A 55,271-nucleotide genomic window follows, 5' to 3' on the forward strand; every position below is an offset into this window, starting at 1 on the left:
CGCGGTCTATCTTCATGCCGAGGATTATGACTTGTGGCTGCGCCTGGCCGGCCGCACGCGCATGGCCAATCTGCCCGAATGCCTGCTGGCCTATCGCATCACGCCCGGCCAGGTCAGCACGCGCCATGTGGTGACCCAGGCGCGCAACGCCGCGATTGCCTGGCTAGCCCACCGCGCGCGCCAGCAAACCGGGCAGGATCCCACCGCAAGCCTGGCCACCCTGCCCGAAATCGACGCGCTCGATGCGGTGTTCGGCGCGGGCAGCGCGGCCTATGTGCGCCAGCGCATGATCGACCGGCTGATCTATGCGCCCGATCGCCTGGCGGGCGAAGCATGGCCCGTGCTGGCCGGCCATATTGCCGACGTGGGTGCGCAGCCGCGCCTGTGGCGGGCCGCGCTGCGCATGCTGCGGGCCGGGCGACCGTTGCGCGCGGCGCAGGCGGCGGCCACGCTGCTGCGGCACGCGGCATGAGCACGACAAACTCCCGCCGCCCGCATCCGGCCACCGGCAGCCCGCCACCGGAAATGTCCGTGCGCACGGCCGCCGCCTGGGCGCTGGTATCGCAATATGCGTCTTTCGCGATCCAGTTTGCGACCAGCGTCGTCTTGGCACGCTGGTTCATCACCCCGGCGCAATTGGGGCTGTTTTCGATCGCCTTCGCCGCGGTCACGATCGTCGCGTTCCTCCAGGATTTCGGCGTGGCGCGCTATGTCAACGGCGAGCGCGACCTGACGCCCGAAAAGCTCCAGACCGCGTTCACCATTTCCGTGATCTTTGCCTGGGGCATTGCCCTGCTGGCACTGGCCTGCGCGGTACCGGTCGCACGGTTCTATGGCGATCCGGCGCTGCTGCCGGTCCTGCTGGTGGTGGCATCGTCGTATCTGCTGGTACCGCTGTCGATCGTGCCGCAGGCCACGTGCCAGCGGCGCATGGACTACAAGTCCAACACCATGATCGAGGTGGGCTCTTCCATCGCCAACGCAGCGGCGGCCGTCACGCTGGCAGTGCTGGGCCATGGCGCGCTGGCGCTGGCCTGGGGCGCCTTTGCCCAGCAGGGTGCGCGCCTGGTGGTGAGCCAGTGGCGCGCGGGATTGATGGTGCCCTGGCCGCTGCGGCTGAAAGGCGCACGGCCGGTGCTGGAACTGGGCGGCACCAATTCGGTGCTCTCCACCTGCTATTCGATCACCGCCCGCGCGCCCGAACTGGTCATCGGCCGCTTGATCGACAACACCGCCGTGGGCCTGTTTGCCCGGGCGTCTGGCCTGGCCCTGCAATTGCGCATGCTGGTGGCCGGCGCCGTAACCGGGGTGTTCTATCCCGCGTTCCGCCGCGTGCGCGACCAGGGCGATCCGCTGGGGCCGCCCTACTTGCGCGTGGTGGCAGCCTATACCGGCGTGACCTGGCCGGCGATGGCGGGCATTGCCACGCTGGCGCAGCCGCTGATCCTCGCGCTCTATGGCCCGCGCTGGGTGGCGGCCGCCCCGCTGCTACTGTGGGTGGCGTTGGCGCAGTTGTGCTATATCTCCTTGCCGCTCAATGCCGATCTGCCGTTGCTGCTGGGCCGCAAGCGCGGCCTGATCCATCGCAATGTGGCCGAAACGGTGCTGTCGGTGGGCATGATCATGGCCGCCGCGCCCTTTGGCCTGGTGCCCGTCGCGATCTCGCGCTTTGTCCATGGGCTGTTGTGGATGGCGATCTATGCGCCGTTCATGCGCGCCATGCTCGATTTTGCCTGGCGCGACCTGCTGCGCATCTATGCTCAAAGCCTGGCTGCCACGCTGGCCGCCGTGGCGCCGCTGCTGGCCAGCTATGCGCTGTGGGCGGGGCCGGCGGCGTGCAGCCTGGGCCAGGCGGCCAGCATGGTGGCCGCCGGCATCCTGTGCTGGCTTTTGGTGATGCGCATCACCCGCCATCCGCTGCTGGGCGAAGTCCTGGGCCTGCTGGGCGAGATCATGGCCGCCCTGCCCTGGCGCAAACAGACCGTTTCGGGCTGAAAACGGGCGAAAAATTCGCAATGCAGCATTGAAATAAGCCATGGCGCTGCCGTTCAAGCAGGCGTAACCTGCGTGGCGGAGAGGAACAAGAACCATGACGATGCTGGCCCCCAAGGTTGCCGGCACGCTTGGCCTGCTGGCCCTTGCGGCGGCGGCCCTGCCGGTGTCGGCGCAAACCGCGCCATCTGCCCCCGCGCCCGCGGCACTGATGCCCGATATCCAGCCCCCGATGGAAGAAATCCGGTTAAGCCACGATGCCCGTGCCCGGCTTACCGTGCCGGTGACGATCGGCAGCGCGGGGCCGTTTGCCTTCCTGGTCGATACCGGGGCGGAGCGCACCGTGCTGACACGGCAGACCGCGCAAGTGCTAGGCCTTGAGCCCAGCGGCCGCGCCCGGTTGGTGAGCGTGGCGGGACTGGAAGACGTCGACCTGGTGAAGGTTGCGGAAATTTCGCTCGGCACGCGCCGCTTTGCCGGACTGGAAGCGCCGCTGGTCGACGGCGCGGATCTGGAGGCTGAGGGGATCGTGGGTCTCGATGGCTTGCAAGACCAGCGCATCACGATCGATTTTGCCGCCAACCGCCTGATGATCGGCAATGCCGCGCCCGATGTACCCCAGGCAGACAGCTATGACATCGTGGTCACCGCCCGCCGCCGCTCGGGCCAGCTGATCATGACCGAAGCGACGGTCGATGGCGTGCGCACCGATGTGATGATCGACACCGGATCGGACGTCTCGATCGGCAACCGCGCGCTACAACGCGCGCTATCGCGGCAGGGGGTGGTGCAGCAGGCCCGCCTTGTCGCGGTGACCGGGCAAAGCATCGCCGCCGACGTGGGCCATGCCCGCACCATGCGCATCGGCGGTATGGATATCAACAACCTGACGTTCGCCTTTGCCGATGCCCCGGCCTTTGCCCACCTGCGGCTCAACCGCCGCCCTGCGCTGCTGCTGGGCATGCGTGATTTGAGCGCGTTCCAGAAAGTCGCCATCGATTTTGCCCGCCGCAAGGTGATGTTCGATTTCACCCCGGCACCGGCGCCGGCACTCGCCGCGCGTTAGGCCGCTTTTCCGGGCGGCACGCAAACCGCCGATGCCGTCTGGCATCTGCAGACAAAATGCCTATGTGGGGGCGATGCCGCCCGAAAAACCCACCGAACCCGGTGCCCGCCCGGTGCAAAAGCACGCTGGCTGGGGCACGCTCAAGCGCTTCCTGCCCTACCTTTGGCCGGCCGATAATCCTGGTCTGCGCCGGCGTATCGTAATCGCCAGCATACTTATCTTGGCATCGACCGGCATGCAGATGTATTTGCCCTATTTGTTGAAATGGGCGGTTGATGCCATGAACGCCACCGGTCCACGGCTGGGCATGCTGGCGATGTGGACGGTGCTGGGCTTTTCCGCCGGGCGCTTTGCCGGGGTGGTGTTCGACAACTTGCGCAACGTCGCATTCGAGCCAGTCGGCCAAGATGCGACGCGCGCCTTAGCAGAGCATGTCTTCGCCCAGCTTCACCGCCTGTCCTTGCGCTTTCACCTGGCGCGGCGCACCGGCGAAGTGACAAAGACGATCGAGCGCGGGACCAAGAGCATCGACACGATGCTCTATTTCATGCTGTTTAACATCGCGCCGACGGTCTTGCAGTTGATCGGCGTAGCACTGATCTTCTGGCTCAATTTCGGCTGGGAACTGGTGGCGTCTACGGCTTTGGCGGTGGCAGCCTATATCTGGTTGACGCGCACGATCACCGAATGGCGCAGCCACTTGCGCGAGCGGATGAACCGACTCGACGGTCAGGCCCTGTCGCGCGCGGTAGATTCGCTGCTCAACTACGAAACAGTCAAGTATTTCGGCGCCGAAAAGCGCGAAGAGGCCCGATATGGCCAAGCCGCGCGCGCCTATGCCGATGCCGCCGTCACCAGCGAGAACAGCTTGGGCTTGCTCAACATCGTGCAGGCGCTCGTGACCAACCTGCTGATGGCCTTCGCGCTCGCCCATACGGTCTGGGGCTGGTGGCACGGGCGCTATTCCGCCGGGCAACTGGTATTCGTGCAATCCTATCTCACCACGCTGTTCCGCCCGCTCGACATGCTCGGCATGGTCTATCGCACGATCCGCCAGGGGCTGATCGACATGGCCGAGATGTTCCGCCTGATCGACACCCAGGTGGAAGTGGCCGACAAGCCCGGCGCGCCGGCGCTGGTGGTCCGGCGCCCTTCGGTCACGTTCGACAACGTGGTGTTCGGTTATGATCCCGACCGCACGATCCTGCATGGCCTGTCGTTCGAAGTACCGGCCGGCAGCCGCGTGGCCATCGTCGGGCCGTCGGGCGCGGGCAAGTCCACCATCGCGCGCCTGCTGTTCCGGTTCTACGATCCGCGTTCGGGCCGTATCCTGATCGATGGGCAGGACATTGCCGGGGTCACCCAGGCAAGCCTGCGCGCCGCGATCGGCATCGTGCCCCAGGATTCGGTGCTGTTCAACGACACCATCGGCTACAACATCGCCTATGGCCGCGAAGGCGCCACCGCAGACGACGTGGCAGCCGCCGCGCGCGGGGCGGCGATTGCCGATTTCATTGCGCGTCTGCCCCATGGGCTCGACACCGAAGTGGGCGAACGCGGCCTGAAACTGTCGGGCGGGGAAAAGCAGCGCGTGGCGATTGCCCGCACGCTAGTGAAGAACCCGCCGATCCTGCTGTTCGACGAGGCGACCAGCGCGCTCGACACCCGCACCGAGCAGGACATCCTGGGCACCTTGCGCGATGTGGCGGGGGGCCGCACCACGCTGTCGATCGCGCACCGGCTTTCCACCATTGCCGACAGCGACACGATCCTGGTGATCGACCAGGGCCGCCTGGTGGAACAGGGCGGCCACACCGACCTGCTGCGCCGCGCCGGCCTTTATGCCGAAATGTGGGCGCGCCAGGCGGCCGAGGGCGAGGAACTGGGCCAGGCGGCAGAGTAACGCGCGCCAGGTTCAGGGTTGCGCGGGGCTCCGGGCGTGGCAGCCCAGCGCACACTTACTTCACCACATCGGCCTCGTGCCAGACCACGGCCTGCGCCACCTTGATGCAGTCCATGCCGCCATCATACGTGATCGAGGGTGAGCCATAGAGCCGCCAGCCCTGGGCCAGGGCTTCGGACACGCGCTCGCAAAAGGCGCGGTCGTCCTTGCCGGTGAGCAGGCGATAGATCGGGCGATTGTCGGGCGTTTCATGCATGGCCTGCGGTGTATCACGCGGGCGTGCGCTTGCCAGCCCCGGCATTTGGCGGCACCAGATGCGCGCATGGAACCGATCGCCAGCCCCGACGCAATTGCCGCCCCGATCCCCGAAAAGCGCGCGTTGCTCGACCATCCAAGGGGGCTGTGGGTGCTGGCTGGCACCGAACTGTGGGATCGCATTTCCTGGCATGGCATGGTCGCCATGCTGGTGCTCTACATGACGGGCGAATTGCTGCTGCCCGGCCGGGTGGAGCACGTCATCGGCTTTGCCGGCTATCGCGCCGGGCTGGAGCACGTGTTGGGCCCGATGAACGTGACGCAACTCGCCACGCAGACGTTCGCGCTCTATTTCGCGGCGATCACGTTCCTGCCGCTGGTGGGCGGATGGATCGGCGACAGGGTCATGCCCCGGCGCGCGGCGGTGAGCCTGGGCGCGCTGACGATGACGGCGGGCCATTTCGCCATGGCGTTCGATGCCACGTTCCTCATGGCGCTGGTCCTGCTGGTGATCGGCGCCGGGCTGTTGCGCGGCAACCTGATGCCACAGATTCGCGCGCTCTATGCCGCCGGGGATCGCCGGCTGGGCGATGCGTTCCAGGTCTATACTTTCGCGATCAACGTGGGCGCCTTCATCGCGCCGATCGCCAGTGGCACGATGGCCAAGTATTATGGCTGGCACGCCGGGTTTGCCGTGGCGGGCGTGGGCATGCTGGCCGGCCTGGTGTGGTATCTGGCCGGCTCGCGGCACCTGCCCGCGCAAGTGCCGCCGCTCCAGGCCGGCCCGGCCCGGCAGCTGACTGCGGCGGAAAAGCGCAATATATGGCTGCTGGCCCTGGTCTGGCCGTTCAGCGTGGCGTTCTGGACCGCCCAGGCACAAGTCTGGAATGTCTACAGCCTGTGGGTGCGCGACCATATCGACATGGTCGTGGGCGGCTTTGCTGTGCCGATCCCCTGGCTGCAATCGCTTGACGGGCTTGCCCCCGCGTTCGAGGCGCCCTTGCTGATCCTGCTGTGGCGCTGGCAGGCTTTGCGCCAGGCCGAATCCGACAGCCTGGGCAAGCTTGCCACGGGCTGCCTGATCTTCGCCGGGTCCACCCTGTTGCTGGCGCTGGTGCCCACCAACACGCGGGGCACGATCTGGCTGCCAGTGGCGTTCCACCTGCTGTCCAACCTGGGGGCGATGTTCTTTGCCCCGGTCATGCACGCAACGTTCGCGGCGCGCGCGCCAGAGCGCTGGCGCGGTACGCTGATCGGGATGGACATGATGTCGGTGGCGGTGGCCAGCCTGATCAGCGGGCCGATGGGCGGCTGGTACACGCGCGTCAGCCCGCCGCTGTTCTGGCTGGTGACGGCCGCGATTCCGGCGGTGGCCGGGGTCCTGCTGCTAGCCCTACGCCGCCCGCTGCGCGCGTTCGGCGGCCCCGATCCGCTGGTGCAAACGACAGCAGCGCCCGCCCACTGAGGGCTGGCGCTGCCATCTGGTCACAGGATGTACTTCGACAGGTCGGCGTTGCCGGCCAGGCCGGCCAAGCGGTCTGCCACATAGGCCTCGTCCACCGTCACGGTGGTGCCGACCCGGTCTTCGGCGTCAAAGCTCACTTCCTCCAGCAGCTTTTCCATCACGGTCTGCAGCCGCCGGGCGCCGATGTTCTCCACGCTTTCGTTCACTTGCGCGGCAGTGCGGGCAATCGCGCGCACGGCCTCGGGCGTGAAATCCAGGGTGACCTGCTCGGTGCCGAGCAGCGCGCGGTACTGTTCCACCAGGTTGGCGCGCGTTTCCGCCAGGATGCGCACGAAATCGTCCTCGGTCAGCGCCTTCAGCTCCACCCGGATCGGCAGGCGGCCCTGCAATTCGGGCAGCATGTCCGATGGCTTGGCCACGTGGAACGCGCCCGAGGCGATGAACAGCACGTGGTCGGTCTTCATCGGGCCATACTTGGTGGCAACCGTCGTGCCCTCGATCAGCGGCAGCAGATCGCGCTGCACGCCTTCGCGGCTGACCGAACCGCCGCGCACATCGGACACCGCGATCTTGTCGATCTCGTCGATGAACACGATGCCGTTGGTTTCCGCGTTCTGCAGCGCCACGCGGGCCACGTCATCCTGGTCCATGCGCTTTTCGGACTCTTCGTCCACCAGCTTGTCCCAGGCATCGGCCACGCGCATCTTGCGCCGCTTGAGCTGGTTGCGCCCGAATGCCTTGCCCATCATGTCCGACAGGTTGATCATGCCGACATTGCCGCCAAGGCCGGGGATTTCCATCGGGGCGGCAGGCGCGTCCTCCACCTCGATTTCCACTTCCACCTCGTTCATCGCGCCTTCGCTCAAGCGCTGGCGAAAGCTTTCGCGCGTCGCCTCGCTGGCGCCGTCGCCCACCAGGGCCTTGAGCAGGCGGTCCATCGCGGCCTTGCTGGCGGCATCGCGCACGGCTTCGCGGCGGCGGTCCTTTTCCAGGCGGATCGCTTCTTCGGCCAGGTCGCGGGCAATCTGTTCCACATCGCGGCCGACATAGCCCACTTCGGTGAACTTGGTCGCTTCCACTTTCACGAATGGCGCATCGGCCAGCCGCGCCAGGCGGCGGCTGATCTCGGTCTTGCCGCAGCCGGTCGGCCCGATCATCAGGATGTTCTTGGGGGAAACCTCGTCGCGCAGATCGGGCGAGAGGCGCTGCCGGCGCCAGCGGTTGCGCAGCGCCACGGCCACCGCGCGCTTGGCATCGGCCTGGCCCACGATATGTTCGTCCAGCGCGCGGACAATGGCCTTGGGGGTAAGACTGTCGAGCATCAGATTTCCTCAACCGTCACGCGGTCGTTGGTGAACACGCAGATTTCCGCCGCCACCTGCATCGCGCGGCGGGCAATCTTTTCGGGATCGTCTTCATAGGCATCCACCGCGCGCGCGGCCGCCAGGGCATAGTTGCCGCCCGAACCGATCGCGGTGATGCCGCCTTCGGGCTCCAGCACGTCGCCGTTGCCGGTCAAGACCAGCAGCGTGCTGGCGTCGGCCACGATCATCAACGCTTCCAGGTTGCGCAGGTATTTGTCGGTGCGCCAGTCCTTGGCCAGTTCCACCGCGGCGCGCATCAACTGGCCGCGATGCTGCTCCAGCTTGCGCTCCAGCCGCTCGAACAGGGTAAAGGCATCGGCCGTCGCCCCGGCAAAGCCGGCGATCACCGATCCATCGCCAATGCGCCGCACCTTGCGGGCATTGGGCTTCATCACCGTGTTGCCCATGGAAACCTGGCCGTCACCCGCGATCACGGTACGGCCGTTCTTCTTCACCCCGATGATCGTGGTGCCGTGCCACTGGACCAGGCCGTGGCTCGCCTTGCTATCGTCCATCCCGGCGATATGGGATCGCCGGCCGGCCGTTCAAGCCACAGCCCGAACGGCCCAGACCGATCAGCTGCCGTTCGGGCCCGAGCCGGTCGGGCCACGGCCCTGGCCGGTGCCACCGGTGCCCGTGGGCATGGCGCCGACAGCGCCGATGTTGCCGAACAGATCCTGGAAGAAGCTGCGATGGCGGCCCAGCGTGGGCGTCGCTTCGCGCACCGGGTGGATCGTGGGCACACGGGTGAGATTCACGCGATCGACAGTGCTGACATTGCCGGCGGTGTCAAAGTTCACTTTCAGCACCTGCTCGCTGGTGGTGCGCGGGCGCTTGAACGGGCGTTGCCGGGTGTCGACCGAAACGTAATACCAGCTTTGCGGGCCGAACTGGCTCTTGAACGTGGCCTGGCCCAGCGCGCGTTCCACCGAATTGCGGTTGTCCACGCCCGGCTGCACCGAATCGGTCAGCGCCTTGTCCATCTGGAACCCACGATGGTCGCGGATGCTGGCACAGCCGCTGACCAGCACGACAAGACCTGCCAGCGCAGCGCTTTTCAGGGCCATCCGATTCTCGCGCATTCCATCACTCCAAATACGACCCACTGCGGGAACACCCGGCACCACCTGGCCGGGAACCCCCGCCGGCACAACGCACAAAGGCCCACTTTGCCTTCGCGCTGCAGCGCCCTATATCCGCGCAAGCCTTAGGGGCGAAACGGGTTGTCCGCAATGGCGGCGTGCCGGTTTGCGCCGGGCTGCGCAAATTGGCCGCGCCTGGCGCTGCCACAACGAACCAAAGGATGCCACGCACCATGTCCCTGCTCGCCCGCCTTCTGGGCCAGACCCGCGATGATCGCGATGCCGCCCGCCCGCTGTGGCACCGCGTGGTGGAAATCGCGCGCGAAAAGGAATGGTATGCGGCATGCGGCGTGGCCGACAGCGTCGCCGGCCGGTTCGACATGATCACCCTGGTGCTTTCCATCGTGCTCTTGCGGATGGAGCGCGATCCCGGGCTGGTCCAGCCATCGGTATGGTTGACCGAACTGTTTGTGGAAGACATGGATGGCCAGCTGCGCGAAAGCGGCGTGGGCGATCTGATGGTGGGCAAGCATATCGGCAAGTTGATGGGCACGCTGGGCGGCCGCCTGGGCGCCTATCGCGACGGCCTGGACGCAGGCGAGCAGGCCCTTGCCGCCGCGCTTGCCCGCAACATGACATTGCAGGACGGTACAGATCCCCTCCCCCTGGCCCGCCGCGCCCGCGCCTTTGCCGCCGGGCTCGCGCTGGTGCCGGCCGACAGGGTTCTGGCCGCGGAGATTGGACGATGAGCGACACCCACGAATTCACCCGCTGGATCGATCTGCGCCAGATCGGTGACGCGCCGGTGGTGCTCGAACCCGATGCCGACGAGCGCCGCCGCCTGGCCGCGCGCTTTGCCATTTCGGCGATCGAGACGATGCGGGCAGAGGTCAAGCTCACTGCCGATGGACCGGTGGTGCGCGCCGATGGCCGGTTGACCGCGGCCATCCAGCAGGCCTGCGCCATTTCAGGCGAGGATTTCCCGGTCCGCATCAACGAGGCGCTGCACTTGCGCTTCGTGCCGGAAAGCCAGATCGAAGTGTCCGCGGAAGAGGAAATCGAGATCACCGCCGACGAGTGCGACGAGATTCCCTACAGCGGCCTGACCTTCGACCTGGGCGAGGCGGTGGCGCAAAGCCTGGCGCTGGCGATCGACCCCTTTGCCGAAGGGCCGCTGGCCGACAAGGCGCGCGCCGAACACAACCTCGCCGGCGATGACGCCAGCGGGCCTTTCGCGGCCCTGGCCGCCTTGCGCAACAAGGATTGAACACCATGGCAGGTCCGCAAGGCAACACCGCTCCTGGCGGGCCCGGGGCGCGCGATCTTACGCGTGGCCCGATTCTGAAAACGCTCATGCTGTTTTCGATGCCCACGCTGGTGGGCAATATCCTCCAGTCGCTCAACGGCTCGATCAACGCCATCTGGGTCGGCCGCCTGCTGGGCGATTCGGCGCTGGCCGCCACGGCCAATGCCAACGTCGTGATGTTCCTGGTCTTTGCCGCCGTGTTCGGCTTCGGCATGGCCGCCACGGTGAAAGTCGGGCAGTCGTTCGGCGCCGGCAATGTCGATGCGGCACGGCGCACGTTCGGCACGGCAGTGGGCTTTTGCGTGGGCCTGGCGATCATCGTGGCCACAGCCGGCTGGCTCGGCGCGCCGGCATTGCTGCGCATCATGTCCACCCCGGCAGACATTTTTGCCTTCGCGCTCGCCTATCTGCGGGTGATCTTCGTGGCGCTGCCGGCCACGATGATTTCGGTGATGATCTCGATGGGCCTGCGCGGCGCGGGCGATGCCAAGACCAGCCTCTATTTCATGATCGTCTCGGTCGTGCTCGATTGCGGGCTCAACCCTGTGTTCATCGCCGGGCTGGGGCCGATCCCGGCCATGGGCATTGCCGGCTCGGCGCTCGCCACGGCCATTTCGTCCTATGTCTCGATGGTGGTCCTGGTGCTCTATGCCTATGCCCGCAACCTGCCGCTGCGGCTGCGCGGGGCGGAACTGGGCTATCTGCTGCCCCGCATGGACGAGCTGCGCTATATCGTCACCAAGGGCCTGCCGATGGGCGCGCAGATGCTGATCGTGTCGGGCGCCGGGATCATCATGCTGGGCCTGGTCAACCGCGAAGGTTCGGTCACCAGCGCGGCCTATGGCGCCTCGCTCCAGGTGTGGACCTACCTGCAGATGCCGGCGATGGCCATTTCCGCTGCGCTCAGCGCCATGGCGGCCCAATCGATCGGCGCCGGCCTGGTCGATCGGCTGGGCCGGATCACGCGCGCAGGTCTCATTCTCAATTTCGCGGTCACCGGCACGATGACCGCGCTGCTGCTTGCCTTCGACCGACCGGTGCTGGTGCTTTTCCTGGGCTCGACCAGCCCGGCGGTGGACATGGCACGCCACATCCAGCTGCTCGCCAGCTGGAGCTATATCCTGTTCGGGATGACGATCATGCTGTTCGGCACCATGCGCGCGGGCGGCGTGGTCATGGCGCCACTGGTCGTCCTGGCCATCGCGATGTTCCCGGCGCGGCTGGGGTTCTACCACCTGGCCTATCCCTCGATCGGCGCCGATGCACTGTGGCTGGCTTTCCCGGTGGGTTCGCTGGCCGCCGTGGCGATGAGCGCGATCGCCTATAGCCGCCCTGGCTGGCGCAAGCGCGCGCAGGCAATCGGCGCGGCGCGGCGCCAGGAAACCGAGGCCGCAGCCGAATGCTCGGCCGAGACGATGCCTGGCTGATCTGGGCCTGGCCGATCTGGGCCCGGCTGATCTGGGCCAGGCTGATCTGGGCCAGGCTGAAATGGGCCGGGCCAAAGCGGGCGAAAATGAAGGAAGGTGGGGGGATTTCTGTTGCCCGGCACCCCCCGGGCCGCTGGTATCACTTCTGTTGACCGGCGTGTCCAGCCGCGCTTTCGCTTTGTAAGATCAGGCCGTTAGGCCGTCAGGTTACGCGGCGAGAGCAAGTGCTTCGTTGTCGTTGGCACTTGTTGGTTTTGAGCCTTTAACGGGTTACTCAGCCCGGGCGAAAACAGCGCTTTTCAACACACGTCGATCCTAGTTCGGCCCCGTCATCTGCCCCGCATGCGCGAGAGAGGTGGTGGAGCCGCCGGGTACCGCCCCCGGGTCCGCTGCGCCTATTGTACGCCGCAGTTTATCGCCATAGCCGGGTCAAACCCGGCAGAGCCCCATATAGGGATTCCTTCCGCAATGGGAAGAGGGCGCGAGGAAACCGGCTTCGACACGCTCAGGCCGGGGCAATTCGGAATGGAAAACCCAACCCCGTTCGCCCTGAGCCTGTCGAAGGGCCTGTCCCGAACCGACCCCGAGCCCGCGCCCAACCGTGCTTCACCCCTTGGCCTTGAGCGCGTCCCTGATCTCGATCAGCAGGTCCACTTCGCTCGGTCCCTTGGGCGCTTCGGGCGCAGCGGGCTTTTCCTCGTGCTTGCGGATCAGCGAATTGGCGAGCTTCACGATCAGGAAGATGATGAAGGCCACGATCAGGAAATTGACCGCCTGGGTGATGAAATCGCCATAGCCGATCATCGGCACGCCCGCAGCCTTGAGCTGGGCATAGTTGTCGGGATCGCCCTTGAACGTTGCCGGGATCGGCCCCAGGCGCACGAAATAGCGCGTGAAATCCACGCCGCCGGTGACGAAACCCACCACCGGCATGATCATGCTTTCGGTCAGCGAGGTCACGATCTTGCCAAAGGCGCCGCCGATGATGACACCGACCGCCAGATCGAGCACGTTGCCACGGGCGATAAAAGTCTTGAATTCGTCGAGAATGGCCACGGCCCATTTCCCCTTCTTAACCAGGTCGTCGCGGATGATTGCCACCACCCCTGCCGGGCGGCAAGCGCCAAGGTAATTGCTTTACAGTTCGACCAACGACGTTGCGCTGCCCTTGATCCGCAACGTCGCAGCGCTATGTCATCAGCGCATCTGCAACGAGGATCGATCCATGTCCCGCCTCTTCAATCGTTTTCTGCCCCGCTTCGCCCTTGCTGCCGTGGCAGCGGCAAGCCTTGCCGGCTGCGGGGTCAACTCGATTCCCACGGCCGAGGAAAATGCGAAGGCCAAGTGGGCCGATGTGCAGAACCAGTACCAGCGGCGTGCCGATCTGGTGCCCAACCTGGTGGCCACCGTAAAGGGCTATGCCCGCCAAGAACAGGACACCCTGGTGAAAGTGACCGAGGCCCGCGCCAAGGCCACTTCGGTCCAGATCACGGCGGCCGACCTTTCCGACCCCGACAAGGTTGCCGCCTATCAGAAGGCGCAGGGCGAGCTGTCGCAGGGGCTGGGCCGGCTGATGGCCAATGTCGAGGCCTATCCCGATCTCAAGTCCAACGAGAATTTCCTGGCCCTGCAAAGCCAGCTTGAGGGCACCGAAAACCGCATCGCCGTGGCCCGCCGCGATTACAACGACGCGGTGCAATCCTACAACACCACGATCCGCACGTTCCCGGCGGTGATCGGCGCCAAGGTGATCTATGGTGCCAAGCCGATGGTGCCGTTCCAGGCCACGACGCCCGGGGCCGACGAAGCGCCCAAGGTCAATTTCAATTAAGCCGGTGAAACGGCACTTCGTACAGCGCTGGGCCGCCCTTGCCCTGCTGGTGCTGGCGATCTTCGCCACGCCAGCCTGGGCGCAGACGTTTCCGCAGCTGACCGGCCGCGTGGTGGACGACGCGCACCTGCTTTCGCCCGAACAGGTACAGGCCCTCGATGCCAAGCTGGCCGCGCTGGAACAGCAGTCGCAGCGCCAGTTGGTGGTGGCCACCGTGCCCGATCTGCAAGGGCAAGAGATCGAGGATTATGGCTATCGCCTGGGCCGCGCCTGGGGCCTGGGTGACAAGCAGCGCAACGATGGCGCGATCCTGCTCGTCGCGCCCAACCAGCGCAAAGTGCGGATCGAGGTGGGCTATGGCCTGGAAGGCATCCTGACCGACGCGCTTTCGGAAGTGATCATCCAGCGCGAAATCGTGCCGCGCTTCAAGGCGGGCGATTACGCCGGCGGCATCAACGCGGCCACCGACCAGCTGATCGCCCAGCTCAAGCTGCCCGAGGATCAGGCGCGCCAGGTGGCGGCACAGGCGGCCAAGGCGCAGAAGAAGGCCAACGAGCCGCACTTCGACGCGGGCACCGTGGTGTTCCTGGTGATCTTCGGCCTGTTCTTCGTCCTGCCGTTCCTGCGCGCCATGCGGGGCGGCGGGCGCCGCTATGGCGGCGGCGGGCCCGGCGTGTTCATCTTCCCGAGCGGCGGATGGGGCGGCGGCGGTGGCGGTTCCGGCTTTGGCGGCGGATCGGACTGGGGCGGCGGTGGTGGCGGCGGCTTCTCCGGCGGCGGTGGCAGTTTTGGCGGCGGTGGCGCTTCGGGGGATTGGTGACATGCTGTTGACCCAGGATGACAGTGCCCGCATCGCGGCCGCCGTGGCCCAGGCCGAGCGCGACACGGCGGGCGAGATCGTGACCGTCGTATCCGCGCAGTCAGACCCTTACACCGACGTGGCGTTGGCCTGGTCGGTGTTCATCGCGTTCCTGGCCCTCGCCGCGCTGGAAGCCACCCCTGCGTTTTACGTGGCGCTGGTCGATCGCGTGCTGGGCCTGTGGGCCACGGAATGGAGCGCGCGTGCCTATTTCGGCCTCGCCCTCACCGTGGCGGTGGTCAAGTTCGCCGCCAGCCTCGCGATCCTGCAGTGGCATCGCCTGCGCCTGTGGCTCACCCCGGCGCCCATCAAGCGCGCCCGCGTCCACGCCCGTGCCCTCACTGCCTTTCGCCTGGGCGCGGAAAGCCGCACCACCGGGCGCACCGGCGTGGTGCTCTATGTCTCGCTGGCCGAGCGCAAGGCCGAGATCATCGCCGACCGCGCGATTGCCGACCATGTCAGCCCGGAAGTGTGGGGCGATGCCATGGCGGCCCTGCTGGCGCCCTTGCGCGAGGGGCGCCTGGGCGATGGCATGGTCGCGGCGATCGAGCGCATCGGCGCCGTGCTCGCCCAAGCCGCCCCGGCCCTGGCGGATGACCGCAACGAACTGCCCGACGGACCGATCCTGCTATGAGCCTTGAAGACGAATTCCGCGACAATCCCGAGGAAACGCCTTGGGAAGGCCGCTTCATTGCCGCCAAAACGCGCGGCCGCTGGGAATATGTCAGCCGCGCGCGCAACATTCGCGCGGCGGTAATCCTGGCGATGACCGAAGCGCGCGACGTGATCCTGGTGGAACAGTTCCGCGTGCCGCTGGGCCGCCCCTGCCTGGAATTGCCCGCCGGCCTGATCGGCGATGACGATAGCAGCCAGGACGAAGACGCGAGCCTTGCCGCCTCACGCGAACTGGAAGAAGAAACCGGCTATCGCGCCACCCGCATGGAAGCGCTGGGCGAATTCTGGTCCAGCCCCGGCATGGTCTCGGAAAGCTTTACCCTGTTCCGTGCCCATGGCCTGACGCGGGTTTCGGCCGGCGGCGGGGTAGAGGGCGAAGGCATCACCGTGCACCACGCGCCGCTGGACGATATTGCCGGCTATGTCGCCGCCCGCCGGGCGGAAGGCATGGCGATCGACGTCAAGATCCTGACGCTGCTGGGGCCCGGCTTGCTGATGTAAGCATCCTCGCCTGACCCCAGTTGCGCCCCCGTCAGTGCGCCTCGCGCAGGCGCAGCGCCAGCAGCGTGGCCGCCGCGCCAAGCGAGCCCAGCCCCATGATGATCGACACGGTCAGCAGCGGCAATTGCGCGGCATGGAACAGTTCGCCCGCCAGGATGGGTGAGCCGGCCGCGCCGATCCGCCCCGCGCCGATGGCAAAGCCGGTGCCCGTGGCGCGCACCTTGGCCGGAAAGCCCTGGGCAAACGCGGAATAGAACCCGACGATCGCGGCATTGGTGGTAAACCCGGTGCAGAACACCGCCACGCGCCAGCCGACCAGGCTGTCTGCCCCCAGGCCGAACAGCGAAACCGCCACGGTACCGGCCAGCAGCATGGCGATCGTCGGCCACTTGATGCCGAACCGGTGCATCAGGAACCCGAACAGTCCACCGCCGATCGCCCCGCCGATATTGGCCCACACCAGCACGCTGGCTGCCTGCGGCTGGGTATAGCCGAAATCGGCCACGATCTTGGGGCTCCACTTCAGGATGTAATAGAACGTGATGCAGTGGAGCGAATAGCCCAGCGTCAGCAGCAGCGTGGTGCCGACCAGGCCCGGCCGGAAAATGTCGAACAGGCTGGACTTGGCCGCGCCGGTTTCCACCGGAGGCAGCGCATGCACGGCAGGCAGGCGCAGTGCACCCAGCGAGCGGTTGACCCGCGCCAGGGCATCGGCCGGGCGGCTGACCAGGAACCACGCCGGCGTTTCAGGCACCAGGAACCAGACCAGCGGGATGAACACCACCGTGGCGATCGCGCCAAATTCGAACACCACGCGCCAATCGCCGCTCTTGAGCAGGAGGGCGGCAATCGTGCCGCCCACCGTGGCACCGATGGGATAGCCGATCACCATCAGCGACATCGCCAGGCTGCGGCCCTTGGTGCTGCAAATCTCGGCCGTCACCGCGTTGATCGCCGCGAGCATGCCACCGATGCCAAGGCCGGTGAGCAAGCGCCACAAGCCCAGCGTGACCGGGCTGCTCGCCGTGGTCGCCAGGCCCATTCCCAGCGCCATCACCACCAGGCAACCGAGCACCGTGGGCCGCCGGCCAAACCGGTCTGCCGCGCCGCCCAGCACGATCGAGCCAAAGCCCATGCCGATCAGTTCCATCGACAGCACCACGCCCAGCGCGTCGCGGCCGATGCCCCATTCCTTGGAAATGCCGGGCGCGGCAAAGGCGCTGGACAGCACATCGAACCCGTCGAGCGCATTGAGCGCGATCATCAAGGTGACGGCAATCCACTGCCGCAGCCCCATGGGCGATTGGCGAATCACTTCGCGCGGATCGTTCAACATCGGTTCTCTCCCACAGGCCCGGCTGGCGTATTATTGCTATGCTTTATAACATGCCGAAACGATCTGGCTACTCGTGAATGCGCGCCAGCAGTTCCAGCAGGAGCTTCACTTCCTTGTCGGAAAAATGGCGCTTAACCCAGGCTTCGTGCTCGGCAATCGCGTGCTTGGCGCGCGATAGCATGATCTGGCCCTGCGGTTCCAGGAACAGCGCCTGCTTGCGGCCATCCTCGGCTGATCGATCGCGCCGCAGGAAGTGCTTGGCCTGCAACCGGTTGATGATCGCCATGGTCGTGGCGCGGTCCATCCGCAGGCGCTGCGCCAGGTCGGTCTGCGCGATACCGGGGTGATCGTCCACCAGCCACAACACCGAAACCTGCTTCTGCGTCAGGTCCAGCTCGGTGAAGGTTTCGGTGAAATGGCGCAGGCACGCGCCATGCGCCAGGCGGATGTGAAAGCCCAGGATTCCGTTGATTTCGCCGATATCGGCTTCTTCGCCCGGGGGCGGCGTCACCGCATCGGCAAACTTGTCCTTGATCAATGCCTGCTCCCCATTGCCTTGCGCATCAGAAGAGCGCAATTGTTAGCCAACCATACAATACCAGCAGGAGGATGCCAGTGTCTCACTTTCCCGCTTCGCCCAGCTTCACCGGCTTCAACACCCCGTCGCGGATCGAAGCCGACATCGCCGACCTGGCCCACGAAGGCGAAATTCCCCGCGAACTGAACGGGGCGTTTTACCGCGTTCAGCCAGACCCGCAATTCCCCCCGCGTCTGGGCGATGACATTGCCTTCAATGGCGATGGCATGATCACCCGCTTCCACATTCACGATGGCCAGGTGGATTTTCGCCAGCGCTGGGCCCAGACCGACAAGTGGAAGCTGGAGAAGGCGGCCGGCAAGGGCCTGTTCGGCGCCTATCGCAATCCCTTGACCGATGACGAGAGCGTGAAGGGGCAGATCCGCTCCACCGCCAACACCAACGCCTTCATCTACGCCGGAAAGCTGTGGGCGATGAAGGAAGACAGCCCCGCCCTGCTGATGGACCCGGCCAGCATGGAAACCATCGGCTTTGAAAAGTTCGGCGGCAAGATGACCGGGCAGACTTTCACATCCCATCCCAAGATCGATCCGGCCACGGGCAACATGGTGGCGATCGGCTATGCCGCCAGCGGCCTGTGCACCGATGACGTGACGTACATGGAAGTAAGCCCGAGCGGCGAACTGGTGCGCGAGGTGTGGTTCAAGGTTCCCTATTACTGCATGATGCACGATTTCGGCATCACCCAGGATTACCTGGTGCTGCACATCATCCCCTCGATCGGCAGTTGGGAACGGCTGGAAGCAGGGCTGCCGCACTTCGGCTTCGACACCACCAAGCCAGTGTACCTGGGCGTGATCCCGCGCCGCGATGGCGTGACCCAGGATGACATCCGCTGGTTCAAGCGCGACAACTGCTTTGCCAGCCATGTGCTCAACGCCTGGCAGGAAGGCAGCAAGATCCACTTCCTGACGTGCGAGGCGAAGAACAACATGTTCCCGTTCTTTCCCGACGTGCACGGCGCCCCGTTCAACGGGCGCGAGGCAATGAGCTATCCCACCGATTGGGTGGTGGACCTGGCCAGCAACGGCGAGGACTTTGCCGCGATCGATCGCCTGTCGGACACGGCGTGCGAATTCCCGCGCATCGACGATCGCTTTGCCGGGCGCCAGACGCGCCATGGCTGGTTCCTGGAAATGGACATGAAGCGTCCCGTGGAACTGCGCGGTGGCAGCGCCGGGGGCCTCTTGATGAATTGCCTGTTCCACAAGGATTTCGCTAGCGGAGAAGAGCAACACTGGTGGTGCGGCCCGGTCTCTTCGTTGCAGGAACCGTGCTTCATCCCGCGCAGCAAGGATGCCGCAGAGGGCGATGGCTGGATCGTGCAAGTGTGCAACCGGCTGGAAGAACAGCGCAGCGACCTGTTGATCTTCGATGCCCAGGCCATCGCCAACGGCCCGCTGGCCACCGTGCACATTCCCATTCGCCTGCGCTTTGGCCTGCACGGCAACTGGGCCGATGCGGCCGAGATTGGCCTGGCGGCGTGATCGCCTTATGCTATGCCGCATAACTATCTGGTCGATGGGAGAGCACGCATGATCAAGCCCGAACTGGAATTCGTCTATGAGGCCAGCGGCGAACTCGAACCGCCGCGCCAGATCGGGCCGACTTATGACGGCACCCGCCGCATCATCCCCATCGTGGGCGGCGGGCGCGTGGAAGGGCCGCTGATCCAGGGTCGCCTGGTGGGCAATTCGGCCGATTGGCAGCTCACCCGGCCCGACGGCGTCACCGTGGCCGATGCGCTCTATGCCATCGAGACCGACGATGGCGTGCTGATCCAGATCCGCAACAAGGGCCTGCGCCGCGGCCCGCCCGACGTGATGGCGCGCCTGGCTGCGGGGGAAGAGGTCGATCCGGCCGAATACTATTTCCGCACCGTGCCCGAATTCATCGCGCCGTTGGGCAAATACGAGTGGATGAACCAGTCGATCTTCATCTGCAGCGGCGCGCGCTATCCGCTGGGCATCAAGCTGTGGGTGTGGCGGGTTTTGTGACGTTGATTGCGGTTTCCACCACCCCCAACCCCCTTCTCTAAAGAGGATGGGGCTTTTGGTTTATACTCCCCCTCCTCTTTAGAGGAGGGGGGTCGGGGGGTGGTGGAAGCCTTGTGCTACTTCCGTTACCGCCCCACCAATCCCGCCTCATCCCGCGCCGAACGCCGCGCGATCAGCAGCATCAGCACCACGATCGGCACGGCCACCGCGTTCATCGTCAGCATCGCATGGGTGAGGTTGCCGGTGGCGTCGGAAATCAGCCCCACCGCATAGGGCCCGATGCCCATGCCCACGATAGTCATGGTCAAGAGATAGAGGCTGGCGGTGATCCCGCGCATGCGCGGCAGCACCTGATCGTACATGATCGCATAGAGCGGGGGCATCCAGCCCGTCAGCACCAGGCTGTAGATCGCAAAGTGCCAATAGAACGTGGCCGGATCGGGTGAAAGGTACGTCCAGAACGAGAGGATGGGCGAAACCCCCATGGCGAACAGCGCCACCATCGCCCGGCCCGACGACGGCAGGCGGCGGTGCAGCAGATCGGCCAGGGGGCCCCAGATCAACGGGCCGACAATGCCCATCCCGGCCGAAAGCAGCCCGAACTGCAACGCCGTGTCCTTCATCGAAAGATGATAGGTCTTGATCAGGAAGCTGGGATTGAATGCCATCATGCCATAGTTGATCGCCGATTGCAGCGTGCCCACGGCAATCGCCATGATCAGCGTGGGTGATCCGGCGATCACGCGAAACGCCTGGGCATCATCGGCGCGCATCCGCTGCATCAGGTTGACCAGCACGAACAGGCCAAAGCCGATCACTGTCCATTGCAGGGTGTGGGCATCCACGGTGACGGGGCCAAGCGGCACCGGCGGGCGCAGCGAAAGGCCGCGGCAAACCACGGCCAGCCCCGCCATGACCGCCACGATTGCCGCCAGCGCTGCCAGGTTGAAACCCAGTGCGCGCAGATGCACGCGGCGCAGCGCCATGGCAATCCAGTGCAGCCCCGGCGTCACCCCACCCAACAGGGCAAAGCTGGCACGAAACGGATGCGGATCGACCGGCGCGGCCAGACCGTCGATGGCGCCGCGTGCCGGTTCCTTCATCGTGCCGACGAAGGCCGCCAGGACAAAGCCGGGCGCGGCGGCCACCAGAAACGCGAACTGCCAGCCCTTGAGGCCCCAGGGCGCCGCGCCGCCGGCCCAATGTTCGGTCCAGGCCTGCGCCGCCACTCCGCCCAGGATCAGCGAGCCGCCCAGCCCCAGCGCAATGGCCGAGGCCATCACCGCCATGACGAAACCGCGCCGATGCTTGGGCCAGAAATCATAGATCAGTGATGTGCCGGCCGGCTGGGTCGCCGCCTCGCCGATCCCCACGCCCAGGCGCGAGAGGGCAAGCAGGGCAAAACTGGTGGCAAGGCCACCCAGCCCGGTCGCCGCCGACCACAGCACCAGGCTGATCCCCAGCAGCCGGGTGCGCGTCCAGCCATCGGCCAGACGGCCGACCGGTAGCGAAAACAGCGCGTAGAACAGCGCGAAGACCGTGCCGTAGAGCAGGCCCATCTCCGCATCGCCCACCCCCAGGTCCTGCTTGATCGCCGGGGCCAGGATCGCCAGGATCTGGCGATCGAGCAGGCTCATCGCATTGGTCAGCGCCACCAGCACCAGGGCATACCAGCCGCCCTTGGCAATGAGGCGAGAGGGAACGCCAGAAGGATTGGGCGCGTCGCCGGATTCCGCCATGATCAGACCAGCGCCGCAGCGATGGTATCGCCAATCGGCGTGGTCGGCCGGCCGATCAATGCGCTGAGCGTGCGGCTGGCATCGAACAACTGGTCCTTGCTCGATTCAAAGCTGGAATCGGCCAGCATCTGCGCCAGGAACCCGGGCAGGCCCACGCCTTCTAGCGCAGCGGCATAATCGGCCTTGGTCATGTTGACATAGGCCACCGGCTTGCCCGCCAGGCGCGAAACCTCTGCCGCGAATTCCGCCATGGTAAAGGCGGTGTCGCCCGCCAGTTCATAGACCTCGCCCCCGCGCGCGCCGATCAACGCGGTGGCCGCCGCCGCCGCATAGTCCGCCCGCGTGGCACTGGCGATGCGTCCCTCGCCCGCGGCGCCGATGATCGCACCATGGGCAATCGCGGGCGCCAGCGCGCCGGTATAGTTCTCGTTATACCAGCCGTTGCGCAGCAACACGAACGGCACGCCGCTGGCGCGCAGCAAGGCTTCGGTCTGCCTGTGCTCTTCGGCCAGGCCGATGGTGGACGTATCGGCATGCAGGATCGAGGTATAGGCGATCAGCTTGACGCCAGCCGCCACGGCCGCATCGATCACGGCCTTGTGCTGCGAAACGCGCGCGCCCACGGCGTTGCCCGAAATCAGCAGCAGCCGTTCCACCCCGGCCAGCGCGGGCGCCAGCGTTTCGGGCTTGTCGTAATCGGCCACGCGCCCCAAGACTTGGGCGCCAACGCCCGCGCCTTCCAGCTTGGCCGGATCGCGCGCCAGCGCCACCACCTGGGCCGCGCCCGCGCGCGCCACCAGTTCGGCCAGCACCAGCCGCCCCAATTGCCCCGATGCCCCTGCCACTGCGTACATCGTCTCTCTCCCGTTGTTCTTGTCGTGCCGGCTTACAGCTTGAACCAGCGCTGCGCGTTGGTCTGGAAGAACTTTGCCTTGGTTTGCGGCGTCATGTCCATCGCATCCATCGCACGCACTTCGTCGGCCAGGTATTGATAGGGATAGTCCATGGCATACATCACCCGGTCCTCGCCCATCACCTCCTGGCAGAACTTGATCGCCGGCTCCCACGCCATGCCCGAATTGGTAACCAGCACGTTGGAGCGCAGGTATTCGGCGATGGTCTTCTTGAGCGGCTTCATCCGCGCATAGCGCTGCGAACGCACCCCGGCCTGGTGCATGTAGTCCAGGCGATAGAGCCAGTAGGGCAGCGCTTCGCCCATGTGGCCCACCATGATCTGCAAGCTGGGATACTTGTCGAAAATGCCGATGGTGATCAGCCGCAGCAGGTGCATCCCGGTTTCGACGCCGAAACCAAAGATCGCGCCGTCAAGGCCGGCCTCCAGCATCGGCCCGATCATGGCATCGGGCGGGGTTGCCGGGTGGATGTACAGCGGCTGGTCCACTTCGACCAGTGCGCGGAAGATCGGATCGAAGAAATCCTCGTCCAGATAGCGGCCTTGCGTATGGCTGTTGATCTGGATGCCTTTGAAGCCCAGTTCCTTGGCCCCGCGATGGATTTCGCGGGCGGACCATTCCGGGTCCTGCGGCGCCACCGTGCCCAGCCCGATGAAGCGGTCGGGATAGGTCTCGCACGCCTGGGCCAGCCGGTCGTTGGCGCGCGCGGCAATCGCCTTGGCCTCGTCCAGGTTGGTCAAGGGCTGCACGCCGGGCGATGTCAGCGCCAGGATCGCCTTGTCGATGCCGGTGGCATCCATGTCGGCAATGCGCCTCGGCCCCAAGTCGAGCAGCCGCTCCATGATCTGCACCGCCCGCTCCGACGGCGATTGCGCATAAAAGCCCCAGAGCGAGACCATGCCCTTGTCCGCCTCGCCATCGCGGATCATGCGCAGATAGGCATCGACCTGTTCCTGCGTGGCAAAGGCTTCTTCGGTGGCGATGCGCAAGTATCCTTGCGCGCCACCTGTTTTCAGATCGTGCGTCATGCGGGCCTCTCCTGGTTATGGGCCAGCCCGCGCGCGATCACCTGCGGATCATCAGCGACAGGCTGGCAATGTGATTCATCCGGTCTTCGCGCGCCGGGCGGGACACGTATTGGCCCGAGTAGCCGGCCTCCACGCTGATCCCCTTCGCCAGCGGCACGGCCAGGCCGGCAAAGCCGCGCAACTGGTCGAAGCCCGATTTCTGGCCCCACCCGGTGCGGTTGAGGCCCACGAACGGCTCGGCCCAGACCACCGCCTGCGGCGTGCCCGGTTTGCCCAGCGGCACGTCCAGGCGCACCAGTTGGCGCAGGCGCCAGCCGGTGCCGCCCTGCCCTTCCAACATGCGTTGTTCCAGTCGCGTCCGTCCGGTCAGTGTCGGGCGCGTGGTGCCATTGCCGGCCCCGTCGCCAAAGGCGCGCCAGGTCACCTGCTCGAACACGCGATGCTCGTGGGTCACCCGGCCGCCCAGCGGATCGGTGCGGATATAGCCATAGCCGCCCCACACCGTGGTCGATCGATCCAGCTTTACCCCCAGCGCGCCGCGCGCAATCGCCTGGCCGGCGCGCTCGGCATCGTCGGTCAGGCGCAGTTGCAGGTCGGTGAACAGCACCAGGTCCTGGTTCAGGTTGAGAAACGATTGCTGCGCCAGCCACACTTGCGCGTCGTCCTCCGCGGCCAGCGCGGGGGTGGCGGCCAGCATCAGGGCACAGGCAGAAAGACGGCGCATGGGGCACTCCGGCAGGAAGGGGGTAAACCCGCCCCGCTATGCCTCTTGCTTTGCCACAGTGTTGCCCAGCCATGACGTTGCGTATGACTGGGCACATGACGGGGCGCATCAGGCTTCGTGCACGGTCTTGGTCACCAGGCACGCCATCAGGCCCTCGGGCCCATCCTCGTGCCCGTGGCCCGACCATTTCACCCCGCCAAATGGCGCATCCGCCCCGCCGATCATCGTGGTGTTGATGCCCAGCATCCCGGTTTCCACTTCGGCCGCGACGCGGGCACGCGTGGCGTGGCCCTGGCACCAGGCATAGGCCGCCAGGCCATAGGGCAGGCGGTTGGCTTCCGCGATCATCGCATCGGCATCGGCAAAGCGGTTGATCAGCGCCACCGGGCCGAACGGCTCCTCGTTCATGATCGCGGCATCGAGCGGAATGTCAGACAGCACGGTGGGCGCAAAGAAGAAGCCGGCATTGCCGATCCGCTCGCCCCCGGTGTGCAGCCGTGCGCCGCGCGCGCGCGCATCGCCGATCAGCCGTTCCATCGCTTCGGGCCGGCGCGGGTTGGCCATCGGCCCCATCTGCACGCCTTCGTCCAGCCCGTTGCCCACGCGCACCTGGGAGGCGCGCGCGGCAAAGCCATCGCGAAACGCCTCGAACACCGGCCCTTCCACGATGAAGCGCGTGGGGCTGACGCAGACCTGCCCGGCGTTGCGATACTTGTGCGCCACGGCGGTTTCGATCGCGCGGTCGAGATCGGCATCGGCAAAGACCAGCACCGGGCCATGGCCGCCCAGTTCCATCGTGGTGCGCTTCATGTCGTCGGCCGCCAGCTTGGCCAGATGCTGGCCCACCTGGGTCGATCCGGTGAACGACAGCTTGCGGATCACCGGGCTGCCCAGCAAGTGCCGGCTCACTTGATCGGGCACGCCGAACACCGCCTGGGCCACTTGCGGCGGCAGCCCGGCGTCGAGCAGGCATTGCAGCACGCCCAGCGCGCTGGCCGGGGTTTCCTCCGCCGCTTTCAGGATCACCGAACAGCCCGCCGCCACCGGCGCGCCCAGCTTGCGCCCGGGGTTGCCCAGCGGGAAGTTCCACGGCGCAAAGGCCGCCACCGGCCCCACCGGCTCGTGCGTCACGGTCGATCGCATGCCGGTGGGTCGCACCAGCGCGCGGCCATAGATACGCTGCACTTCCCCGGCATAGAACTGGAACAGGCCCACGTTCATCAAGACTTCAATCCGCGCCTCGGCCAGGGTCTTGCCCTGTTCCAGCGTGGCAACGCGGGCGAGGTCTTCCTGCCGCTCCAGCATCAGCCGTGCCGCGCCATTGAGCACGGCGGCGCGCTGCTGCGGGGTGGACTTGCGCCACAGGGCAAAACCCTGGGCGGCCGCCTCCAGCGCGGCATCGAGGTCTGCGGCGTCGGCCAGCGGCAATTCGCCCAGCACGGCGCCGGTGGCCGGGTTGACCACGGCATGGGTGCGCCGCCCACCCCCGCTCACGCGCTGGCCGTTGATGATCATGCAAAGCGAGGGATAGGCGGTTGTCGTCATGGTCTGTGGCTTACTTCGCAGCGATGGCGGCATCGTGATCGAGGTCGCGCTGCAGGCGCTGCGCTTCGATCGGCTTGCCGGTAATCGGATGGTTCATGTGGAACGGGGTGATCTTGTGGGTGGGCCACAACCAGTGGCCTTCCAGCAGTTCGTCCGGCCCGGTGGGATCGGTGGGATAAGTCACCTTGGGGAACGGCACGTATTCGGGCGGGGTATTGGCCCAGCCGCTTTCAAAGTCGCCGTGCCAGATCGGCATGTAGTTCAGGATATGGATGTGCCACTTGCCGTCCACCTTCTTGTAGGTGTTCTCGTAAATGCCACCTTCCCACCACTGCCGGGCCTTGAGGTGCGGCGCATCGCCCTCGAAATCCTTGTGGCGCCCGGCCTGCATCATCGAGCGCGCACGCGCCAGCGCGGTCACGCCGTCAGGCTGGATGTCGATGATGTCCTGCAACTGCGGATGGTCGAGCAGGAAGCCATCGATCGGGCCGTTGTTGCCATAGGTGAAGCGCTTCTGGAACCGCTCCACATAGAGCCGGCGAATGCCTTCCTTGCCTTTCCAGGTGCCGCCGAAGAAGCGCACTTCGCCATCCGGGGTGAACAGGTCCACCGTCTCGTTATAGAGGCACTTGTCGATCAGGTAGCCATAGAGGTGCTGCAGCTTGCGCACGTCCAGTTCATCTTCGCGCACGGTCAGCCGCGCTTCCACTTGCGCCAGTTTTTCCTCTAGCGCGGCAATACGATCGCTTCCGGTTTCGCCCGTCATCACTCTCTCCACTTTGTTTGTCTAACTAACAAATTGCGGATCGGGACCGGGCTGTCAACGCCCTTGCGCCTCCAGGCGGGCCACTTCCTCCCGATAGGGGCGGATGGCCAGGATCATCGAGATCGTCGCAATCGGCAGCAGGGCGGCGGCGGTGATCACCAGCGCCTTCCACAACTGTGCTTCCACGCCCACGATGCGCTGCGCCACAACGCCCACCACAAAGCTGCCCATCGCACCGAAAAAGGTGAACATGAACAGATAGATCGCTGTTACCTGCCCGCGCATTTCATTGGGCGCGATGCGCTGGATCGCGGCGTTCTGCGGCACGGCCCCAGCCAGGCCGAACATGCCGCTCAGCGCCATGACCGCCAGGCTCGTCTCGCCCGTGGGCATCAGGGGTGAGACGATCGCGCAGACCGTGACCAGGCCGAACAGTATCGCTGCACAGCGCACGTTGGCATCCTTGTGGCGCTTGGCCATCCATTCCACGAACACACCGCCCAGGAACACGCCCAGCAACGAGCTGACCAGCAGCATCGGGGCCATGACCATGCCGATCCGCCCTTCGTCCCAGCCATACGTGCGGATCATGAACGGCACCCGCCAGAACGCCAGGCCGAACGTCTCGACCGCCGCCAGCGCCAGCCCCAGGAACAGCGGATAATAGACCCGCCCGCGCGCATGGATCGCACGCATGGCATCAAGCCCGGTGAACGCCAGGATGCGCCGCCCCAGACCGGGGCGTTCCAGGTCTGCCCCGCGGCTCGCGGCCGGCGCCAGGCCCCGCCGCGCCGGCTCGCGAATCGCCAGCAGCAGCAGCGCCGCCACCAGCCCGAGCGCGGCCTGCCCCAGCAGGATCAGCTGCCAGGAATGCACGTGCAGGCCCAGCACCACCGGATCGGACACGCCCGCCAGCCACACGATCAGCTTGCCGCCCAGCGCCACGCCCACCGTGGTCCCGCCGATGAAGCCCAGTTGCAGCACGGCAAAGGCGCGCGTGATCTTTCGTGGTGGGAAGAAATCGGCCAGCAGCGAATAGGATGCCGGCGCATGCGCCGATCCGCCCGCGCCCAGGAACATGCGCGTGCCCACGAACTGGCCAAAGCCCTGGGCCAGCCCGCCCAGCGCCATGATCGTGCCGGTGGCCAGCATGCCCCCTGCCAGCACCAGCCGCCGGGGATAGACATCGGCCAGTCGCGCCAGCGGAATGCCCACCACCACGAAAAAGATCACGCTGGCCGGCCCACCCAGAAAGCCAAGCTGTTCGTCGCTCAGCCCGAAGTCCAGCTTGATGCGCTGGGCCAGCATGCCGAACACCGTCTGGTCGAAGAAATTGAGGAACGTGGCCAGCACGATGGCAAAGAGCGCGAACCACGCCGCCCCTGCCGAAGGCCAGCTTCGTGCGTCGGTTCCGCCGCCCGGCGCGCCTTGCGCCGCATCGGCTTCTGCCTGAATCGCCGCCACCCCGTCATCAGGTAGCGTCGGCGCCATTGCACCTGCCATCGCTTGTCTCCTCTCCCGGCCGGCCCCTGTTTGACACAGAGCTTGAATCGGGGCCTTTTGATCCGGTGCATTGTTAGTCTTGCATACAATTCCCAGGTAGTGAATAGGTAAGGCGAAAAACAGATTCCGCGCCGCAGCCGGCGCTGGTCATCATAACAAACGTTACATCGAAACAATCGGAGAGGAAGCATGCAGAATCTTGCGGGCAAGACGGCACTCGTCACCGGGGGGGCCAGCGGCATCGGCCTGGGCATTGCCAAGGCGCTGCTTGGCGCGGGCATGAACGTGGCCATCGCCGACATTCGCGACGATCACCTGGCCGAGGGCGGCGCCGAACTGGCGCAAGGGACCGATGGCGCCACCGATCGCATCCTGGCGCTCAAGCTCGATGTCACCAACCGCGCGAATTATGCCGAGGTGGCCGACGCGATCGAGGCGCGCTTTGGCAAGATCCACCTGCTGGTCAACAATGCCGGCGTGGCCGTGGTCGGCCCCACCGACCTTGCCACCTTTGCCGATTGGGACTGGGTCATGGGGGTGAACCTGGGCGGCACGATCAACGGCATCGTCACCGTGCTGCCGCGCATCCTCGCCCATGGCGAAGGCGGCCATATCGTCAACACCGCGTCGATGTCCGCGCTGGTGCCCGCAGCCGCCACCACGATCTATTCCTCGGGCAAGGCCGCCGTCACCTCGATGATGGAATGCATGCGCCCCGAACTCGAACCGCGTGGCGTGATCTGCTCGGCCTTTTGCCCCGGCGCCGTGCAGTCCAACATTGCCGAAGCGGGCAAGACGCGCCCCGCAGACCTGGCCGAAACCGGCTATGCCGAAGCCGACAAGCGGCGCCAGGCCGGGGGCAATTTCTCGCACCTCTACCAGACCAAGGAAGAAGTCGGCCAGCGCGTGCTCGAAGGCATCCTGAACGACGAACTCTACATCCTCACCCATTCCGAATTCCTGGTGGGCGTGCGCGAGCGCGGTGAAGCGACCACGGCCGCGGTGCAAACCCACCTGCCGGAAAACCCGGAATACAAGCAGACCTTTGCCATGCTGTTCCGCAACCCGGCGATCACCGCCGAAATCGAACGGCAAAACGCGCTCAAGGCCGCGCGCACCGAAAAGACGCCGGCCTGACCGGAAGGAGAGGAAAGACCATGAAGGATTTTGCCGGCCGCACGGCCTTTGTCACCGGCGGCGCCAATGGCGTCGGCATCGGCCTCGTCCGCCAGTTGCTCAACGAAGGCTGCAAGGTGGCGATTGCCGACATTCGCCAGGATTCGATCGACAAGGCCCTGGCCAGCCTCGACAATCGCGAAGTCATGGGCGTGCAGCTCGACGTATCGAGCCGCGAGGCGTTCCGCGATGCGGCCGACCGGGTGGAGGCCGAATTCGGCCCGGTCTCGCTCCTCTTCAACAACGCCGGGGTGAACCTTTTCCAGCCGATCGAGGAATCGAGCTATGACGACTGGGACTGGCTGCTCGGCGTCAATCTCCACGGCGTGATCAACGGCGTGATGACGTTTGTTCCGCGCATGGTGGAACGGGTGAAGGCCGGCACGCAAAAGGGCGGGCACATCACCAACACCGCCTCGATGGCCGCGTTCCTCGCCGCCGGCACGCCGGGCATCTACAACACCACCAAGTTCGCCGTGCGCGGTCTTTCGGAATCGCTGCACTATTCCCTGCTGCAATATGGCATCGGAGTGTCGGTGCTGTGCCCCGGCCTGGTCAAAAGCTATATCTATGCCAGCGACGCGATCCGCCCCGATGGGCTGAAAGCCGGGGCCAAGCCGGTGAACCAGGAAGCGGTGGAGCGCCTGGCCGGAGTGCACGAATTCGGCATGGAGCCGGACGTGATCGCGCAGCGCACGCTCGACGCCATGCGCGAAAACCGCCTGCACATCTTCTCGCACCCCGATCACAAGGAAGAGATGCGCGAGATCTTCGACGAAATCATCGATGAATACCGCGACTATCCCAAGGACAACGGCCACGACCAGCGCGTCGCCTTCGAGGGCTTTCGTCGCGACATGTTTGCCAAGGCGCGCGCCGCCTCCCGCGCGTCGGATTTTTGAATGGGTGGGGGGAGCGCAACCGCGCTCCCGCCATCACGCCAGGATCAAAGCGGGCGTTTCAATAAGTTTTTTCACGGCCTGAACGAAGCTGGCGGCATCCCAGCCATCGACCACGCGGTGGTCGCAGCTGATCGAAATGTTCATCAGCTTGCGCTTGGCTAGGCGCTCGCCGCCCAGGCCATCGGGCACGAACATCGGCCGCTCGACGATGCGATTGGGGCCGATGATCGCCACTTCGGGCCGGTTGATCACCGGCGTCGTCGCGACGCCACCCAACGGCCCCAGCGAAGTGATCGTGAACGTCGAGCCGGAAAGCTCGTCCGCCTTGGCCGTGCCATTGCGCGCGGCTTCGGCCAGCCGCGCGATTTCCTGCGCCAGCGCCCAGGGGTTCTTGTCTTGCGCGTTGCGGATCACCGGGACCATCAGGCCAGCCGGGGTCTGCGTCGCCATGCCCAGATGCACCGCGCCGTGGCGCGTCACCACGCCCGCTTCATCGTCATAGCGGGCATTGAGCATGGGAAACTGCGGCAACGTGCGGCAGATCGCCACGATCAGCAGCGGCAGCATGGTCAGGCGCGGACGATCGAGCCCCCCGGCATTGAGCTGCGCGCGCAGTTCCTCCAGCGCCGTCACATCGCATTCTTCCACATAGGAAAAGTGCGGGATCGCGCGCTTCGATGCCGCCATGTTTTCGGCAATGCGGCGGCGCAGGCCGATCACTTTCACCTGCTCGTCCGCGCGCGCCACGCCCGCCGGGGCATAGCTGCGGTTATAGGCCAGGAACTGGTCCAGATCGCCATGGCGCACGCGCCCATCCTGCGAGGGGCGCACTTGCGCCAGATCGATCCCCAGTTCCTGCGCGCGCTGGCGCACGGCCGGGCTGGCCAGGACGCGCATGCTTTCCCGCCCTTCGAGAAGCTCAGGGCGAACGAGTTTTGAGGTTTCTTGCCTGGTTTCCGTTCGGGCTGCGCTTGTCGAAGCCCCCTGCGCAACCTCAACCTCCGGCCCAGGCCCTTCGACAGGCTCAGGGCGAACGGAACTTGGGGCAATTTCCGCAGGTTCCGTTCGGGCTGAGCCCGTCGAAGCCCCCGCCCCAACATCGGCAACCTCGATTTCCACCAGCATCGAGCCGATCGGAATCCGCTCGCCCACTTCGCCCGCGATCGCCACCACGCGCCCCGCCACCGGGCTTTCCATCTCCACGGTGGCCTTGTCGGTCATCATGTCGGCCAGCGGGCTGTCCTCGCCCACCATGTCGCCTGGCTGCACATGCCAGGCCACGATCTCGGCCTCGGCAATGCCTTCGCCAATGTCGGGCAGGCGGAAGGTGTAAAGCGCCATGGGATCAATCCTTGCAAATGCGGTCAAGGGCTTCGCCGATGCGCACGGCACCGGGGAAATAGGCCCATTCCAGGCTGTGCGGATAGGGCGTGTCGAACCCGGTCACGCGCTCGATCGGCACTTCCAGTTCATAGAAGCAATGCTCCTGCACCAGGGCGGAAAGCTCTGCGCCAAAGCCCCCCGTGCGCGTCGCTTCGTGCACGATCATGCAGCGCCCGGTCTTGCGCACCGATTGCTTGATCGTCTCGATATCCAGCGGCACCAAGGTGCGCAGGTCGATGACTTCGGCGTCCACGCCCTTGTCCACGCACACCGCGTGGGCCACGTGCACCATCGTGCCATAGGCCAGCACCGTCACGCCCTCGCCCTCGCGCACCACGCGGGCCTTGCCCAGCGGCACGGTGTAGTGGCCTTCGGGCACTTCGCTGTCGGGGTGCTTGCTCCACGGCTCCACCGGCCGGTCATAGGCGCCGGTAAACGGCCCGTTGTAGATGCGCTTGGGCTCGAAAAAGATCACCGGGTCGTTGTCTTCGATCGCCGCGATCAACAGCCCCTTCGCATCATAGGGGTTCGAAGGAATCACCGTTTTAAGGCCCGCCACATGGGTAAACAGCGCTTCCGGGCTCTGGCTGTGGGTCTGCCCGCCAAAGATGCCGCCGCCAAAGGGCGAACGCACGGTCAGCGGTGCAATGAACTCCCCCGCCGAGCGATAGCGCAGCCGCGCCGCTTCCGACACGAGCTGATCAAGGCCGGGATAGATATAGTCGGCAAACTGGATTTCGGGCACCGGGCGCAGGCCATAGGCGCCCATGCCCACCGCCACGCCGATGATCCCGCATTCGCTGATCGGGGTATCGAACACCCGGGTCTTGCCATATTTCTTCTGCAGGCCGGCGGTAGCGCGGAACACCCCGCCGAAATAACCCACGTCCTCGCCCATGATCACCACGGACGGATCACGCGCCATCATCACGTCGAGCGCGTCGTTGATCGCCTCGATCATCGTCATGCGGCGGCACGTCACAGGCTCGCTCATGGCATATCGTCTCCGTCCTCGGGCCGCCAATCGGGCCACTTGATCCGCCGCTCGCGCATCGCCTGCTCGCTCTGCTCCTGAAGGTGCCACGGCAGCGTCTCGAACACGTCCTCGAACATGGTGTGGAACGGATGGTGCAGGCCGTGGCCCAGCACGCCATTGGCCTCCGCCGCGCGGGTGGCGGTCTTCACCTGCTCGGCCAGGTCCAGGTCCATCGCCGCCTGGCGCTCCTCGTCCCATTCGCCCAGGGCAATCAGGTGGTCTTTCAGCCGCGCAATCGGGTCGCCTAGCGGCCACGAACTGCGCTCCTGCGCGCTGCGATATTGCGAGGGATCGTCGGAGGTCGAATGCCCCTCGGCGCGATAGGTAAAATGCTCGATCAGCGTGGGGCCGGCATTGCTGCGCGCGCGGTTGGCGGCCCAGCGCGTGGCGGCATAGACCGCCAGGGGATCGTTGCCGTCCACGCGCAACCCGGCAATGCCATGGCCGATGGCGCGCGCGGCAAAGGTCTGCCGCTCGCCCCCGGCAAAGCCCGAAAAGCTAGAAATGGCCCACTGGTTGTTGACCACATTGAGCACGACCGGCGCGTTATAGACCGTGGCAAAGGTCATCGCCGAATGGAAATCGCCCTCGGCGGTCGATCCTTCGCCCACCCAGGCGGCAGCAATGCGCGTGTCTGCTGAAATCGCGCTGGCCATGGCCCAGCCCACCGCCTGCGGCAATTGCGTGGCGAGGTTGCCCGAAATGGTGAAAAAGCCATAGTCGCGCGCCGAATACATGATCGGCAACTGCCGGCCTTTCAGCTTGTCCGCCTTGTTGGAATAGATCTGGTTGATCATCTCTGTCAGCGGATAGCCGCGCGTGATCAGGATGCCCTGCTGGCGATAGCTGGGAAAGACCATGTCATCGGCGGCCAGAGCCATCGCCGGCGCCACCGAGGTGGCTTCCTCGCCCGTGCACTTCATATAGAAGCTGGTCTTGCCCTGGCGCTGGCCGCGAAACATGCGCTCGTCAAACGCGCGGGTCAGCGCCATGTTGCGCAGCATGGCGCGCAGCGTTTCCGCGTCCAGCCGGGGATTCCACGGTCCTTGTGCATGGCCTTCTTCGTCCAGCACGCGGATCAGGTCGGTGCACAACGGCCAGGTTTCCGACGCGGCGCAGACCTCGTCGGGACGCGGCTGGGCGCCCGCCTTGGGCAGGAACAACCCGCGCCAGTCGGGCGCCGCGCCGGGGCGGGCCTTGGGCTCGGGCACATGCAGCGCCAGGGGCTGCTGGTTGGCGATTTCTGCCACGGGCTTTCTCTCCCAAGCCTTGAACGGTCATGACAGGATAACGCAAAAGGGTTGGAAAGGGTTGCCAAATGCCGCACCGGTAAAATCCCGTGCCAGTATTTTGCACTACCATCACGCCATATCATGGTGCATTCACGCTGCATGGCCGAAACCACCGCTCCGCCCGAACTCGATTCCTGGGATATTCGCATCCTGCAATGCCTCACCCGCGATGGCCGGATGAGTTGGCGCGACCTGGCCGAGGAAATCGGCCTCTCGCTCACCCCCACGATCCGCCGCGTGCGCCAGTTGGAGGCGGCCGGCCTGATCACCGGCTACTTCGCCCGGCTCGACGAGCGCGCCCTGGCCGGCAAGATGAGCGTGTTCGTCTCGGTCACGCTTGAACGGCAACAGCGCGAGGCACTGGACCGCTTTGAGGCGCAAGTTGCCGAACTGCCCGAAATCATGAGCGGATTCCTGATGTCGGGCGGGTCGGACTTCCTGCTGCGCTGCGTCGTGCGCGATCTCGATCACTATCGCGAACTGCTCGAACGGCTCACGCAAATCGAGGGCGTCGCCCATGTGCAAAGCAGCTTTGCCCTGAAAACCTTCATCAACCGCCCGGCCCCGCTGATCAGCGAAAGCCGCATCCGGCGCGCGCGATGACCGAGCGCCGCATCGCCCTGGTCCTGCTCGCGGCGGGCCGCGCCAGCCGCTTTGGCGGTGGCAAGCTCTCGGCCCTGCTGGCGGGCAAGCCGGTGATCGAACATGTCGCCGCCGCCACGGCCGCATTGCCTCTGGCGCAACGCATCCTGGTGGCCGCACCCGGCGTGCCAGACTTGCCCGGCTTCACCCGCATAGCGCTCGATCCGCCCGATGCTCCGCAATCGCGCTCGCTTGCGCTGGGCCTTGCCGCCGTGCAAGGGGCAGACGCGGTGCTGATCGCCCTGGCCGACATGCCGCTGGTTCCGGCGCAGCATTTCGCCGCGATGCTCGACCGGTTCGATGGGGACCGGCTGACCAGCATTTGCAACGGCCAGCCCATGCCCCCCGCCCTGCTCGGCGCGCAGCATTTTCCCGCGCTCATGGCGCTGACCGGCGATCGCGGCGCAGGTGCGCTTTTGCGTGATGCGCCCAAGCTGGCGCTCACGGCCGAACAAGCACTGGATGTCGACACGCCCGAAGACCTGGCGCGTGCGGAAGCGCTGCTACCCCCTGCGTCAGCCCTGCGGGCTGCCACCTCCCCCGAGGGCGGAGGATCGAACGGATAGACCCTCCCCCCTCGGGGGAGGTGGCGGTCGCAGGCCGTCGGAGGGGGCGGCCCTCACGCCAGCGGATGCAGCCCCTCATAAGCGCCCAGAATCTCCGCCAGCGCGGACAACGCCAAGACGCCCGGCTCGCGCGTGCGCGGGATCAGGCCGATGGGGCTGGTCACGCGCGAAAGCTGGGTTTCGTTCACGCCGTCGCGCGCCAGGTCTTCCAGCCGCGCCATGCGCGCGCGCAGGCCGCCTTGTGCGCCGATGTAGAAGGCCGGGGTATCGAGCGCCCAGCGCAGGATCGTGCGCTCCCATTCGTGATCGTGGAACAGCAGCAGCACCGCCGTCCAGGCATCGGCCCGCGCCCCTTGCGGCACGCCGCCCAGGCGCAGGGCGCCAGCGTCTTCCTTGGCATAGACCTGCGTGGCGATGCCCATGGTCTGGGCGAGTGCTGCCGTCGCGGCCAGTTCGGCCCCTTCGCCCAGCAGCACCAGCGACAGCGGCGGAATATAGGGCCGCGCGCGCAGCAGGTGTGCGGGCGCGTCATCGGGCACCGGCAGCGGCAGGTTGGCCGGCTGGCGATCATCCAGCGCCGCCACGGCTTGCGCCAACGCGGCGCGATCGGGCGCGGGATCGAGCAGGATGTCCAGCCCACCACCGCACGGCAGGCGGAAATCGATGATCGGCGATCCGCGGCCATAGCGCTGCAGCATGGGCACGGCGCCCGGCGCCAGCCCCGCCAGATCGCCCGCCAGTTGCCGTTCCAGGCAGACATCGGCAAGCGAGCCGGCGATGGCTTGCGCCACGCCGGCCCGGCTGGCCGCCATCTGCGCGCCGACGCGGCGCGAGAAGCTTCCGTCGATCCCCACCACCGTGCACAGCCCCGTGCCCTCGTCCAGCGCGGCCCGCAGCGCGGCATGGTCGGTGTGGATCATCGCATCTCCAAAGGGCTTGGCGTCAGCCGATCAGGTCGGCGGCCGGGATATAGGTATAGCCCAGGTCCTTTGCCACCGCTTCATACGTGACCTTGCCGAACGCCACGTTGAGGCCGTTGGCAAGGTGCACGTTGCGCGCCAGCGCGGCCTTCCAGCCCAGGTTGGCAATCGCCAGGGCATGGGGCAGCGTCACATTGTTGAGCGCATAAGTGCTGGTGCGCGCCACGCCGCCCGGCATGTTGGCCACGCAATAGTGCACCACGCCGTCCACCACGTAAGTCGGTTCGGCATGGGTGGTGGCGTGGCTGGTTTCAAAGCAGCCGCCCTGGTCAATGGCCACGTCCACCAGCACCGCGCCGGGCTTCATGGTGGCAAGCATCTCGCGCGTCACCAGCTTGGGCGCGGCGGCACCGGGCACCAGCACCGCGCCGATCACCAGGTCGGCCTCGGCCACGGCAGCGGCGATATTGGCCTTGCCGGCATAGAGCGTCTTGGCGCGGCTTTCGAAATGGTTGGACAGGCGCTCCAGCACTTCGGGGCTGCGGTCGATGATCGTCACGTCGGCGCCAAGGCCGGCGGCCATCTGCGCGGCGTTGAAGCCCACCACGCCGCCGCCGATCACCGCCACTTTGGCCGGCAGCACGCCCGGCACGCCGCCCAGCAGCACGCCGCGCCCGCCATGGGCCTTTTCCAGCGCGGTTGCGCCGGCCTGGATCGCCATGCGCCCGGCCACCTGGCTCATCGGCTTGAGCAGCGGCAGGCCGCCAGTGGCATCGGTCACGGTTTCATAAGCGATGCACACCGCACCCGACTTGACGAGGTCGGCAGTCTGCTCTGGATCGGGTGCCAGGTGCAGGTAGGTGTAAAGGATCTGCCCTTCGCGCAGCATGGCGCGTTCCACCGCCTGCGGTTCCTTGACCTTGACCACCATCTCGGCGCGGGCAAAGACTTCGGCTGCCGTCGCCACGATCTGCGCGCCGGCGGCCAGATAGGCTTCGTCGGCAGCGCCGATGCCGGCCCCGGCGCCAGTTTCGACCAGCACGGTGTGCCCATGCGCCACGAGTTCGTGCGCGCTCTCGGGGGTCAGCCCGACGCGATATTCGTGGTTCTTGATTTCCTTGACGGTGCCGACAAGCATGGCCTGAACTCCCAAAGTGATCCATTGCGATCTCAGCGGGATGATATGGGAAATTCGCTGATGATTTTTCCCTATTTTTGGCGCCACAGCGCCGAATGGCGGGATTTTTTACCAGCCATCCGGCGCCGCGCGCGATTTATGCGGCTGGCACTGCGATACAGGCCAGCTTCACGTCAAGATAGTCTTCCACGCCCAGATACGAACCTTCGCGGCCCAGGCCCGATTCCTTCACCCCGCCAAACGGGGCCACTTCGGTGGAAATCAGGCCGGTGTTGATGCCCACCATGCCATATTCCAGCGCCTCGGTCAGGCGCCACTGCCGCGCGGCATCGTTGGTATAGGCATAGGCCGCCAGGCCCGAGCGCGTGTCGTTGGCCAGGGCCACGGCTTCCGCCTCGCTGGAAAAGCGCACCAGCCCTGCCAGGGGCCCGAAGGTTTCCTCGCGGTTGAGCAGCGCATCGGCCCGCACGTTTGCAATCACCGTGGGTTCGAAGAAGCGCGCGCCGATCGCCTGGGCCTGATGCCCGCCGGTCAGCACTTTGCCACCCTTGGCCACGGCATCGGCCACATGGGCCGTCACTTTGGCCACCGCGCGATCGTCGATCAGCGGCCCCTGGTCGGTCGGCCCGTCCAGCCCAGGGCCCACGCGGAACGCGGCCACGCGCGCGGCGAGCTTTTCCGCAAAGGCATCGTGCACCGTTGCATGGACCAGCAGGCGATTGGCGCAGACGCACGTCTGCCCGGTGTTGCGGAACTTGGAAGCCAGCGCCCCTTCCACCGCCGCATCGAGATCGGCATCCTCGAACACGATGAACGGCGCGTTGCCGCCCAGTTCCAGGCTGACCTTCTTCACCGTGCCGGCGCACTGCGCGGCCAGCAGCTTGCCCACCGCGGTCGAACCGGTGAAGGTGAACTTGGCCACGCGCGGATCGCCGGTCAGCACTTCGCCGATCGGCTTGGCCTGGCCGGTTACCACGCTAAGCAGCCCCTTGGGCAGCCCAGCTTCCTCGGCCAGAACGGCAAGCGCCAGCGCGGAAAAGGGGGTCAATTCCGAAGGCTTGATCACGATGGGACAGCCCACCGCCAGGGCCGGGCCGGCCTTGCGCGTGATCATCGCCAGCGGGAAATTCCAAGGCGTGATCGCGCCCACCACGCCCACCGGCTGGCGGGTGACGACCAGCCGCCGGTCCGCCTGGTGCGGGGCGATCACGTCGCCACGAATGCGCCGCGCCTCTTCGCCAAACCATTCCAGGAACGATGCGGCATAGCCCACTTCGCCCTTGGCCTCGGCCAGCGGCTTGCCCTGTTCGGCGGTCATGATCGTGGCCAGATCGTCGGCATGTTCCAGCATCAGCGCGGCCCAGCGCTTGAGCACGGCGCCGCGCTCCTTGGCCGTCCTGGCCTTCCACGGGCCGAACGCGGCCTGGGCAGCAGCCACGGCTTCTTCCGCCTCGGCCGCACCCAGATCGGGCACATGGCCGATCACCGCGCCGGTGGCGGGATTGTCCACCGCGATGGTCTTGGCGCCCTTGCGCCATTCGCCCGCCACGAAAGCGGCCTCGCGCCACAAGTCGGCGCGGCGCAGCGCGGGGCGGGTCACTTCCAGAATATCGTTCATGCCATCACCTTGCCGGCCACCGTTGCCAGGGCCTGTTCCACCAGATCGAAGCCTTCGTCGATCAATTCATCCGATGCCGTCAACGGCACAAGCACGCGAATGGTTTCGCCTTTGGTGCCGCATGACAGCAGGATCAGCCCCAGATCGAGCGCCGCAGCGGTCACCGCCTTGGCGACGGCGCCATCGGTTTCCCCAGCGGCATTGGTCACGTCGAACCCGAACATCGCGCCCAGCCCGCGAATATTGGCCACGGGCAGACCGGCGGCGGCAAAGCCCTCCACCCGCGCGCGCATCCGCGCACCGATGGCGGTGGCGGTGGCGCAGAGGCCCTCTTCGGCAATCACCTCCAGCACGGCGAGCGCCGCCGCGCAGCCGATGGGCGAACCGCCATACGTGCCGCCCAGGCCACCGGGATCGAGCGCGTCCATGATCGGCGCGCGGCCGATCAGCCCGGCCAGCGGAAAGCCCCCGGCGAGCGACTTGGCCACGCAGACCAGGTCCGGCTCCACGCCCGAATGCTCGATGCCGAACAGCGTGCCGGTGCGGGCAAAGCCGGCCTGCACTTCATCGGCAATCAGCAGGATGCCGTGCTGGTCGGCCAGCGCCCGCAGCGCTTCAAGGAATTCGGTCGGCGCCACATGGAACCCGCCCTCGCCCTGCACCGGCTCGACGATGAAGGCCGCCACGCGCTCGGGCTCCACATCGGCGGCGAACAGGTACTGGATCGCTTCCAGCGTGCGTTCCACCGTGTTGCCATTCAGGCCCGTGGGGAACGGCGCGTGGAACACTTCGCCCGGCATCGGCCCGAAGCGGCGCTTGTAGGGGGTGGTCTTGCCGGTCATCGCGCTGGCCAGCAGGGTGCGGCCGTGGAACCCGCCGGTAAACGCGATCACGGCGGAACGACCGGTGGCGGCACGCGCAACCTTCACCGCGTTTTCCGTGGCCTCGGCCCCCGTCGTCAGCAGCAGAGTCTTGGCCGGGCCGGAAAATGGGGCGGCTTCGTTCAATTTTTCCGCGAGCGCGATATAGCTTTCATACGGGCTGACCTGGAACGCGGTGTGGGTGAAGCGGTCCAGTTGCGCCTGCACCGCCGCGATCACCTTGGGATGGCGGTGCCCGGTGTTGAGCACCGCGATGCCCCCGGCAAAGTCGATGTAGCGGCGCCCTTCCACGTCCCACAGTTCGGCATTGTCGGCGCGATCGGCAAAGACGGCGGTGGAAGAGGCCACGCCGCGCGGCACGGCCTGTTCGCGGCGGGCATGAAGGGAAGCGTTGTCGGCCATGGCGGGCACTCCGGGCAAGGAAAACAGATCATGCCTTGTCGCACCAACGGCTTGTGCGCAAAAGCCCACTAATGCTACCCATGTGGTGACCAAGAGTTACCACAACCATGCCAGACCGCCCCCACTTGCCCCCCTTTGCCGCCTTGCGCGCGTTCGAGGCGTTCGGCCGCCACGGCGGGGTGCGCCGCACGGCTACCGCGCTGGGGGTAAGCCACGCCATCGTCAGCCGCCACTTGCGTGCCCTGGAAGACTGGTTGGGCGTGATGCTGGTGGATCGCCAGCACGGCGGATTGACCCCGGCAGGAGAAAGCTATCACGCGCTGATCGGCCCCGCGTTCGATCAATTGTGCACCGCCACCAGCCAGGCGCGGGGGCAGCATGGCGGGCGGCTCGACGTGTGGTCGGTGGCCGGCCTCGCCTACTTGTGGCTCACGCCCAAGCTGCCCGGTTTCGGCCGCCGCCACCCCGGCATGGCGCTGGACTTGCGGCCCAGCGACAGCCCGCCCGATCTGTCCCGGCGCGAGGCGCATGGCGATATTCGCTGGTATCTCGACGATGCGCCGGGCTTGGCCACGCCGCGCAGCCTGATGCGCCAGGCCGTGGTGCGCCCCCGCCTGTTTCCCGTGGCCCGCGCCGATGCACCCTGGCTGAAAGACGCAGCCGTATCCACGCCGCAAGACCTGCTCGCCCTGCCCCTGCTGCACGAGGATTCCGACGCCGAATGGCGCGCCTGGTTTGCCGCGCAGGGCCTGGGGCACGCGCAGCCGCCGGTCTCGGCCCGGCTGTGGCAGGCCCACATGACCCTGGCCGCCGCCGCCGATGGCCAGGGCGTGGCGATCACCAACGGCTTCCTGGCAGCCGAACACCTGCAAAGCGGCCGCCTGGTGGAACTGGGCGCGGGCAATCCCACCTTCGCCGCTTGCGCGCCGGGCGCCTATTACTTCACCGCCCGCGCCGACATGTGGGACGCCCAACCCATCGCCCGCTTCCGCATGTGGCTGACCGAAGCGGTGGCGGCCTCACCGCCCGACTGGCTGGCATAGCGCGCTTGGGCAGATGGAGATGTGCGAGGGGTGCCCATATAAAAAAGCGGGACCCCGGATCAAGTCCGGGGTGACGGTAAGTAATTAGACTATTTGTTATTTCGTCACCCCGGGCTTGACCCGGGGTCCCACGCAACGGTTCGCTCTATGATCGCTTCCGCGCGCAGCCAGTCGGCCAGGGCATGGACATGCACATCGCCCCGCCCCTTGGCTCGCACCACCATGGTCAGTTGCGCCGCCCCCGGCCACACGCGGTCACTCACGGGCACCAGTTCGCCCCGCGCCACCCAGGGCGCGGCATAGGCCTGCGCGGCCAGGGCCAGGCCCAATCCGTCGGCTGCGGCGCCGAGCAGGCCGGGCACAGCGGTAAACGTCGGCCCGGCGATCAAGGCATCGCCGCCAGGCATCGCCAGCCCGAAATGCGCAAACCAGCCCGCCCAATCCACCGGGCCTTCATCGTGCAGCAGCGGCACCGGAGGCCCGCCATCGAGGAATGCCGCGCCCGCCTGCGCCAGCACCGGCGCGGCATAGACGGCGTGGTCCAGGCGCAGCAGCACTTCCTCGGGCAAGCCGGTGTCCCCGCCATCGGGCGCGTCGGTCAGGAAGATGTCCAGCTCGGCCGTGTCGAAATCCACGGCCAGGCCCCGGCTGTCGAGCCACAGGTCCATGCCCGGCAGATCGGCCATCAACCGCCCCAGCCGGGGCTGCAACCAGCAGCCGGCAAAGCCCGCATCGGCATAGACGATCACCGAATTGGCCTTGCGATAGGGCGCCAGCCGGCTCACCCCGCCGCGCAGCACCTTGAGCATGTCGCGCACCGTGCGGTGGAAATCGCGGCCCGCGTCGGTCAGCACCACCTGACGATAGACCCGGCGGAACAAGGCATGGCCCAGCGCCTCTTCCAGGTTGCGCACCTGGTGGCTGATCGCCGATTGGGTCAGCCCCAGTTCCTGCGCGGCGGCGGCAAAGCTGCCGAGCCGCGCGGCCGCCTCGAACCCTTCCAGGGCCTTGAGCGGGGGAAGGCGGTCGCGTGCCACGGGTTCAGGCCAGGTCGGTCAGGATCTCGCGCAGCATGGCAAAGATCGTGTCGATCTGCGGGGCCGTGATCATCAGCGGCGGCGAGAGCGCAATGATGTCTCCCGTCACGCGGATCAGCAGGCCGGCATCGAACGCGCGGTGGAAGGCTTCCATCGCCCGTGCGCCCGGCGCCCCCGCGCGCGGGGCCAGCTCGATCCCGGCCACCAGGCCCAGATTGCGAATGTCGATCACGTGGGGGCAATCCGCCAGGCTGTGCGCCGCCGCTTCCCACTGCGCAGAGAGCGCCGCAGCGTTCTCGAACAGCCCTTCCTGCCGATAGAGCTGCAAGGTGGCCAGGCCCGCCGCCGCCGCCACGGGATGGCCGGAATAAGTATAGCCGTGGTAGAACTCGATGCCTTCCGGGCTGCCGTTCACCACGGTGTCGTGCACTTCGCGGCTGGCGATCACGGCGCCCATCGGCACGGTGCCGTTGGTCAGCCCCTTGGCCGTGGTGATGATATCGGGCGTCACGCCGAAATATTCGGCCGCCGTGGCCGCGCCCAGGCGGCCAAAGCCGGTGATCACTTCATCGAAGATCAGCAGGATGCCATGCTTGCGCGTGATCTCGCGCAGCGCCTGGAGATAGCCCTGCGGCGGCACCAGCACCCCGGTGGAGCCGGCCACCGGCTCCACGATCACGGCGGCAATCGTTTCGGGGCCGTGCAGCGCCACCAGTTCTTCCAGTTCCTCCGCCAAGCCGCCATTGCCCGGCTGCATCCCGCGACAGAACCGCACCGCCTGGCCATGGGTGTGGCTCAAGTGATCCACCCCCCACACCTGGCTGACGAAACGGCGCCGGTTGCCGCCAATGCCGCCCACCGAAAGCCCGCCGAAATTGGTGCCGTGATAGCCGCGCTGCCGCCCGATCAGGCGGAACCGCGTGTGATCACCGCGCGCGTGATGATAGGCCAGCGCCATTTTCAGCGCGGTATCGGCGCTTTCCGAACCGGAATTGGTGAAGAACACCCGGTCCATTCCCGCCGGCATGATCCGCGCCACTTCGCTGGCCAGGCGAAACGGCAGCGGGTGCCCCAGCTGGAAGGTCGGCGCGAAATCGAGCGTGGCGGCCGCTTCGGCAATCGCCGCCGTGATCGCGGCGCGGCCATGCCCGGCGTTCACGCACCACAGGCCGGCTGTGGCGTCCAACACCTGGCGCCCATCGGCCGTGGTATAGTGCATGTCTTTGGACGCCACGAACAGGCGCGGGTTCTGCTTGAAGAACCGGTTGTTGGTGAACGGCATCCAGAAGTGGTCAAGGTCCACGCCGTCCATGCTGGCCGGATCGAGCGAGGCAAAAGGCTGGGTCTGGCTGGCCATGAAACGCTCCTGCATGGTCGGCTGCCTGGGGCAATGCCGTGAATTGTTTTCAAGTCATGCTTTGATAAAGCGCGGCCTGCGGCGGGAGGGGGAAAAGCGGCCTGGCATGGTGCAGACCATGCACCACAGCCTTATTCCACCCGTTCGCGCAGGAACCGGCGCAGTTGCGCGATCGCCGGATTGTTGGCCCGATCGGCACGCGTCACCATGCAATAAGACCCGATCGCCACCGCCGTGGCACCGGGCACCGCCAATTCCACCAAGGCCCCGCTGGCGAGGTCTTCGGCCACCAGGTAGCGGTTGGCCAGCGCCAGCCCACGCCCGGCGCGTGCCGCCGCCAGCGCAAGATGGGCATGCCACAAGAGCGCACCGGGCAAGGCCTGCTGCCCCACATCCAAGCCATTGCCGCGCAGCCAGAATCGCCACTGCTCGTGGTGCTCTTCATGCAGCAGCGGCGCCGCCAACAGGTCTGCCACCCCGGAAATGCCGGAAAGGCTGGCGGCCAGTGCCGGGCTGGCCACCACCAGCAGCGGCGGCCGCGCCAGCACCAGCGTGTGCAACCCCGGCCCGCCCGGCTGCGGCAGCCATTCGTCGCCGTAAAAGCGGATGTCCACGTCCGCTTCGAACTGGATCAGGTTGGCCGGGCGATCGGTGGGACGCAGTTCCACCTGGAAACCCGGCCCGTTCTGTTCGAACGCGGCGATCTGGGCGGAAAGCCATTGCGTGGCAAAACCGGGCACGCACCACAGGCGCAAGTCGTGGATCTGCCCCTGGGCCATGATCTCGCGCGTGGCGGAAACCACATCGAGCATCGCGGCCGAAACCCGCGCGTGATAGGCCTGCCCCGCCTCGGTCAGCGTCAGCCGCCCGCCCTGGCGATCCACCAGCATCACGCCCAGCCATTCCTCCAACGCCTTGAGGTGCCGGCTCACCACCGTATGGTCCAGCCGCAGCAGCGCCGCGGCACGCCGCACCCCGCCCACGCGGCCCACCACTTCGAACGCGCGCAGGGCGGCAAAGGGCGGAATGGCCTTGCCCGACAGGAAATCGCCCGAAGCAGTTTCGTTTGGCACGATGCCCCCATATGCCTGCATGTCGTCGGTTGTGCGATCGCATCATAGCACGAATGAAACGGTGCACCAGATGCACCGAACGTCGTCAGATCGCACCGGCTGCGGCCACCTGGGCAGTTGACGGCGGCGCCGGCACCCGCGATTGAGATCGCAGTATCTTGCCACAGGAGACCGTCCGATGCGCCCGATCCCCAAACTTGCCCTGGCGCTGTGCCTGGGCCTTGCCCTGCCCATCCCTGCCGCCCTGGCCGATACTGGCGCTGCCAGCATCGCCAAGCCGGCCAAGCTCGCCAGCAGCGCGGTGGCTGCGGCCCTCGCCGGCAGCGCCGCGCACCACAGCAGCGAAGGCGGCGTGGCCGTGTCAGACCTGCCGCAGCTGCATTCGGCCGACAAGAAGTTCATGAGTGGCGCCTATGCCGTGGCCGGCCCCAACCACGACAGCTTCACCGGCGAAGGCTATCCGGTGAACGAATTCATGGTGTTCCTCTCGGGCGGCGTCACGCTCACTTCGGCCGATGGCACCGTGCTGGAGGTGAAGGCCGGGGATTCGGTCTCCATCCCCAAGGGCTGGCTCGGCACCTGGGATTCCAAGGGATACCAGAAGTTCTACGTGGTTTATGACCCGGAAAAGCCGGTTGAATAAGATACTTAAAGCCCCCTCTTCTTCAGAGGAGGGGGCGCCCTGATCCAATCAAGCCGCGCGCACGCGGGTGATCACGTCCTGGAACGCGCGATAGGCATCCTCGCCCAGGTAGTTGGCGTATTGGCACTTGGCCAGCGCCGCTTCGGGCGGGAAGATCGCCGGATTGTCGCGATATTCGGCGTCCATCTGCGCCAGCGCGGCGCCATTGGGCGTGGGATAGCGGATGGTGCGCGAAATGTCGGCGCCCGCCTCCGCGCTCAGCAGGTAGTTGATGAACGCGTGCGCGGCATCGGGATTGGGCGCGCCGGTGGGAATGCACAGCTGGTCGGATTGCAGGATGCTGCCTTCCTTGGGCACCACGAAAGCGAGGTCCTTGTCCTCGCGCATCACCTGGGCAATGTCGCCGTTGTATTCGATCACGATGTCGCAATCGCCCGACAGCAGCAGGTCCTGCCCGTTGTCGTCATGGAACGTGGCGATGTTGCCCTTCTGGCGGATCAGCAGGTCCTGCACTTTGGCCAGGGCACCCTTGTCGAACGTGTTCATGTCGGCGCCCAGGTAGATCTCGGTCAGCCGGCACAGATCCGCCGCGTCGGACAGCACGGCGATGCGGCCCTTGTACTGCGGCGAATCCAGCACCCATTTCCAGCTGTCGGGCACGCCCTGGATCTTGGACTTGCGATAGCCGATGCCCAGCACCAGCCAGGTATAGGGCATGGCATACTTGCGGCCGGGATCGAACGGCGCATCCTGGAACCGCGGCAGGATGTTCTTCATGTTGGGAATCTTGGCGTGGTCGAGCGGCATGAGCATGTTGGCCTTGGCCATGCGCTGCACGAAATCGTTGGCCGGCACCACCACGTCATAGCCGGGATTGCCGCCGCGCAGCTTGGCAAACAGCTCGTCGTTGTTGGAATAGAGGCTCATGTTCACGCCGATGCCGCTGGCCTTTTCAAAGCCCGACAGCGTGTTCTTGCCGACGTAGGTATCCCAGTTGTAGAAATTGACCATCTGCGAAGGATGCTTCTTGCATCCCGCCAGCCCCGAAAAGGTGATGCCGACCGCAGCCGTGCCAAGGCCGGCCAAAAATCCGCGCCTTGAAGGGGTTGCTTGCATGGGTGCCCTCATGGTTGGCCCGGTTCGATATCGGGCATTGCTTTTGCGCACGATATGTGATCACAGGATGCAGGTAAAGCCTTTCATCATAGGTGATCAAAATGGCATCCGAAGGCAATCCCGGCGGAAGGCTGACGCGCCGCACATTCGTGAAAACCGGTTCGGCCACGGCCGCCACCGCCATGGCCGCCCCCGCCGTTGCCACCCTGCCCAAGGCCGAGGCCGCGCTCGCCGCCCCCTTGCCCGCGCATCCGGGGGAACCAGGCGGTTATTACCCGCCGCTGCGCACCGGCATGCGCGGATCGCACCCCGGCTCATTCGAAGTGGCGCACGCCCTGCGCGATGGCCAAGCGGTGGGCCAGGCATTGGCCGGCCCGGCGCACGAAAGCTATGACCTGGTGGTGGTGGGCGGTGGCATCAGCGGGCTTTCCGCTGCGCTGTTCTACCGTGATCGCAACCCGGCCGCCAAGATCCTGATCCTGGAAAACCACGACGATTTCGGCGGCCATGCCAAGCGCAACGAATTCAAAGTGCGCGGCCACACCCTGCTGATGAACGGCGGCACCGCCGGCATCGAAAGCCCCACGCCCTACAGCAAGGTGGCCGATGGCCTGCTCAAGCGCTTGGGGATCGACGTGCCCGCGCTGGCCAAGGCCTATGGCGGGGCAGAGGCCGACGAAGGCATGCTGGCCGGCGTGAAGCTGGGCCGCGCGGTGTTCTTCGACAAGGAAAGCTTTGGCGCCGATGCGCTGATCCCCCTGCCCGACGATGCCCCGCTGGGCGAAGCGCTGGCCAAGGCGCCGCTTTCCCCCGCCGCCCGCGCGCAGATCGCCGCGCTGGAATCGGGCGAGACCGATCCGCTCGGCGCCATGCCGATGGCCGAGCGCAAGGATTACCTTTCCACCATCAGCTATCGCGATTACCTGATCAAGCACGGCGGCCTGTCCGAAGAAGCCATGCTGTTCTACCAGAACCGCCCGCTCGGCTGGTGGTGCGTGGGCGCCGATGGCATCTGCGCGCTCGATGCCTGGGGCACGGGATTCTTCCCCGGTTTCAAGGGCCTGAAGCTGGAACCGGGCGGCACCATGCGCATGGGCTATACCCCGCGCGGCTTTGCCAGCACCGGCGGCAGCTATGATTTCCACTTCCCCGATGGCAACGCCACGATCGCCCGCCGCCTGGTGGCCGACCTGATCCCCGGCTTCATGGCGCCGGGCCTCACCGTGGAACAATCCATCCTCGCCCCGGCCAACTATGCCGCGCTCGACCGCCCCGAAAACGCCGTGCGTCTGCGCCTTTCCAGCATGGCCGTCCACGCCGTGAACCGCGCCCAGGCCGGGGCCGACGTGGTCTATTCCCACGCCGGCAAAGTGCACAAGGTGGCCGCGCGCCACGTGGTCATGGCCTGCTACAACATGATCATCCCCTACCTCGTGCCCAGCATGCCGGCGGCGCAGAAGGAAGCGCTGCACGAACTGGTCAAGGAACCGCTCGTCTATGTCAGCGTCGCGCTCGACAACTGGCGCGCCTTTGCCAAGGCCGGGATCAGCGGCATCCAGTTTCCCCAGGCCTGGTTCCAAAGCGCCAATCTCGATCACGCCGTGGCCCTGGGCGGCTATGCCGGGCCGAAATCGCCCGACGATCCCATCCTGCTGCACCTGACCGGCATTCCCCACCAGCCCGGCCTGCCCGAACACGACCAGAGCCGCGCGGGCCGCATGGAACTGCTCGGCACCGATCTCGCCCTGTTCGAAACCCGCATCCGCGACCTGCTCACCCGCGCCATGGGCCCCTATGGCTTTGACGCGGACAAGGATATCGCGGCCATCACGGTGAACCGCTGGCCCCACGGCTATGCCCCCGAATTCAACGCCCTGTGGGACAAGCACCAGGACGACGACCCACAAGCCCCCCACAAAATCGCCCGCCAACGCTTCGGCGCGATCACCATCGCCAACTCCGACAGCGGCCGCGCCGCCTACACCGACAGCGCCATCGACCAAGCCTGGCGCGCGGTGGGCGAATTGCTGGGGTGAGGCGGGAGGCTGCCAAAAGCCCCCTCCTCTTCAGAGGAGGGGGTTGGGGGTGGTGCGAAGCCTGGCAAAAGGCTTGAAGAAAAAAAAGAAAACACAGGGGCATGTCGCCCCTGCACCCCGTTCGTTCAGGGCAAGCCGCCCAGCTCCTCATGCACCATGCTGGTCATTACCGCAACATAGGCCAGCAAGCCGAGATAGAGCGCCGCATATTCAAACTTCGTTTCGGCCGGAATGCCGTAATAGGCTTGGTTCTCCGGGTCTTCGGGATCGAAGTGCCAGGCCTTTTTGAGCGCAGGAACGGCCATGATCGCGATCATCACCAAGAGCGGGCTGGGATGATAGAACAGCATGCCCAGCATGATCGGCACCCCTACGAACCAGACCCTTGGCCCCAAAATCCCGGTAATGCGTCCGCCATCCAGTGGCGATAGCGGAATGAGATTGAAAAAGTTCAGGAAAAATCCCGAGTAGGCCACCGCCATCAAAACCGGGCTGCCGTTCTCGCGCGCCAGGAAATAGCAAACCGCCGCTCCGACAGTCCCCAGAAAAGGCCCCGCCAGCCCGACGAATGCCTCTACCTGGGCATTCATCGGCTGCTCTTTCAGTTCGATCCACGCGCCGACAAATGGGATGAACGTGGGGGCACCCACCGCCAAACCCTTGTAGCGCGCCGCCAGATAATGGCCCATTTCATGGACAAAGATGAGGCCGATGAAGCCCGCAGCATAGCGCCAGCCGAACGCCAGCGCATACAATCCCAGCGACACGATCATGGTGATCGCGGTGCCGCCCAGTTTGCCCAGCTTGAAGACGCCGAAAACAAGCGCCAGCAACTTGATCATGCCACAGGCCTTGCCTCTTCCGGCGACTTGGTCAGCACAACGGCCGGCTCAGGATCAGGCGCGACGGCACCTTCCGGTGCGGCAGGCTCGGAGGGATCCGGCTCTGTCGTCACATATTCGGCAAACGGGTCCTCGGCCTCCTTCCGGCCGAACAGGCGCGCGAGGCGGCGGCGCAATGCGGCCCACCCGCCCAACACGACAAAGATCACCAACTTCCAGATCTTGAGCAGGAAGACCCCGATGACCGCGAGCAGACCCATCTTCTTGATCGCGACGGCACCGATCAGGCCGGCCAGGCCAAAGGCGGCAACCTTGTCGGTCGACGAGTCAAAGTCCTCGTAGCGCTTTCCGGGGTTGAACGACAACCCGGCCAGATCGGCCTGAACCGCGCTCTTGTCCGCCGCCACAGCGGTCGAATCGGTCAGGAGATTGAGCGTAAAGAAGCCTTCCCGGCCAAGGGCATAGGTGTTGTAGTTGATCGTCTCTGGTCGCCCATCGGACGTGCCGCGATCATGCGCGGCAATGGACCAGACCAGTTGGTGACGAGCGCCATCGTAGACCGGCTGCTGCACCCACCCGGTGATGTCCAGAGCAGGCATGCCGCGCGCCTGCCGGCCCTTGTTGTCTTCCTCGGTGCCCGCCTTCAGGCTCTCCAGCAGGGCGTCCGGCTCCCATTCCTTGGCATCGCCGTCCTTGACATAGCCTTCCTTGGCCCAGACGATATCGATGATCCAGTTGTCCTTCCCATTGGCGGGAAGAATGAGGCCAAATCGCGAATCCAGCGTGCGATTGCCCAGCACAGCCATCAAGCGATTGGCCGTGGACGCCGGAACGAAAACCTGCCCTGCGGGGAGGTTGAGCGTACCCTGGTCGAGCAAGGCGATCTGGCGCGGCCCCACTTGCGCAACGCGGCCGATCTCCTGCCAAACGGCTTTCGCCTCCGCCTCGCGGTCTGCGGCGTCGAGCGCGGCAAACTTGTCTGCCGGCGGTGCCGGCTGCAATGGCGGCATTTGCGCATGGGCTGCCTGCGGCAAAATTGCCGGGGCCATCAAGGAAACGAGAATGGCCGCCGCAAAGCGCCGTCCATGGCGCTTTACGCCAAGATCAGTACAATGAATCATGATGCCCCCGTCCAAGGCGCGAGCACGCACCCCCAAGCGGTAGACATAATCAGAAACAAAAAAGAGCAAAAGCCTTTAAAACGGCCACTTGGTCCGAAACGAGAATAATAAAAACGGCGTCCTACCCCCTCACCGCCCCTTCTTGGTCACACTCGCGGTAAAGTCCGGGTCCTTGTTCGCCACCCAGTCCACGAACTTGCGGATCGGCGGGTGGGCCAGCAGCACGCCGACATCCAGCCCCGCGCGTTGCAGTTCGGAGTTGGTGAAGTTGGCGGTCAGGGTTTGCTGGCAGATGCCGTGCATCGGCACCACGTCGCGGCCGCCGCGGCTCTTGGGCACGGGGTGGTGCCACACGATTGTGCTGCCGGTGGGCCGGCCGCAGAGCCAGCAGGGGACGGGCGGCGGCGCTTCTTCCTCGGCCTCGGGTTCATCTGCCCAGCCGCCGCGCTTGGCGTGTTTGCGAGCCATCAGAGGTTCAGCCGGTCCCAGTCCTGCATCAGGTCTGCGCAATCGCCGATATCGCCGGCGATGGCATCGTGCAGCCCCTGCGCATCGCCCTTGGCGATGGCCTTGGCCGCCGCCTGGTGGTGATCGACCATGGCGGCGGTGCCATAGCGGCCATAGACCACGCGCATGAACGGGCCGAACTGCATCCACAGGCTTTCGATCATGCGGTTGGCCAGCGGCATCGGCGCCGCGCCATAGATCAGCGAGTGGAAGCGGAAGTTCGATTCCATGTAGGCGTTCACGTCGCCTTCGCCCAGCGCCGCGTCGGTCGCCTCGTCGGCGGCGCGAATATCGCGCAGGCGCTCAGCATCGATGTGCGGCAGGGCGGCCACGGCGGCGACGGGTTCGAGCAAGGTGCGCAAGCGCATGATCTCGTCAAAGCGCTCCAACGTCATCTTGGGCACCATCACCGCGCGCTTGGATCGGATGTCCACCGCCCCTTCGGCCGCGATGCGGCTGAGCGCATCGCGCACCGGCATCTGGCTCACGCCCATCTGCTGGGCCAGGCCGCGCGTGGAAATGCCCACGCCCGGCGCGATCTTGCCGGTGATCAGGCGATAGCGCAGGTCTTCATAGACCTGCTCGCGCAGCGAGGAGGTCACTTCGCCCTCGTCCGCCTTGGCCGCCGCGGCTTTGGCACCGGCCGCCTTGGTCGCGCGCGCTACGCGGGCCACAGGCGCCTTGGCCACGCCCTTGGGCGTTGCAGGCTTGCTCGCGGCTGCCTTGCCCGTTGCCGCCTTTGCCTGGCCCTTTGCCGTGGTGGCGCCGATCTTCATGCCTGTCTTTTCCAAATCAACCTGTCTTCGTGATGGCGGTTCTTCATGCCGCTGGGGCCTGTCTGCGAAACCGTGATCTTGGATCAGGCCCAGCCGTTTGCACCCGTGATGAACCTTTTGCGCGGCCGCGCCAAGGGTTTTCGTTTGACGAGCCCAAAGGGCAACCGTATCTGTGATCTTAGAATACACGGGTGGGACAAATTCGGGATCACGTCATGACCATCGTTCGCAACCACGATATCGCCACCTTGCGCCAGCTTGACGTGGCCCACCACCTGCCTGCCCAATCGAGCTATGCCCTGCAACAGCAATTGGGCGGCAGCCGCGTGATCACCCATGCACAGGGCTGCACGATCACCGATGGCGAAGGGCATTCCCTGCTCGATGGCATGGCCGGGCTATGGTGCGTGAACGTGGGCTATGGCCGCGATGAACTGGCCGACGTGGCGCGCGCGCAGATGCTGGAACTGCCGTTCTACAACACCTTCTTCCGCACCGCCACACCGCCCCCGATCGAACTGGCCGCGCGCCTGGCCGGCCTGCTGGGTGGCGAACTGCAGCACGTGTTCTTCAACAATAGCGGCTCGGAATCCAACGATACCGTGTTCCGCCTGGTGCGCACCTATTGGGCGCTCAAGGGGCAGCCCAAGCGCACCGTGTTCATCAGCCGGCGTAACGCCTATCACGGCTCCACCGTGGCCTCGGCCAGCCTGGGCGGCATGGATTTCATGCATGTGCAGGGCGGCATGCCGATCCCCGGCGTGGAGCACGTGATGCAGCCCTATGCCTTCGGTGAAGGCTTTGGCGAAGACCCGGAAAGCTTTGCCTCCCGCGCCGCCGCCGCGATCGAGGAACGCATCCTGGCCATCGGCCCTGAAAACGTCGCCGCCTTCATCGGCGAGCCGGTGCAGGGCGCGGGCGGCGTGATCATTCCCCCGCCCACTTATTGGCACAAGGTGGAGGCGATCTGCCGCAAGTACGGCATCCTGCTGGTGTCCGATGAAGTGATCTGCGGCTTTGGCCGCCTGGGCGCCTGGTTCGGCTTCCAGCACTTTGGCTTTACCCCCGATATCGTCTCGATGGCCAAGGGCCTGTCATCGGGCTACCTGCCGATCTCGGCCACCGGGGTCAGCCGCGAAATCGTGGAAACGCTGCGCGCCTCGGGCGAGGAGTTCACCCACGGCTATACTTATTCCGGCCATCCGGTCTGCGCGGCCGTGGCGCTGCGCAACCTGGACATCATCGAGCGCGAAGACCTGGTCGGCCGCACCGCACGCGACACCGGGCCCTATCTGGCCGCGGCCCTGGCAGAACGCCTTGCCCCGCACCCGCTGGTGGGCGAGGCGCGCTCGCTCGGCCTGATCGGCGCGGTAGAGATCGTGGCGGAAAAGGGCACGAACCGTCGGCATGGGAAAGGCGGCCAGGCCGCCCCGATCGTGCGCGACCATTGCATCGCGCGCGGACTGATGGTGCGCGCGGTGCGCGACACCATCGTGATGAGCCCGCCGCTGGTGATCACCCATGCGGAAATCGACCGGTTGGTCGATACCATCGCGGCCGCGCTCGATGCCGCGCAGGACGAACTCGCCGAGCTTTGAGCGCGGCGCTGGCCGCTCAGCCCGCTGCGGCGCCCAGCACGATCGTGCGCAAGTCGTCAGGCGCGTCGGCCATCACGAAATGGCGGCCGCCCACCTCGTGGTATTCCCACGCGGGGTCCTGGCGCACCGCCTGGGCAAAGCGGGCAAAGGGCGTGGGCTGCCAGCCGGTGGCGAAGATATAGATGCGGCGCGGCACCTGGGCTTCCTCGCCCGTCAGGCGCACAGCCTCCACCAGCGTCAGCAAGGGATGCGGCGTGAGGCGCGGATCGGCAAAGCCGGGGAGTGGCGCAATCGCGCCGGGCGTGTGCTTCTGCCCGTCGATATAGTGCGCGTGTTCCCAATCGCCGGTCAGGTCCCACAAGGACTGGCCATCACCGGGCAGGAACGCATCGACATAGACCAGCGTGTCGATCCGCGAGCCCAGCCGCGCGGCAAGGCCGGTGATCACCATGCCGCCATAGCTGTGCCCGACCAGCACGAAGCGATCGAACCCGGCACGCGCCACTTCAGCTTCCACATGGGCGATATGGTCGCTCAGGGTAATGCCGGGGTGCAAGTGCGCCGCATCGGCGCCCAGGCCGGGCAGATCGACCGCCACCACGCGATGGCCGGCAGCGCGCAATTCGCCCGCCAGTTGTTCGAAGCACCAGGCGCCGCACCAGGCGCCATGGACCAGGACGTAATCAGCCATGTCAGGCTCCTTCAGGCAGGATGGCGACGGCGATAGTCCTCGATCCATTCCACGGTCTTTTTCAGCCCGCCGAACGGATAGAAATGCAGCCGCACGCGGCCATGCTGCGGCCCCAGGCCACGGGCAAAGGCATCGACCAGCTTGTCGGGCCCCGCGCTGCCGATCAGGTTGCCCAGCGAAATGCCGTACTTCTTCATCACGCTGGCCGAAGCGCCCACGCCGCAGCGCGCGGCGAACGAGAGCAGGCGCTTGATCCCGGCCGGGCCAGGCACGCCGATCCGCACCGGCGCATCGATGCCGCGCGCGCGCAGCTTTTCCAGCCAGACGAGGAACGAATCCGCATCGAAACCGAACTGGGTGACGATCAGCGGGGCCATGCCGCGCGCGGTGATTTCCGCCACTTTCTTGTCCAGCACGGCCCAGCATTCCGCTTCGCTCATGTTGGGGTGGCCATCGGGGTGGCCGCCAATGCCGATCGCGGTAATCCCCGCGCGCTCGAACGCGCCGGTGGCGATCAGGGCAGAGCTATCGAAGAACGGGCCCTGCGGCTCGGGCGGATCGCCCGCCACGATGAAGCAGCGGCGCACGCCGGCCCGCTCCACCACGGCCTGAAGGTAAGCCTCGAATTCGGGCACGTCGATGATCCGCCGCGCCGAAAAGTGCGGCATCGGCTCGAAACCCAGCTCGCGCACGGCAATGGTGGCGGCAATGCGGGCCTCGGCTTCCTCGCCGGGCAGGAACGTGACGGCCACGGGTGTTTCGGGCGGGATCAGGGGGGCGGCTTCGCGCAAGGACTCGATGTCCTTCGCGGTCATTTCCAGCGAATAGCCGTCGGTGATGCCGGCTGGTTCCTTGTCCCAATTGGGATGAATCTGTGCGTATGCCATCCTCTGATCCCTCGCCCATTCGTGTTGTTATGCTTGGGGTAGCGCCCCTCCCCGCCGGGCGGGGAGAGAGCTGTCACGAGGTCCGGTCGCCATTGTGGCCAGACCGAGCCGAGAATGGTGCTGTTTCGCGACCCGGAGCGCAGCGTACTTTAGGTACGTGAGCACCGGAAGCGCGAAACAGTGCCGTTCGCAGGCCGGTATGGGTGCAATGGCGACTGGGCCTCAACGACCGGTGCGCCAGCCTTCGGCGTAGGCTTCGCGGGCCACGCGGCTATAGGGCACGGGCGAAACGATCGCGCGCACTTCCAGCTGCTTGTGCGGTTCCACGGTGGTCTTCTTGGTCCCGCCGTTTTCTTCGCCCCACACCACGCGCAGTTCGGTGCCGACCGGGATTTCCGGATCGATCGTGGCGAGCGAAAGCGCCTGCTTTTCGTTGTAGGAATAGCCGGTGAACATCGAGAGACCCACGGTCTTGCCGCCGGCATCGACCACGCGGTCATAGTTCGACGAGGCATAGTTGGCGAGCGGCACGTCGAAGAACTTGTACTGCTCCCCATCGGGGTTGAACAGCGAGGCCGTGATCTTGGCCATGTCTTCGGGGTGCCACGCCAGCGTCACCTTCTTGCGCTGCTCGGCGGGGTTGAGCGCCTCGAGCGCTTCGCGGCCGTGGAATTCGTGGTCGAACTTCACGAACGAGCCATAGCCCAGTTCC

54 protein-coding genes and 1 other RNA gene (2 of these 55 only partly in view) are annotated in these 55,271 nt (G+C 66.2%); 22 read left to right on the top strand and 33 right to left on the bottom strand.

Annotated features, from left to right (window positions below; all coding sequences use genetic code 11):
• The 4 genes from R9J51_RS00040 to R9J51_RS00055 form a co-directional block, all read left to right on the top strand.
• On the top strand, window positions 1-472 hold the 3' end of the coding sequence (locus R9J51_RS00040) for a glycosyltransferase (RefSeq protein WP_432787715.1). It extends 533 nt beyond the left edge of the window; only the last 472 of its 1,005 coding nucleotides appear in the window; its start codon lies beyond the left edge, outside the window; its stop codon occupies window positions 470-472.
• Window positions 469-1,995, top strand: a complete 1,527-nt coding sequence (locus R9J51_RS00045) for an oligosaccharide flippase family protein (protein ID WP_169476545.1) — start codon at window positions 469-471, stop codon at window positions 1,993-1,995. The genes R9J51_RS00040 and R9J51_RS00045 overlap by 4 nt, the downstream gene beginning before the upstream one ends.
• A gap of 94 nt (window positions 1,996-2,089) precedes the next feature.
• Window positions 2,090-3,058, top strand: coding sequence for an aspartyl protease family protein (locus R9J51_RS00050; protein ID WP_169476546.1), 969 nt, complete (start codon window positions 2,090-2,092; stop codon window positions 3,056-3,058).
• 73 nt (window positions 3,059-3,131) lie between these two features.
• Window positions 3,132-4,961 (top strand): ABCB family ABC transporter ATP-binding protein/permease, encoded by a 1,830-nt coding sequence (locus R9J51_RS00055; protein ID WP_179505515.1) that lies wholly within the window; start codon window positions 3,132-3,134, stop codon window positions 4,959-4,961.
• Between the two features lie 55 nt (window positions 4,962-5,016).
• Here R9J51_RS00055 and R9J51_RS00060 read toward each other — a convergent pair whose 3' ends face one another.
• Complete coding sequence (locus tag R9J51_RS00060) at window positions 5,017-5,217, bottom strand: DUF1737 domain-containing protein (protein ID WP_168556527.1); 201 nt, start codon at window positions 5,215-5,217, stop codon at window positions 5,017-5,019.
• Window positions 5,218-5,283: 66 nt separating this feature from the next.
• On the opposite strand from R9J51_RS00060, the gene R9J51_RS00065 reads away from it, so the two are divergent.
• Complete coding sequence (locus R9J51_RS00065) at window positions 5,284-6,681, top strand: MFS transporter (protein ID WP_179505516.1); 1,398 nt, start codon at window positions 5,284-5,286, stop codon at window positions 6,679-6,681.
• A 20-nt stretch (window positions 6,682-6,701) separates the two neighbouring features.
• Here R9J51_RS00065 and hslU read toward each other — a convergent pair whose 3' ends face one another.
• From hslU to R9J51_RS00080, 3 genes are read right to left on the bottom strand one after another with little or no spacing between them, the layout of a single operon-like run.
• Window positions 6,702-8,003 (bottom strand): ATP-dependent protease ATPase subunit HslU, encoded by a 1,302-nt coding sequence (hslU, locus tag R9J51_RS00070; protein ID WP_169476549.1) that lies wholly within the window; start codon window positions 8,001-8,003, stop codon window positions 6,702-6,704.
• On the bottom strand, window positions 8,003-8,560 hold the full coding sequence (gene hslV, locus R9J51_RS00075; RefSeq protein ID WP_168556524.1) for an ATP-dependent protease subunit HslV: 558 nt from the start codon (window positions 8,558-8,560) through the stop codon (window positions 8,003-8,005). Before hslV ends, hslU begins: the two co-directional genes overlap by 1 nt.
• A 60-nt stretch (window positions 8,561-8,620) precedes the next feature.
• Window positions 8,621-9,127, bottom strand: coding sequence for an outer membrane protein assembly factor BamE (locus tag R9J51_RS00080; protein ID WP_168556523.1), 507 nt, complete (start codon window positions 9,125-9,127; stop codon window positions 8,621-8,623).
• A 233-nt stretch (window positions 9,128-9,360) separates the two neighbouring features.
• On the opposite strand from R9J51_RS00080, the gene R9J51_RS00085 reads away from it, so the two are divergent.
• From R9J51_RS00085 to R9J51_RS00095, 3 genes are read left to right on the top strand one after another with little or no spacing between them, the layout of a single operon-like run.
• Window positions 9,361-9,876, top strand: a complete 516-nt coding sequence (locus tag R9J51_RS00085; RefSeq protein ID WP_168556522.1) for a ubiquinol-cytochrome C chaperone family protein — start codon at window positions 9,361-9,363, stop codon at window positions 9,874-9,876.
• Entirely contained in the window at window positions 9,873-10,394 is a 522-nt protein-coding gene (locus tag R9J51_RS00090) for a YceD family protein (protein WP_168556521.1), read from the top strand. Before R9J51_RS00085 ends, R9J51_RS00090 begins: the two co-directional genes overlap by 4 nt.
• A 5-nt stretch (window positions 10,395-10,399) precedes the next feature.
• Window positions 10,400-11,860, top strand: a complete 1,461-nt coding sequence (locus tag R9J51_RS00095; RefSeq protein WP_168556520.1) for an MATE family efflux transporter — start codon at window positions 10,400-10,402, stop codon at window positions 11,858-11,860.
• A gap of 134 nt (window positions 11,861-11,994) precedes the next feature.
• On the opposite strand, the gene ssrA is transcribed toward R9J51_RS00095, so the two are convergent.
• Window positions 11,995-12,339, bottom strand: a transfer-messenger RNA (tmRNA) gene (gene ssrA, locus R9J51_RS00100).
• A 127-nt stretch (window positions 12,340-12,466) separates the two neighbouring features.
• Window positions 12,467-12,916 (bottom strand): large conductance mechanosensitive channel protein MscL, encoded by a 450-nt coding sequence (gene mscL / locus R9J51_RS00105; RefSeq protein WP_168556584.1) that lies wholly within the window; start codon window positions 12,914-12,916, stop codon window positions 12,467-12,469.
• Between the two features lie 169 nt (window positions 12,917-13,085).
• On the opposite strand from mscL, the gene R9J51_RS00110 reads away from it, so the two are divergent.
• From R9J51_RS00110 to R9J51_RS00125, 4 genes are read left to right on the top strand one after another with little or no spacing between them, the layout of a single operon-like run.
• Window positions 13,086-13,691 (top strand): LemA family protein, encoded by a 606-nt coding sequence (locus R9J51_RS00110; RefSeq protein WP_169476553.1) that lies wholly within the window; start codon window positions 13,086-13,088, stop codon window positions 13,689-13,691.
• Window positions 13,692-13,695: 4 nt separating this feature from the next.
• Window positions 13,696-14,511: a TPM domain-containing protein gene (locus R9J51_RS00115; protein WP_432787721.1), complete on the top strand. Its 816-nt coding sequence runs from the start codon at window positions 13,696-13,698 to the stop codon at window positions 14,509-14,511.
• 1 nt (window position 14,512) lies between these two features.
• Window positions 14,513-15,184 carry a TPM domain-containing protein gene (locus R9J51_RS00120; protein ID WP_169476555.1) on the top strand — a complete coding sequence of 224 codons (672 nt, stop codon included), beginning with the start codon at window positions 14,513-14,515 and terminating at the stop codon, window positions 15,182-15,184.
• Window positions 15,181-15,726, top strand: coding sequence for an NUDIX hydrolase (locus R9J51_RS00125; protein WP_179505517.1), 546 nt, complete (start codon window positions 15,181-15,183; stop codon window positions 15,724-15,726). The genes R9J51_RS00120 and R9J51_RS00125 overlap by 4 nt, the downstream gene beginning before the upstream one ends.
• A gap of 31 nt (window positions 15,727-15,757) precedes the next feature.
• Here R9J51_RS00125 and R9J51_RS00130 read toward each other — a convergent pair whose 3' ends face one another.
• On the bottom strand, window positions 15,758-17,062 hold the full coding sequence (locus R9J51_RS00130) for an MFS transporter (RefSeq protein WP_168556515.1): 1,305 nt from the start codon (window positions 17,060-17,062) through the stop codon (window positions 15,758-15,760).
• Between the two features lie 67 nt (window positions 17,063-17,129).
• Window positions 17,130-17,600: a MarR family winged helix-turn-helix transcriptional regulator gene (locus R9J51_RS00135; protein ID WP_168556514.1), complete on the bottom strand. Its 471-nt coding sequence runs from the start codon at window positions 17,598-17,600 to the stop codon at window positions 17,130-17,132.
• Window positions 17,601-17,677: 77 nt separating this feature from the next.
• Between R9J51_RS00135 and R9J51_RS00140 the strand changes: the two genes are divergently transcribed.
• The gene (locus R9J51_RS00140) at window positions 17,678-19,147 is read left to right on the top strand and encodes a carotenoid oxygenase family protein (protein ID WP_168556513.1); all 1,470 of its coding nucleotides are present in this window, start codon (window positions 17,678-17,680) and stop codon (window positions 19,145-19,147) included.
• 48 nt (window positions 19,148-19,195) lie between these two features.
• A complete protein-coding gene (locus R9J51_RS00145) occupies window positions 19,196-19,657 on the top strand; it encodes a DUF3237 domain-containing protein (protein WP_168556512.1) in 462 nt (153 codons plus the stop codon).
• A 125-nt stretch (window positions 19,658-19,782) separates the two neighbouring features.
• Here R9J51_RS00145 and R9J51_RS00150 read toward each other — a convergent pair whose 3' ends face one another.
• The 7 genes from R9J51_RS00150 to R9J51_RS00180 all read right to left on the bottom strand — a co-directional run bounded on the left by R9J51_RS00150 (window position 19,783) and on the right by R9J51_RS00180 (window position 27,876).
• The gene (locus R9J51_RS00150; protein WP_168556511.1) at window positions 19,783-21,396 is read right to left on the bottom strand and encodes an MFS transporter; all 1,614 of its coding nucleotides are present in this window, start codon (window positions 21,394-21,396) and stop codon (window positions 19,783-19,785) included.
• 2 nt (window positions 21,397-21,398) lie between these two features.
• A complete protein-coding gene (locus R9J51_RS00155) occupies window positions 21,399-22,250 on the bottom strand; it encodes an NAD(P)H-binding protein (protein ID WP_179505518.1) in 852 nt (283 codons plus the stop codon).
• A gap of 32 nt (window positions 22,251-22,282) precedes the next feature.
• Window positions 22,283-23,338, bottom strand: a complete 1,056-nt coding sequence (locus R9J51_RS00160; protein ID WP_179505519.1) for an amidohydrolase family protein — start codon at window positions 23,336-23,338, stop codon at window positions 22,283-22,285.
• Between the two features lie 37 nt (window positions 23,339-23,375).
• Window positions 23,376-24,062: a DUF2490 domain-containing protein gene (locus R9J51_RS00165; protein WP_179505520.1), complete on the bottom strand. Its 687-nt coding sequence runs from the start codon at window positions 24,060-24,062 to the stop codon at window positions 23,376-23,378.
• A gap of 108 nt (window positions 24,063-24,170) precedes the next feature.
• On the bottom strand, window positions 24,171-25,607 hold the full coding sequence (locus R9J51_RS00170; RefSeq protein ID WP_179505521.1) for an NAD-dependent succinate-semialdehyde dehydrogenase: 1,437 nt from the start codon (window positions 25,605-25,607) through the stop codon (window positions 24,171-24,173).
• A 10-nt stretch (window positions 25,608-25,617) separates the two neighbouring features.
• Window positions 25,618-26,373, bottom strand: a complete 756-nt coding sequence (locus tag R9J51_RS00175) for a nuclear transport factor 2 family protein (RefSeq protein WP_168556506.1) — start codon at window positions 26,371-26,373, stop codon at window positions 25,618-25,620.
• A 54-nt stretch (window positions 26,374-26,427) separates the two neighbouring features.
• Window positions 26,428-27,876 (bottom strand): MFS transporter, encoded by a 1,449-nt coding sequence (locus tag R9J51_RS00180; RefSeq protein ID WP_246866137.1) that lies wholly within the window; start codon window positions 27,874-27,876, stop codon window positions 26,428-26,430.
• Between the two features lie 189 nt (window positions 27,877-28,065).
• On the opposite strand from R9J51_RS00180, the gene R9J51_RS00185 reads away from it, so the two are divergent.
• Window positions 28,066-29,013 carry an SDR family NAD(P)-dependent oxidoreductase gene (locus R9J51_RS00185; RefSeq protein ID WP_168556505.1) on the top strand — a complete coding sequence of 316 codons (948 nt, stop codon included), beginning with the start codon at window positions 28,066-28,068 and terminating at the stop codon, window positions 29,011-29,013.
• 20 nt (window positions 29,014-29,033) lie between these two features.
• Window positions 29,034-29,954, top strand: coding sequence for an SDR family NAD(P)-dependent oxidoreductase (locus tag R9J51_RS00190; RefSeq protein ID WP_169476561.1), 921 nt, complete (start codon window positions 29,034-29,036; stop codon window positions 29,952-29,954).
• 33 nt (window positions 29,955-29,987) lie between these two features.
• On the opposite strand, the gene R9J51_RS00195 is transcribed toward R9J51_RS00190, so the two are convergent.
• From R9J51_RS00195 to R9J51_RS00205, 3 genes are read right to left on the bottom strand one after another with little or no spacing between them, the layout of a single operon-like run.
• On the bottom strand, window positions 29,988-31,295 hold the full coding sequence (locus tag R9J51_RS00195) for a dihydrolipoamide acetyltransferase family protein (protein ID WP_179505522.1): 1,308 nt from the start codon (window positions 31,293-31,295) through the stop codon (window positions 29,988-29,990).
• Window positions 31,296-31,299: 4 nt separating this feature from the next.
• A complete protein-coding gene (locus R9J51_RS00200) occupies window positions 31,300-32,331 on the bottom strand; it encodes an alpha-ketoacid dehydrogenase subunit beta (RefSeq protein WP_432787729.1) in 1,032 nt (343 codons plus the stop codon).
• Window positions 32,328-33,623 (bottom strand): thiamine pyrophosphate-dependent enzyme, encoded by a 1,296-nt coding sequence (locus R9J51_RS00205; RefSeq protein ID WP_179505523.1) that lies wholly within the window; start codon window positions 33,621-33,623, stop codon window positions 32,328-32,330. The genes R9J51_RS00200 and R9J51_RS00205 overlap by 4 nt, the downstream gene beginning before the upstream one ends.
• Before the next feature lie 141 nt (window positions 33,624-33,764).
• Here R9J51_RS00205 and R9J51_RS00210 point away from each other — a divergent pair, with 141 nt between their 5' ends.
• Together R9J51_RS00210 and R9J51_RS00215 are read left to right on the top strand one after the other, a co-directional pair.
• Window positions 33,765-34,268 (top strand): Lrp/AsnC family transcriptional regulator, encoded by a 504-nt coding sequence (locus R9J51_RS00210; protein WP_168556501.1) that lies wholly within the window; start codon window positions 33,765-33,767, stop codon window positions 34,266-34,268.
• Entirely contained in the window at window positions 34,265-34,873 is a 609-nt protein-coding gene (locus R9J51_RS00215; protein WP_179505524.1) for a nucleotidyltransferase family protein, read from the top strand. The genes R9J51_RS00210 and R9J51_RS00215 overlap by 4 nt, the downstream gene beginning before the upstream one ends.
• A 53-nt stretch (window positions 34,874-34,926) precedes the next feature.
• Here R9J51_RS00215 and R9J51_RS00220 read toward each other — a convergent pair whose 3' ends face one another.
• From R9J51_RS00220 to gabT, 4 genes are all read right to left on the bottom strand, one after another.
• A complete protein-coding gene (locus tag R9J51_RS00220) occupies window positions 34,927-35,793 on the bottom strand; it encodes an XdhC family protein (protein ID WP_179505525.1) in 867 nt (288 codons plus the stop codon).
• 22 nt (window positions 35,794-35,815) lie between these two features.
• Entirely contained in the window at window positions 35,816-36,931 is a 1,116-nt protein-coding gene (gene ald / locus R9J51_RS00225; RefSeq protein ID WP_179505526.1) for an alanine dehydrogenase, read from the bottom strand.
• 136 nt (window positions 36,932-37,067) lie between these two features.
• Window positions 37,068-38,549, bottom strand: coding sequence for an NAD-dependent succinate-semialdehyde dehydrogenase (locus R9J51_RS00230; protein WP_179505527.1), 1,482 nt, complete (start codon window positions 38,547-38,549; stop codon window positions 37,068-37,070).
• Window positions 38,546-39,832, bottom strand: coding sequence for a 4-aminobutyrate--2-oxoglutarate transaminase (gene gabT / locus R9J51_RS00235; RefSeq protein ID WP_179505528.1), 1,287 nt, complete (start codon window positions 39,830-39,832; stop codon window positions 38,546-38,548). The genes R9J51_RS00230 and gabT overlap by 4 nt, the downstream gene beginning before the upstream one ends.
• A 107-nt stretch (window positions 39,833-39,939) precedes the next feature.
• Between gabT and R9J51_RS00240 the strand changes: the two genes are divergently transcribed.
• On the top strand, window positions 39,940-40,875 hold the full coding sequence (locus R9J51_RS00240; protein WP_179505529.1) for a LysR substrate-binding domain-containing protein: 936 nt from the start codon (window positions 39,940-39,942) through the stop codon (window positions 40,873-40,875).
• A 104-nt stretch (window positions 40,876-40,979) separates the two neighbouring features.
• On the opposite strand, the gene R9J51_RS00245 is transcribed toward R9J51_RS00240, so the two are convergent.
• From R9J51_RS00245 to R9J51_RS00255, 3 genes are all read right to left on the bottom strand, one after another.
• The gene (locus R9J51_RS00245; RefSeq protein ID WP_179505530.1) at window positions 40,980-41,912 is read right to left on the bottom strand and encodes a LysR family transcriptional regulator; all 933 of its coding nucleotides are present in this window, start codon (window positions 41,910-41,912) and stop codon (window positions 40,980-40,982) included.
• A gap of 4 nt (window positions 41,913-41,916) precedes the next feature.
• A complete protein-coding gene (locus R9J51_RS00250) occupies window positions 41,917-43,269 on the bottom strand; it encodes an aspartate aminotransferase family protein (RefSeq protein WP_432787734.1) in 1,353 nt (450 codons plus the stop codon).
• 131 nt (window positions 43,270-43,400) lie between these two features.
• Window positions 43,401-44,342 (bottom strand): LysR substrate-binding domain-containing protein, encoded by a 942-nt coding sequence (locus R9J51_RS00255; RefSeq protein ID WP_248290579.1) that lies wholly within the window; start codon window positions 44,340-44,342, stop codon window positions 43,401-43,403.
• A 178-nt stretch (window positions 44,343-44,520) separates the two neighbouring features.
• Between R9J51_RS00255 and R9J51_RS00260 the strand changes: the two genes are divergently transcribed.
• Window positions 44,521-44,985 (top strand): cupin domain-containing protein, encoded by a 465-nt coding sequence (locus R9J51_RS00260; RefSeq protein WP_218843516.1) that lies wholly within the window; start codon window positions 44,521-44,523, stop codon window positions 44,983-44,985.
• Between the two features lie 48 nt (window positions 44,986-45,033).
• Here R9J51_RS00260 and R9J51_RS00265 read toward each other — a convergent pair whose 3' ends face one another.
• Window positions 45,034-46,113, bottom strand: coding sequence for an ABC transporter substrate-binding protein (locus R9J51_RS00265; protein WP_432787737.1), 1,080 nt, complete (start codon window positions 46,111-46,113; stop codon window positions 45,034-45,036).
• Between the two features lie 89 nt (window positions 46,114-46,202).
• Here R9J51_RS00265 and R9J51_RS00270 point away from each other — a divergent pair, with 89 nt between their 5' ends.
• Window positions 46,203-48,137, top strand: coding sequence for an NAD(P)-binding protein (locus R9J51_RS00270; protein ID WP_179505532.1), 1,935 nt, complete (start codon window positions 46,203-46,205; stop codon window positions 48,135-48,137).
• A 125-nt stretch (window positions 48,138-48,262) separates the two neighbouring features.
• Here the strand turns inward: R9J51_RS00270 and R9J51_RS00275 are convergent, their stop codons facing one another.
• Genes R9J51_RS00275 through R9J51_RS00290 form a run of 4 tightly spaced genes read right to left on the bottom strand, consistent with a single transcriptional unit; the run spans window position 48,263 to window position 51,383 of the window.
• A complete protein-coding gene (locus R9J51_RS00275) occupies window positions 48,263-48,979 on the bottom strand; it encodes a site-2 protease family protein (RefSeq protein ID WP_168556489.1) in 717 nt (238 codons plus the stop codon).
• Entirely contained in the window at window positions 48,976-50,169 is a 1,194-nt protein-coding gene (locus R9J51_RS00280) for a DUF2167 domain-containing protein (RefSeq protein ID WP_179562310.1), read from the bottom strand. The genes R9J51_RS00275 and R9J51_RS00280 overlap by 4 nt, the downstream gene beginning before the upstream one ends.
• Before the next feature lie 60 nt (window positions 50,170-50,229).
• On the bottom strand, window positions 50,230-50,568 hold the full coding sequence (locus R9J51_RS00285; protein WP_179505534.1) for a hypothetical protein: 339 nt from the start codon (window positions 50,566-50,568) through the stop codon (window positions 50,230-50,232).
• The gene (locus R9J51_RS00290; protein WP_168556486.1) at window positions 50,568-51,383 is read right to left on the bottom strand and encodes a GntR family transcriptional regulator; all 816 of its coding nucleotides are present in this window, start codon (window positions 51,381-51,383) and stop codon (window positions 50,568-50,570) included. Before R9J51_RS00290 ends, R9J51_RS00285 begins: the two co-directional genes overlap by 1 nt.
• Before the next feature lie 215 nt (window positions 51,384-51,598).
• Between R9J51_RS00290 and R9J51_RS00295 the strand changes: the two genes are divergently transcribed.
• Window positions 51,599-52,981, top strand: a complete 1,383-nt coding sequence (locus R9J51_RS00295) for an aminotransferase (RefSeq protein WP_179505535.1) — start codon at window positions 51,599-51,601, stop codon at window positions 52,979-52,981.
• Between the two features lie 16 nt (window positions 52,982-52,997).
• Here the strand turns inward: R9J51_RS00295 and R9J51_RS00300 are convergent, their stop codons facing one another.
• From R9J51_RS00300 to ligM, 3 genes are all read right to left on the bottom strand, one after another.
• Entirely contained in the window at window positions 52,998-53,672 is a 675-nt protein-coding gene (locus R9J51_RS00300) for an alpha/beta fold hydrolase (protein ID WP_179505536.1), read from the bottom strand.
• An 11-nt stretch (window positions 53,673-53,683) separates the two neighbouring features.
• Window positions 53,684-54,559: a methylenetetrahydrofolate reductase gene (locus R9J51_RS00305; protein WP_169476580.1), complete on the bottom strand. Its 876-nt coding sequence runs from the start codon at window positions 54,557-54,559 to the stop codon at window positions 53,684-53,686.
• 222 nt (window positions 54,560-54,781) lie between these two features.
• A protein-coding gene (gene ligM, locus R9J51_RS00310; RefSeq protein ID WP_168556482.1) for a vanillate/3-O-methylgallate O-demethylase crosses the window boundary here: on the bottom strand, window positions 54,782-55,271 show its 3' portion. Its footprint extends 911 nt past the window's final position; only the last 490 of its 1,401 coding nucleotides appear in the window; its start codon lies off the right edge, out of view; it ends in the stop codon at window positions 54,782-54,784.

The organism is Novosphingobium rhizosphaerae (assembly GCF_050920675.1).
Taxonomy (GTDB): domain Bacteria; phylum Pseudomonadota; class Alphaproteobacteria; order Sphingomonadales; family Sphingomonadaceae; genus Novosphingobium; species Novosphingobium rhizosphaerae.

Bases quoted from the DNA above. Each gene is read 5' to 3' on its own strand.
- R9J51_RS00045 (WP_169476545.1), top strand. From the start codon at position 469: ATGAGCACGACAAACTCCCGCCGCCCGCATCCGGCCACCGGCAGCCCG.
- R9J51_RS00050 (WP_169476546.1), top strand. From the start codon at position 2,090: ATGACGATGCTGGCCCCCAAGGTTGCCGGCACGCTTGGCCTGCTGGCC.
- R9J51_RS00055 (WP_179505515.1), top strand. From the start codon at position 3,132: ATGCCGCCCGAAAAACCCACCGAACCCGGTGCCCGCCCGGTGCAAAAG.
- R9J51_RS00060 (WP_168556527.1), bottom strand. From the start codon at position 5,217: ATGCATGAAACGCCCGACAATCGCCCGATCTATCGCCTGCTCACCGGC.
- R9J51_RS00065 (WP_179505516.1), top strand. From the start codon at position 5,284: ATGGAACCGATCGCCAGCCCCGACGCAATTGCCGCCCCGATCCCCGAA.
- hslU (WP_169476549.1), bottom strand. From the start codon at position 8,003: ATGCTCGACAGTCTTACCCCCAAGGCCATTGTCCGCGCGCTGGACGAA.
- hslV (WP_168556524.1), bottom strand. From the start codon at position 8,560: ATGGACGATAGCAAGGCGAGCCACGGCCTGGTCCAGTGGCACGGCACC.
- R9J51_RS00080 (WP_168556523.1), bottom strand. From the start codon at position 9,127: ATGCGCGAGAATCGGATGGCCCTGAAAAGCGCTGCGCTGGCAGGTCTT.
- R9J51_RS00085 (WP_168556522.1), top strand. From the start codon at position 9,361: ATGTCCCTGCTCGCCCGCCTTCTGGGCCAGACCCGCGATGATCGCGAT.
- R9J51_RS00090 (WP_168556521.1), top strand. From the start codon at position 9,873: ATGAGCGACACCCACGAATTCACCCGCTGGATCGATCTGCGCCAGATC.
- R9J51_RS00095 (WP_168556520.1), top strand. From the start codon at position 10,400: ATGGCAGGTCCGCAAGGCAACACCGCTCCTGGCGGGCCCGGGGCGCGC.
- R9J51_RS00110 (WP_169476553.1), top strand. From the start codon at position 13,086: ATGTCCCGCCTCTTCAATCGTTTTCTGCCCCGCTTCGCCCTTGCTGCC.
- R9J51_RS00120 (WP_169476555.1), top strand. From the start codon at position 14,513: ATGCTGTTGACCCAGGATGACAGTGCCCGCATCGCGGCCGCCGTGGCC.
- R9J51_RS00125 (WP_179505517.1), top strand. From the start codon at position 15,181: ATGAGCCTTGAAGACGAATTCCGCGACAATCCCGAGGAAACGCCTTGG.
- R9J51_RS00130 (WP_168556515.1), bottom strand. From the start codon at position 17,062: ATGTTGAACGATCCGCGCGAAGTGATTCGCCAATCGCCCATGGGGCTG.
- R9J51_RS00145 (WP_168556512.1), top strand. From the start codon at position 19,196: ATGATCAAGCCCGAACTGGAATTCGTCTATGAGGCCAGCGGCGAACTC.
- R9J51_RS00150 (WP_168556511.1), bottom strand. From the start codon at position 21,396: ATGGCGGAATCCGGCGACGCGCCCAATCCTTCTGGCGTTCCCTCTCGC.
- R9J51_RS00155 (WP_179505518.1), bottom strand. From the start codon at position 22,250: ATGTACGCAGTGGCAGGGGCATCGGGGCAATTGGGGCGGCTGGTGCTG.
- R9J51_RS00160 (WP_179505519.1), bottom strand. From the start codon at position 23,338: ATGACGCACGATCTGAAAACAGGTGGCGCGCAAGGATACTTGCGCATC.
- R9J51_RS00165 (WP_179505520.1), bottom strand. From the start codon at position 24,062: ATGCGCCGTCTTTCTGCCTGTGCCCTGATGCTGGCCGCCACCCCCGCG.
- R9J51_RS00170 (WP_179505521.1), bottom strand. From the start codon at position 25,607: ATGACGACAACCGCCTATCCCTCGCTTTGCATGATCATCAACGGCCAG.
- R9J51_RS00175 (WP_168556506.1), bottom strand. From the start codon at position 26,373: ATGACGGGCGAAACCGGAAGCGATCGTATTGCCGCGCTAGAGGAAAAA.
- R9J51_RS00180 (WP_246866137.1), bottom strand. From the start codon at position 27,876: ATGGCAGGTGCAATGGCGCCGACGCTACCTGATGACGGGGTGGCGGCG.
- R9J51_RS00185 (WP_168556505.1), top strand. From the start codon at position 28,066: ATGCAGAATCTTGCGGGCAAGACGGCACTCGTCACCGGGGGGGCCAGC.
- R9J51_RS00190 (WP_169476561.1), top strand. From the start codon at position 29,034: ATGAAGGATTTTGCCGGCCGCACGGCCTTTGTCACCGGCGGCGCCAAT.
- R9J51_RS00195 (WP_179505522.1), bottom strand. From the start codon at position 31,295: ATGGCGCTTTACACCTTCCGCCTGCCCGACATTGGCGAAGGCATTGCC.
- R9J51_RS00200 (WP_432787729.1), bottom strand. From the start codon at position 32,331: ATGAGCGAGCCTGTGACGTGCCGCCGCATGACGATGATCGAGGCGATC.
- R9J51_RS00210 (WP_168556501.1), top strand. From the start codon at position 33,765: ATGGCCGAAACCACCGCTCCGCCCGAACTCGATTCCTGGGATATTCGC.
- R9J51_RS00215 (WP_179505524.1), top strand. From the start codon at position 34,265: ATGACCGAGCGCCGCATCGCCCTGGTCCTGCTCGCGGCGGGCCGCGCC.
- R9J51_RS00220 (WP_179505525.1), bottom strand. From the start codon at position 35,793: ATGATCCACACCGACCATGCCGCGCTGCGGGCCGCGCTGGACGAGGGC.
- ald (WP_179505526.1), bottom strand. From the start codon at position 36,931: ATGCTTGTCGGCACCGTCAAGGAAATCAAGAACCACGAATATCGCGTC.
- R9J51_RS00230 (WP_179505527.1), bottom strand. From the start codon at position 38,549: ATGAACGATATTCTGGAAGTGACCCGCCCCGCGCTGCGCCGCGCCGAC.
- gabT (WP_179505528.1), bottom strand. From the start codon at position 39,832: ATGGCCGACAACGCTTCCCTTCATGCCCGCCGCGAACAGGCCGTGCCG.
- R9J51_RS00240 (WP_179505529.1), top strand. From the start codon at position 39,940: ATGCCAGACCGCCCCCACTTGCCCCCCTTTGCCGCCTTGCGCGCGTTC.
- R9J51_RS00250 (WP_432787734.1), bottom strand. From the start codon at position 43,269: ATGGCCAGCCAGACCCAGCCTTTTGCCTCGCTCGATCCGGCCAGCATG.
- R9J51_RS00260 (WP_218843516.1), top strand. From the start codon at position 44,521: ATGCGCCCGATCCCCAAACTTGCCCTGGCGCTGTGCCTGGGCCTTGCC.
- R9J51_RS00265 (WP_432787737.1), bottom strand. From the start codon at position 46,113: ATGAGGGCACCCATGCAAGCAACCCCTTCAAGGCGCGGATTTTTGGCC.
- R9J51_RS00270 (WP_179505532.1), top strand. From the start codon at position 46,203: ATGGCATCCGAAGGCAATCCCGGCGGAAGGCTGACGCGCCGCACATTC.
- R9J51_RS00275 (WP_168556489.1), bottom strand. From the start codon at position 48,979: ATGATCAAGTTGCTGGCGCTTGTTTTCGGCGTCTTCAAGCTGGGCAAA.
- R9J51_RS00285 (WP_179505534.1), bottom strand. From the start codon at position 50,568: ATGGCTCGCAAACACGCCAAGCGCGGCGGCTGGGCAGATGAACCCGAG.
- R9J51_RS00290 (WP_168556486.1), bottom strand. From the start codon at position 51,383: ATGAAGATCGGCGCCACCACGGCAAAGGGCCAGGCAAAGGCGGCAACG.
- R9J51_RS00295 (WP_179505535.1), top strand. From the start codon at position 51,599: ATGACCATCGTTCGCAACCACGATATCGCCACCTTGCGCCAGCTTGAC.
- R9J51_RS00300 (WP_179505536.1), bottom strand. From the start codon at position 53,672: ATGGCTGATTACGTCCTGGTCCATGGCGCCTGGTGCGGCGCCTGGTGC.
- R9J51_RS00305 (WP_169476580.1), bottom strand. From the start codon at position 54,559: ATGGCATACGCACAGATTCATCCCAATTGGGACAAGGAACCAGCCGGC.